The 57,271-nt window shown below is 67.8% G+C and carries 51 protein-coding genes and 2 tRNA genes (2 of these 53 running past the window's edge); 25 read left to right on the top strand and 28 right to left on the bottom strand.

Annotated elements, in window-relative coordinates:
- Positions 1-132, top strand: partial view of an ROK family transcriptional regulator gene (locus tag EDD41_RS01575; RefSeq protein WP_123574736.1) — the 3' end only. It extends 906 nt beyond the left edge of the window; the window shows 132 of its 1,038 coding nt (coding positions 907-1,038); its start codon lies beyond the left edge, outside the window; it ends in the stop codon at positions 130-132.
- Here EDD41_RS01575 and EDD41_RS01580 read toward each other — a convergent pair.
- The 3 genes from EDD41_RS01580 to EDD41_RS01595 form a co-directional block, all read right to left on the bottom strand.
- Complete coding sequence (locus EDD41_RS01580) at positions 125-5,644, bottom strand: ATP-binding protein (RefSeq protein WP_123574737.1); 5,520 nt, start codon at positions 5,642-5,644, stop codon at positions 125-127. The genes EDD41_RS01575 and EDD41_RS01580 overlap by 8 nt on opposite strands.
- A 219-nt stretch (positions 5,645-5,863) precedes the next feature.
- Positions 5,864-6,478, bottom strand: coding sequence for a TetR/AcrR family transcriptional regulator (locus EDD41_RS01590; RefSeq protein ID WP_245995496.1), 615 nt, complete (start codon positions 6,476-6,478; stop codon positions 5,864-5,866).
- 34 nt (positions 6,479-6,512) lie between these two features.
- Positions 6,513-7,298, bottom strand: a complete 786-nt coding sequence (locus EDD41_RS01595) for an NADPH-dependent F420 reductase (RefSeq protein WP_123574739.1) — start codon at positions 7,296-7,298, stop codon at positions 6,513-6,515.
- 833 nt (positions 7,299-8,131) lie between these two features.
- Between EDD41_RS01595 and dusB the strand changes: the two genes are divergently transcribed.
- The 3 genes from dusB (at position 8,132) to EDD41_RS01610 (ending at position 11,042) form a co-directional block, all read left to right on the top strand.
- The gene (dusB, locus tag EDD41_RS01600) at positions 8,132-9,286 is read left to right on the top strand and encodes a tRNA dihydrouridine synthase DusB (RefSeq protein ID WP_123574740.1); all 1,155 of its coding nucleotides are present in this window, start codon (positions 8,132-8,134) and stop codon (positions 9,284-9,286) included.
- 103 nt (positions 9,287-9,389) lie between these two features.
- Complete coding sequence (locus tag EDD41_RS01605) at positions 9,390-10,457, top strand: HD domain-containing protein (protein WP_123576787.1); 1,068 nt, start codon at positions 9,390-9,392, stop codon at positions 10,455-10,457.
- A 102-nt stretch (positions 10,458-10,559) separates the two neighbouring features.
- Entirely contained in the window at positions 10,560-11,042 is a 483-nt protein-coding gene (locus EDD41_RS01610; protein ID WP_094765355.1) for a hypothetical protein, read from the top strand.
- Position 11,043: 1 nt separating this feature from the next.
- On the opposite strand, the gene EDD41_RS01615 is transcribed toward EDD41_RS01610, so the two are convergent.
- A complete protein-coding gene (locus EDD41_RS01615; RefSeq protein WP_123574741.1) occupies positions 11,044-11,802 on the bottom strand; it encodes an ABC transporter permease in 759 nt (252 codons plus the stop codon).
- A gap of 52 nt (positions 11,803-11,854) precedes the next feature.
- On the opposite strand from EDD41_RS01615, the gene dnaG reads away from it, so the two are divergent.
- Positions 11,855-13,729 carry a DNA primase gene (gene dnaG, locus EDD41_RS01620; RefSeq protein WP_123574742.1) on the top strand — a complete coding sequence of 625 codons (1,875 nt, stop codon included), beginning with the start codon at positions 11,855-11,857 and terminating at the stop codon, positions 13,727-13,729.
- Between the two features lie 133 nt (positions 13,730-13,862).
- On the top strand, positions 13,863-14,729 hold the full coding sequence (locus EDD41_RS01625) for a sigma-70 family RNA polymerase sigma factor (RefSeq protein WP_123574743.1): 867 nt from the start codon (positions 13,863-13,865) through the stop codon (positions 14,727-14,729).
- A 2-nt stretch (positions 14,730-14,731) separates the two neighbouring features.
- Here EDD41_RS01625 and EDD41_RS01630 read toward each other — a convergent pair whose 3' ends face one another.
- Positions 14,732-15,835, bottom strand: a complete 1,104-nt coding sequence (locus EDD41_RS01630) for a CapA family protein (RefSeq protein ID WP_094765351.1) — start codon at positions 15,833-15,835, stop codon at positions 14,732-14,734.
- A 146-nt stretch (positions 15,836-15,981) separates the two neighbouring features.
- Here EDD41_RS01630 and EDD41_RS01635 point away from each other — a divergent pair, with 146 nt between their 5' ends.
- Positions 15,982-17,373, top strand: coding sequence for an NAD-dependent succinate-semialdehyde dehydrogenase (locus EDD41_RS01635; RefSeq protein ID WP_123574744.1), 1,392 nt, complete (start codon positions 15,982-15,984; stop codon positions 17,371-17,373).
- Between the two features lie 140 nt (positions 17,374-17,513).
- Here EDD41_RS01635 and EDD41_RS01640 read toward each other — a convergent pair.
- The 10 genes from EDD41_RS01640 to EDD41_RS01685 form a co-directional block, all read right to left on the bottom strand.
- Positions 17,514-17,586: transfer RNA gene (locus EDD41_RS01640), tRNA-Asn, on the bottom strand.
- A 39-nt stretch (positions 17,587-17,625) separates the two neighbouring features.
- Positions 17,626-18,141, bottom strand: coding sequence for a hypothetical protein (locus tag EDD41_RS01645; protein ID WP_148060434.1), 516 nt, complete (start codon positions 18,139-18,141; stop codon positions 17,626-17,628).
- 37 nt (positions 18,142-18,178) lie between these two features.
- Complete coding sequence (locus EDD41_RS01650; RefSeq protein WP_170165193.1) at positions 18,179-18,580, bottom strand: PaaI family thioesterase; 402 nt, start codon at positions 18,578-18,580, stop codon at positions 18,179-18,181.
- A gap of 14 nt (positions 18,581-18,594) precedes the next feature.
- Positions 18,595-20,325, bottom strand: a complete 1,731-nt coding sequence (locus EDD41_RS01655; protein ID WP_211336551.1) for a SulP family inorganic anion transporter — start codon at positions 20,323-20,325, stop codon at positions 18,595-18,597.
- Positions 20,326-20,369: 44 nt separating this feature from the next.
- Positions 20,370-20,753: an RNA-binding S4 domain-containing protein gene (locus EDD41_RS01660; RefSeq protein WP_094765347.1), complete on the bottom strand. Its 384-nt coding sequence runs from the start codon at positions 20,751-20,753 to the stop codon at positions 20,370-20,372.
- 10 nt (positions 20,754-20,763) lie between these two features.
- Entirely contained in the window at positions 20,764-21,519 is a 756-nt protein-coding gene (locus tag EDD41_RS01665) for a fructosamine kinase family protein (RefSeq protein WP_094765346.1), read from the bottom strand.
- A 3-nt stretch (positions 21,520-21,522) separates the two neighbouring features.
- On the bottom strand, positions 21,523-22,734 hold the full coding sequence (locus EDD41_RS01670; protein ID WP_148060436.1) for a S1 family peptidase: 1,212 nt from the start codon (positions 22,732-22,734) through the stop codon (positions 21,523-21,525).
- Positions 22,735-22,827: 93 nt separating this feature from the next.
- Positions 22,828-23,493 (bottom strand): DUF3618 domain-containing protein, encoded by a 666-nt coding sequence (locus EDD41_RS01675; protein ID WP_094765344.1) that lies wholly within the window; start codon positions 23,491-23,493, stop codon positions 22,828-22,830.
- The gene (locus EDD41_RS01680; protein ID WP_123574748.1) at positions 23,490-23,933 is read right to left on the bottom strand and encodes a phage holin family protein; all 444 of its coding nucleotides are present in this window, start codon (positions 23,931-23,933) and stop codon (positions 23,490-23,492) included. The genes EDD41_RS01675 and EDD41_RS01680 overlap by 4 nt, the downstream gene beginning before the upstream one ends.
- Entirely contained in the window at positions 23,930-24,598 is a 669-nt protein-coding gene (locus tag EDD41_RS01685) for a hypothetical protein (RefSeq protein ID WP_148060437.1), read from the bottom strand. Before EDD41_RS01685 ends, EDD41_RS01680 begins: the two co-directional genes overlap by 4 nt.
- 106 nt (positions 24,599-24,704) lie before the next feature.
- On the opposite strand from EDD41_RS01685, the gene EDD41_RS16480 reads away from it, so the two are divergent.
- Complete coding sequence (locus tag EDD41_RS16480) at positions 24,705-24,914, top strand: hypothetical protein (protein ID WP_148060438.1); 210 nt, start codon at positions 24,705-24,707, stop codon at positions 24,912-24,914.
- Positions 24,915-24,996: 82 nt separating this feature from the next.
- Positions 24,997-25,902 (top strand): AEC family transporter, encoded by a 906-nt coding sequence (locus EDD41_RS01695; protein WP_170165194.1) that lies wholly within the window; start codon positions 24,997-24,999, stop codon positions 25,900-25,902.
- A 14-nt stretch (positions 25,903-25,916) separates the two neighbouring features.
- On the opposite strand, the gene EDD41_RS01700 is transcribed toward EDD41_RS01695, so the two are convergent.
- A complete protein-coding gene (locus EDD41_RS01700; RefSeq protein WP_123574752.1) occupies positions 25,917-27,323 on the bottom strand; it encodes an alpha,alpha-trehalose-phosphate synthase (UDP-forming) in 1,407 nt (468 codons plus the stop codon).
- A gap of 112 nt (positions 27,324-27,435) precedes the next feature.
- On the opposite strand from EDD41_RS01700, the gene otsB reads away from it, so the two are divergent.
- Both otsB and EDD41_RS01710 read left to right on the top strand, forming a co-directional pair.
- Positions 27,436-28,329, top strand: a complete 894-nt coding sequence (gene otsB, locus EDD41_RS01705; protein WP_094765338.1) for a trehalose-phosphatase — start codon at positions 27,436-27,438, stop codon at positions 28,327-28,329.
- Between the two features lie 24 nt (positions 28,330-28,353).
- Positions 28,354-28,427, top strand: a tRNA-Ile gene (locus EDD41_RS01710).
- On the opposite strand, the gene EDD41_RS18045 is transcribed toward EDD41_RS01710, so the two are convergent.
- Positions 28,387-30,060, bottom strand: a complete 1,674-nt coding sequence (locus tag EDD41_RS18045) for a recombinase family protein (protein WP_123576789.1) — start codon at positions 30,058-30,060, stop codon at positions 28,387-28,389. The genes EDD41_RS01710 and EDD41_RS18045 overlap by 41 nt on opposite strands.
- Positions 30,061-30,439: 379 nt before the next feature.
- On the opposite strand from EDD41_RS18045, the gene EDD41_RS01720 reads away from it, so the two are divergent.
- The 4 genes from EDD41_RS01720 to EDD41_RS01735 all read left to right on the top strand — a co-directional run bounded on the left by EDD41_RS01720 (position 30,440) and on the right by EDD41_RS01735 (position 34,619).
- A complete protein-coding gene (locus EDD41_RS01720) occupies positions 30,440-31,156 on the top strand; it encodes a hypothetical protein (protein WP_123574753.1) in 717 nt (238 codons plus the stop codon).
- A gap of 68 nt (positions 31,157-31,224) precedes the next feature.
- Positions 31,225-32,700, top strand: coding sequence for an Eco57I restriction-modification methylase domain-containing protein (locus tag EDD41_RS01725; protein WP_211336552.1), 1,476 nt, complete (start codon positions 31,225-31,227; stop codon positions 32,698-32,700).
- Positions 32,697-33,656: a BsuBI/PstI family type II restriction endonuclease gene (locus EDD41_RS01730; protein ID WP_123574755.1), complete on the top strand. Its 960-nt coding sequence runs from the start codon at positions 32,697-32,699 to the stop codon at positions 33,654-33,656. Before EDD41_RS01725 ends, EDD41_RS01730 begins: the two co-directional genes overlap by 4 nt.
- A gap of 54 nt (positions 33,657-33,710) precedes the next feature.
- Entirely contained in the window at positions 33,711-34,619 is a 909-nt protein-coding gene (locus tag EDD41_RS01735; RefSeq protein ID WP_148060439.1) for a hypothetical protein, read from the top strand.
- 167 nt (positions 34,620-34,786) lie between these two features.
- Here the strand turns inward: EDD41_RS01735 and EDD41_RS01740 are convergent, their stop codons facing one another.
- Together EDD41_RS01740 and EDD41_RS17710 are read right to left on the bottom strand one after the other, a co-directional pair.
- On the bottom strand, positions 34,787-36,769 hold the full coding sequence (locus EDD41_RS01740) for an ATP-dependent nuclease (RefSeq protein WP_170165195.1): 1,983 nt from the start codon (positions 36,767-36,769) through the stop codon (positions 34,787-34,789).
- A gap of 145 nt (positions 36,770-36,914) precedes the next feature.
- The gene (locus tag EDD41_RS17710) at positions 36,915-37,040 is read right to left on the bottom strand and encodes a hypothetical protein (RefSeq protein WP_281273074.1); all 126 of its coding nucleotides are present in this window, start codon (positions 37,038-37,040) and stop codon (positions 36,915-36,917) included.
- A 215-nt stretch (positions 37,041-37,255) separates the two neighbouring features.
- Here EDD41_RS17710 and EDD41_RS01745 point away from each other — a divergent pair, with 215 nt between their 5' ends.
- Positions 37,256-37,483: an amphi-Trp domain-containing protein gene (locus EDD41_RS01745; protein WP_094765337.1), complete on the top strand. Its 228-nt coding sequence runs from the start codon at positions 37,256-37,258 to the stop codon at positions 37,481-37,483.
- Here EDD41_RS01745 and EDD41_RS01750 read toward each other — a convergent pair.
- Both EDD41_RS01750 and EDD41_RS01755 read right to left on the bottom strand, forming a co-directional pair.
- Positions 37,473-38,273: an HAD family hydrolase gene (locus tag EDD41_RS01750; RefSeq protein WP_123574758.1), complete on the bottom strand. Its 801-nt coding sequence runs from the start codon at positions 38,271-38,273 to the stop codon at positions 37,473-37,475. The genes EDD41_RS01745 and EDD41_RS01750 overlap by 11 nt on opposite strands.
- Positions 38,273-39,244: a hypothetical protein gene (locus EDD41_RS01755; RefSeq protein WP_123574759.1), complete on the bottom strand. Its 972-nt coding sequence runs from the start codon at positions 39,242-39,244 to the stop codon at positions 38,273-38,275. The genes EDD41_RS01750 and EDD41_RS01755 overlap by 1 nt, the downstream gene beginning before the upstream one ends.
- Before the next feature lie 147 nt (positions 39,245-39,391).
- On the opposite strand from EDD41_RS01755, the gene EDD41_RS01760 reads away from it, so the two are divergent.
- The 5 genes from EDD41_RS01760 to EDD41_RS01780 are packed head-to-tail and all read left to right on the top strand — an operon-like array spanning position 39,392 to position 44,317.
- Positions 39,392-40,564, top strand: coding sequence for an AAA family ATPase (locus tag EDD41_RS01760; protein WP_245995708.1), 1,173 nt, complete (start codon positions 39,392-39,394; stop codon positions 40,562-40,564).
- A 3-nt stretch (positions 40,565-40,567) separates the two neighbouring features.
- On the top strand, positions 40,568-41,608 hold the full coding sequence (locus EDD41_RS01765) for a DUF58 domain-containing protein (protein ID WP_123574761.1): 1,041 nt from the start codon (positions 40,568-40,570) through the stop codon (positions 41,606-41,608).
- An 8-nt stretch (positions 41,609-41,616) separates the two neighbouring features.
- Positions 41,617-42,588, top strand: coding sequence for a VWA domain-containing protein (locus EDD41_RS01770; protein ID WP_094765398.1), 972 nt, complete (start codon positions 41,617-41,619; stop codon positions 42,586-42,588).
- Positions 42,588-43,556: a VWA domain-containing protein gene (locus EDD41_RS01775; RefSeq protein WP_094765397.1), complete on the top strand. Its 969-nt coding sequence runs from the start codon at positions 42,588-42,590 to the stop codon at positions 43,554-43,556. Before EDD41_RS01770 ends, EDD41_RS01775 begins: the two co-directional genes overlap by 1 nt.
- A 50-nt stretch (positions 43,557-43,606) precedes the next feature.
- Positions 43,607-44,317, top strand: a complete 711-nt coding sequence (locus tag EDD41_RS01780) for a YggS family pyridoxal phosphate-dependent enzyme (protein ID WP_094765332.1) — start codon at positions 43,607-43,609, stop codon at positions 44,315-44,317.
- Between the two features lie 7 nt (positions 44,318-44,324).
- On the opposite strand, the gene EDD41_RS01785 is transcribed toward EDD41_RS01780, so the two are convergent.
- Positions 44,325-46,253 carry a S9 family peptidase gene (locus EDD41_RS01785; RefSeq protein ID WP_148060440.1) on the bottom strand — a complete coding sequence of 643 codons (1,929 nt, stop codon included), beginning with the start codon at positions 46,251-46,253 and terminating at the stop codon, positions 44,325-44,327.
- A gap of 131 nt (positions 46,254-46,384) precedes the next feature.
- On the opposite strand from EDD41_RS01785, the gene EDD41_RS01790 reads away from it, so the two are divergent.
- Complete coding sequence (locus tag EDD41_RS01790; RefSeq protein ID WP_094765330.1) at positions 46,385-46,885, top strand: DUF3145 domain-containing protein; 501 nt, start codon at positions 46,385-46,387, stop codon at positions 46,883-46,885.
- A 61-nt stretch (positions 46,886-46,946) separates the two neighbouring features.
- Here the strand turns inward: EDD41_RS01790 and EDD41_RS01795 are convergent, their stop codons facing one another.
- The 5 genes from EDD41_RS01795 to EDD41_RS01815 all read right to left on the bottom strand — a co-directional run bounded on the left by EDD41_RS01795 (position 46,947) and on the right by EDD41_RS01815 (position 51,800).
- Positions 46,947-48,203, bottom strand: a complete 1,257-nt coding sequence (locus EDD41_RS01795; protein ID WP_123574763.1) for a beta-ketoacyl-[acyl-carrier-protein] synthase family protein — start codon at positions 48,201-48,203, stop codon at positions 46,947-46,949.
- Between the two features lie 88 nt (positions 48,204-48,291).
- A complete protein-coding gene (locus EDD41_RS01800; RefSeq protein WP_094765328.1) occupies positions 48,292-48,537 on the bottom strand; it encodes an acyl carrier protein in 246 nt (81 codons plus the stop codon).
- A gap of 68 nt (positions 48,538-48,605) precedes the next feature.
- Entirely contained in the window at positions 48,606-49,598 is a 993-nt protein-coding gene (locus EDD41_RS01805) for a beta-ketoacyl-ACP synthase III (protein WP_123574764.1), read from the bottom strand.
- A gap of 1 nt (position 49,599) precedes the next feature.
- A complete protein-coding gene (locus EDD41_RS01810) occupies positions 49,600-50,538 on the bottom strand; it encodes an ACP S-malonyltransferase (RefSeq protein WP_123576791.1) in 939 nt (312 codons plus the stop codon).
- A gap of 146 nt (positions 50,539-50,684) precedes the next feature.
- A complete protein-coding gene (locus EDD41_RS01815; RefSeq protein WP_425454344.1) occupies positions 50,685-51,800 on the bottom strand; it encodes a PucR family transcriptional regulator in 1,116 nt (371 codons plus the stop codon).
- A 184-nt stretch (positions 51,801-51,984) separates the two neighbouring features.
- Here EDD41_RS01815 and EDD41_RS01820 point away from each other — a divergent pair, with 184 nt between their 5' ends.
- On the top strand, positions 51,985-53,043 hold the full coding sequence (locus tag EDD41_RS01820; RefSeq protein WP_094765325.1) for a PHP domain-containing protein: 1,059 nt from the start codon (positions 51,985-51,987) through the stop codon (positions 53,041-53,043).
- Position 53,044: 1 nt separating this feature from the next.
- Here the strand turns inward: EDD41_RS01820 and sepH are convergent, their stop codons facing one another.
- Positions 53,045-54,460: a septation protein SepH gene (gene sepH / locus EDD41_RS17310; protein WP_342769255.1), complete on the bottom strand. Its 1,416-nt coding sequence runs from the start codon at positions 54,458-54,460 to the stop codon at positions 53,045-53,047.
- 140 nt (positions 54,461-54,600) lie between these two features.
- Here sepH and EDD41_RS01830 point away from each other — a divergent pair, with 140 nt between their 5' ends.
- Entirely contained in the window at positions 54,601-55,656 is a 1,056-nt protein-coding gene (locus EDD41_RS01830) for a ferrochelatase (protein ID WP_123574767.1), read from the top strand.
- Between the two features lie 11 nt (positions 55,657-55,667).
- Positions 55,668-57,271, top strand: the 5' portion of a protein-coding gene (locus EDD41_RS01835; protein WP_123574768.1) for a S9 family peptidase. Its footprint extends 442 nt past the window's final position; the window shows 1,604 of its 2,046 coding nt (coding positions 1-1,604); its start codon is at positions 55,668-55,670; the stop codon falls past the right edge of the window.

Raw genomic sequence — 57,271 nt, forward strand, 5'->3', positions numbered from 1 at the left:
GAGGAGGCGCTGCGCGACGGGCTGGCCCGCTATGCGGACCTGCCCGCCGACGCGCTGCGCATCGAGGCGCTGGGCTTCGACGAGTGGGCGCGCGGATCGGCCGCGATGGCGATCCGCGCCCACCTCACCTGAGCTTGCTGCGCAGGATCTCGATGATCCGGGGGCGAAGCGTCGACACGCTGACCACCTCGTCGATGGATCCCACCTCCACCGCGCGGTGCACATTGTGCACGGCGTCGAACTCCCCGGCGACGGTGGAGATCATCTCGGCGCGCACCTCTTCCCGCAGTTCCGCGAGCTCCGCCTGCAGCGGCACCTTGCCGGCCTCGTCGGCCTGCGCGATGCGCTGCTTGAGCTCCACCAGACGAGCATCCGCCTCGACGCGTCGGGACACGTCACGGGCGAAGACGACGGCGGCCGCGGGGGCCCCGCCGATCACCGAGGCGTAGGAGCCCTCCAGCGCCAGGACCGTCATGTCGTCGTTCAGCGCCTTGGAGAAGACCACGAAGGCGCCGCCGTGGTAACGGCTGATCACGATGAAGACGATCGGGCCTTCGAAGTTGACCATCGCCCGGCCGATCTCGGCGCCGTACTCCAACTGCAGGTTGCGCATGGACTCCGGGGAGCCGTCGAAGCCGGACAGGTTGGCCAGCACCACCACGGGGCGGTTGCCGGAGGCCGCATTGATGGCGCGGGCGGTCTTCTTGGAGGAGCGGGGGAACAGGGTGCCACCGGTGAAGGAGTCCGGGCCGTCGGCCGGGAGGTAGCCGGCCCGGGGCGTGGGCTTGGACTCGATGCCGATCAGGGTGCTCGGCAGGCCACCGATGGTGGTGTCGAAGACCACGGAGGTGTCTGCATTGGCCATCGTCGCCCACCGTTCCAGCGGCTCATGGTCGGCGTCCGCGACGGCCCGCATCACGGTGCGGATGTCGAAGGGCTTCTTGCGTTCCGGGTTCTTGTCCGTGCTGAAGATCTCCGCCACGGTGGCGAAGTCGCTTCCCTCACAGGAGTGCGGGGTGGTGCCGACGTCGCGGCCGTCCTCGTCCTGGGTGGGGATCTCCCGAGGGCGTGACTCGCCGGGCGCGACGTAGCTGTGCTCGTAGTGACGCATCAGGACCTGCTGGGCGCCGGCCAGGTCGCTGGCCCAGTACTGGGCCTGGCCATTGGGGCCCATGATCCGGTCGTAGCCGCCGATGCCGTGGTTGTCCTCGGCGGAGACACCACCGGAGAAGTCCAGCGACTGCTTGCCGGTGAGCACCATCGCGCTGTCCGGGGTCATCACCAGGATGCCCTTGGTGTGCATCAGCATGGTGGCCTCGGCATTCCAATAGGGCTGGGCACCGACATTGATGCCCGCGACGATCACATTGATCTCGCCGCCGTCCTGGGTGAAGTTCACGATCCGGCGCAGGGCGTGGGCCACGGCGTCCATGTTCTCCGTGCCGGACTCCATCGAGATCCGCGCCCCGGAGGACAGGGTGAACCAGTCGACGGGCAGCTGCTCGCGTTCGGCCAGGTCGATGGCGGCGACGATCCGGTCCGCCTCCGCGCCGCCGATGGAGCCCAGCGACTTCAGTGGGTCTCCGAAGAGCACGATCCGGCGCACGCCCTCGGGGTGGATGGGCGTGGGGGTGGAGACGTCGGCGACGATGATGCCGGCCGTGTTGAGGCCGTGCTCGCGATTGACCGGCACCAGGGCGCCGGACTCGTCGAGGTCCAGCTCGACGGCCGTGCCGCGTGAACTCGACACCAGGCCGAAGAGCTCGTAGGGATAGACCAGGCCGCGGCGACGGGCGCGCAGCACCTTCTCGTCGTAGGCGCTGACCGGGGCCAGCGGGTCGGTGGCCGGGTCCTGGATCTGGAAGCGGACGCCGAAACCCGGCTGCAGGCTGAAACGCACCACCGTCGGGACCGGCGGGGTTCCGGGAGTGCGGGTCACCGTGGCCTGGATCCTGACCTCGGTGATGCCGGCGTCGGCTGTGAGCGGTGCCAGGGTGCGCTCCAGCTGACGAAGGTTGCGCAGGTCGACGTCGTGCTCGCCCCAGATGTGGATCCAGACGTGGTTGTGGTCCAGCTCGCCCTTGCGGGCACCGGCGCGGGCGCGACGGATGGCGTCGGTGGCATTGATCAGGGCCCGCTCCAGGTGCGGCATGCCCGTGACCTTGCCGTCCTCGTCGCGCAGGATGGACAGGCGCCTGACCTGGGCGAGGGCGACCAGCCTCACGTCGTCGGCATTGGTGGTGGCTGTGGCCTTCAGCAGCACGGTGCTGCCCGGGGCCTCGAGGCGTTCCAGGTCGAAGTTCGCCAGTCGCCACAGGTTGAGCTGGCGGCCGACCATCGGGTGGTGACCGCGCTGGATGCGCTCCTCCGTGAGGCCCGCGGAGCCGGGGCGCAATGTCAGGTACTCGACGCTTCCCTCGTGCAGGGGCAGGACACTGACCACCAGGCGACGCAGGCCGGTGACGAAGGCCATCTGGTCGGCTCGTGCGATGAGTTCGGCGGCGAGTGCGTCACCCGTCGTGGCTTCCTCTGCCGTCAGGTACAGATCGAGAACGGCGTCCTGGCCGTCCGAGCGCTCCGTGACCAGCGACGCGATCACGGACTCCAGCGAGGACCCCGGACGGAATTCCTCCAGGGCAGCGATCACCGAGACCAGTCGCGTGGGCTGCTCGTCGATCACGTAGTCGGCGGTGACCACGCCGTGGCCCTCGACGGTGCTCTCGGTCAGGTTCGTGAGGTCGTGCCCGCGGTAGTGGCGCTGGGTGAGGATGCCGAGCAGTGGCTCCTCGGCCGTGGCGCGGCGGGTGGGGTCGACGCCCAGGAAGCCGACCAGGCGGTCCGGGGCGGAGACGAGTTCCTCCGCCACGGCCTGACGGGTCGGGCCTTCGGGCAGGGCGTGCAGGTGGCCGAGCAGCTCGGGCACCTGGGCCAGGGCTGTGGCCTGCTGCGCATCCAGGGCCGGCTTGTCGAACCAGGCGAAGCGGATGCTCCTGGCCAGGTCTCCGATCCGCGGGAAACGACGCTGGGTGGCAATGACCAGACGGTCCAGGATGGCGCGGGTCTCGGCTCCGGCCTCTCGGGGACGGTCCATGGCCGCCCACTGCTGGAGGATCCCGGTGACCACCTGGAGAGCCGGTGTCCAGCGCTGCTGGAGCAGGAAGAGCCGGAAGACAGCCTCCTCGAGGTCTTCCGTGTGGTCCAGGCCGGCGACGCCGTAGTGGGCCATCACGGCAGTGAGGCGGTCGGCGAACTCCTCGGGCAACTGCTCGCGTTCCACGTCGAGGCTGTGCAGGTAGCGCTGGAAGAACTCCCGGGTGGTGTGCACCCGGTCGGCGGTACGCCCCGGAGCGTCATCGGCGTGGGTGCGGTCCGGCTGGTTGCGGTGCAGCTCGACGACGTCGGCGAAGACAGCCAGTAGACGGGCCTCTGCGGCGACGGTCTGCTCGTCGGCGGTGCGCAGATCCAGGTATCGGGTCAGTGGCACTGCCGGGTCGTCCGGGTCGGTGTCGAAGCCGAGCACCACCTGACGCAGGGCGGTCCGGGCGGTGTCGGGGCAGTTGATCGCCGCGGCATCGGCGGGCAGGTCCAGTGCGACGCCCGTGTCCTGGGGCGTCTCGTCGCTGGGTTCGGCCAGCGGTTCCAGACGGGCCAGAGGAGCGCCGGTCTCCACCTGGGTGCCGGCGCGCACGGCGATCTCCTTGACGCGGGCCGCGAAGGGGGCGGTGATGATGGTCTCCATCTTCATGGACTCCAGCACCAGGACGCGGTCACCGGCGTTGACCACGGCGCCCTCCTGGACGGGGGTGGCGACGACCAGGGCGGGGGCCTGACTGCGCAGCACGCCGCCCTCGTCGCGGCTGACGCGATGGGTCTGGCCATCGACCTCGAGGGTCTGCACCGGGCCGGGGGCGCCGAGCAGGACCCGGTGGACCCGCTCGCCGATCACGAGGCGGGCCGTGAACTCGTCCTGCCGGGTGAACTCGGCCACGACTGTGGGGGCATCACCGCTGCTGCCCAGCCGGACCTCGAACTCGTGCGGGCCCATCCGCAAGACCTGCACGTGATGGGTGGTGCCGCGCAGCTTCAGTTCCGCCGGGCGCCCGAGCTCGTGGTTGGCCAGCGGGCGGCCGCGGCGCGCGGTGTCGAGGAATCGGGCACGCTCGACGTTCTCGGCGGCGAGGTAGGCCTCGATGCCGGCAACCACCAGGGCGGCGCCCGAGTGGGTGCTGCGCTGCAGGCCACCGGCTGCACGGGTGCGGTCGATCCAGCCGGTGTCGGCCCAACCGTCGGGGCCCGTGCCGTCGACCACGGCGGGCTGGTCGAGCAGTTCCAGGATGAAGGACTTGTTCGTCGTGCCGCCGTCGATGACCACCTGGGTGTCGGCCATGGCGCGGCGCAGGCGGCCGAGGGCTTCGGTGCGGGTTGAGCCGTAGGCGATGATCTTGGCGATCATGGAGTCGAAGTCGGCGGGGATGGTGTCTCCGGCCTCGACTCCGGTGTCGACGCGGATGCCCGGCCCCTGGGGCAGGACCAGGTGCTGGATCAGGCCCGGTGCTGGGGCGAAGTCACGGTCGGGGTCCTCGGCATTGAGCCTGGCCTCGATGGCATGGCCGATCTCGGCGGGCTTGTCACCGGTGAGGGTGCCGCCGATGGCCACGCGCAGCTGCAGCTTGACCAGGTCGGTACGGGTGGTCACCTCGGTGATCGGGTGCTCCACCTGCAGCCGGGTGTTCACCTCGAGGAAGGCGAACAACTCGTCGGTGGGTTGGTAGAGGAATTCGACGGTGCAGGCGCCCCGGTAGCCGACGCGGACCGCGAGTCGTTCGGCGCTGGCCTTGACCTCGGCGGCCTTCTCCGGGCTGAGCAGGGGAGACGCGGACTCCTCGATGACCTTCTGGTTGCGGCGCTGCACGGTGCAGTCACGCACACCAAGGGCCCAGGCGTTCTGGCCGTCGCTGATCACCTGCACCTCGATGTGCCGGGCGCCGGTGACCAGGCTCTCCAGGAAGACGGTGCCGGAACCGAAGGCGCGTTCGGCCTCGCCGCGGGTGCGGTCGAAGACATCGGTGAGGTCTGCGTCGCAGGTCACCTTCTGGATGCCACGGCCGCCACCGCCGGCGGTGGCCTTCAGCATCAGGGGGTAGCCGATCCGGTTGGCCACCGAGAGCGCATCATCGAGGGTGTCGACGGCGCCCTGGCTCCACGGCGCGACGGGGACTCCTACCTCCTCGGCGATCAGCTTCGAGCCAATCTTGTCGCCCAGCTGGCGCATGGCCTCGGCGCTCGGCCCGACGAAGGTGATGCCGAGCTTGGTGCAAAGGTCCGCGAAGGCGGGATCCTCGGCGACGAAGCCCCAGCCGACCCATGCGGCGTCGGCGCGGGTCTGGACCAGGGCCTGCTCAAGCCTGGCCATGTCGATGTAGGGGCGGGTGCCAGCCGGTCCGAGGTCGTGGGCGATGTCCGCCTCCCGGACGAACATGGCATGGGCCTCGCCGGTGGTGTGCAGGGCAATGACCTCGATGGCCGGCCGCTCGGGGTGCTCCGCGTTGAGCTCCCGCACCGCGTGGATCAGGCGCATCGCGGCCTCGCCGCGGTTGATGATGGCGAGGCGGTGGATGCTGGTGGCCTGGGTCGGGATGCTCATGCGCGCAGTCGTCCTTTGTCGTGGGATTGCCGTTCATGGCGACGCTAGTCCTGTGGGCCACCACAATGCGGCAACGATTTGCGCAGAGTCCCGAGGGTCTCCTTGGTGGGATTCCTACAAATGGGATTCCTGCAGATGGGATTCCTACAGATGGGATTCCTGCAGATGGGATTCCTGCAGATGGGATTCCTGCAGATGGGATTCCTGCAGATGGGATTCCTACAGATGGGGCTCGGTGGTCAGCCATCCATGACGCAGCATGCGGCCGAGTCGGGGTTCGGGATTCGAGGGCTGTGCCGCAGTGGCCCAGGTGGTTGCCAGGACGGACAGGAAGAGGTCACGGCCCGTGATCTCGCTCCGTGCCTGTCCGGCCTCCTGGACGGGCGCCAGGAAGCTCGACGTCGTCTCGATCACCCGTTCGCAGGTGGTTCCGAGCGGGGTGCCGGTGGCGTCGAGTGCCGCGCGCAGTGGAGCTGGGAGCCCTTCATAGGCACGCATCCATCCGGCGATGGCATCCAACCATTCGTCCAGGGCGCGCTGCGGATCATGGTCCTGGTGGGTGATTCGTTGGGCCTCGCGGGCCAGGTCGGGGCGGTGTTCCTCGAGGACGGCGGCGACGAGGTCCTCGCGGGTGGGGAAGTGGCGGTACAAGGTTCCAGCGCCGACGCCGGCGGCCTTGGCGATGGCGTCGAGCGGGGCCTCGAGTCCATTCTGGGCGAAGGCGGCACGGGCGGCATCGATGATCTTTGCTCGGTTGCGTTGCACATCGCGTCGTGGGGCGCGCGTGGTGGCGTCGGCGTTCAAGAGGCCCTCCCGGTTGAAATATGGAGACACTCTCCGTATCGTTGATGCGGAGAAGGTCTCCACATCATAGCCGGAAGGTCACCATGCACTCCGATCCCACCCCACAGCTCCTGCGGAAGGCCTTTCGGAGCGTGCCCACCGGCGTCGTGCTGGTCGCGGCCGAACGCGCGGACCAACCGGTGGGGAAGACCTGGACCACGAGATCGCGTCGGATGGGGGCGTTCTCACGGTCGGCGCGCTCCAGGGCTGCCGGGAGGGCGCCGATGGACAAGTCCGTGCCGTAGCAAGGGGTGCCGGGCTGCTGACGCCACGACTCGGCCAGGGTGCCGGCGTCATGCGCCGTGAAGCCGGTGGCCTCCACGAGCTCCATCGCGACCTTCTTGTCCTCTTCGCGGTCTGCGGCCACGGGAAGTGCGAGGCGTTCGGGGTCGCCACTGGGGCGTCCGTTGCTGGCCAAGGAGGCGGAGCCGATGCAGTTCCACGCCTTGACCACGGGGCGTCCCAGCTGTTCGCCCACCCACACGCTCTCGACGGTGTCGGCTGGCACAAAGCCCTCACCATCGCGTTGCGGGTAGAAGTTGGAGGTGTCGACGACGGTCGTTCGCTCCGGCAAGGAGGCAACCAGCGGCGCCAGCTTCGGGATGGCGCTCAGCGGCACCGAGAGCACGAGCACGTCCACATCCTTCGCTGCCTCCTCTGCCGTGCCGGCAACTGCCCCGCTGGTGAGCAGCTCCGCCTCGATGGTCTCAGGACCGCGCGAGTTGGCGACTGTGACGCGGTGACCCGCGGCGCTGAGCTTGCGCACGAGGCTGGCGCCGATGTTTCCGGTTCCGATGATGCCGATCTTCATGCGAAGTCATTCCTAGGGGGTGGGCGATGGGGAAGCCGTGAAGAGTTCCCACATCGAGACTATCCACTTCGAGCCTGCCACGTCCGGCAAGGCATCGGCAGATTCCGCCTCAGGCGGTCATGCGGTGGCGTCGGCGCTCACCCGTTCCAGCCACTTCGACCCCCGAGCTGTCCCTTCGACCCCCGTGCACGGGGGTCAGAGCAGCATGGAGGGGGTCGGAGCAGTAGTGCGGGCAATCCCAGCAGGCACAGCCCGCTGGCGGCGTAGAGGGGCAGACCCCAAGGGGAGTGGGCTGCACCGGTGGTCAGGTAGGTGTCGGCGAGCGCCATTCCCGGGCCGACCGAGGCGAGCCAGTGGGCGGGCGCGGCCAGGACGCCCAGCAGCAGGAAGGAGATTGCATCGGCTCAAGGGTCTCGACGGTGCCGTCGCCAACACGCCCTCAGGGCGGCCCTCGCGAGTGCGATTCCCTGCCCGGAGATGCCCAAGACCACCGCGACCTCCAATGATTCGCCCGCGGCGGCCACCTCTTGATGGATCTGCGCAAGGGAACGTCCCGGAACCGTGGCCAGCGGGTTGGGCACAAGGTTATGCACGACGGACCACAAGGCCAGCAGTACGATCCCAGTGCATCCGACCATGGGGGTCTTGCAAGCTCTCATGATTCGACGCTGGGCGAGGGCCGGCCGTGCTGGATCAGCCTGTGGACCCTGAGCCATCCGTCTGCTGTCCAGCTGAGGCCGCGCGTAGCGTGATGCGGTTATGTCAGGGCTCGCAACTACAGTTGGTCCGGCCATCACCCTGGTGGACACAGCCCATTTCTTGAAAGCGAGCCCGTGAGCGTCTATCCGCCCCTTCGCCTGTCGGCACCCAGCAGGACCGATGCCGTCGTCGTCGACACGCCCGTGGTCCTGGCTCCGATGGCCGGCATCACCAACCGCGCCTTCCGGCAGTTGTGCGCCGAACAGGGCGCAGGTCTGTACGTGTGCGAGATGCTCACCAGCCGCGGCATCGTCATCCAGGACCGCAAGACCCAGAAGATGCTCGGCTTTGCGCCCAATGAGGTGGTGCGCAGCGTCCAGACCTATGGTGTTGATCCGGAGATGGTGGCCCGCGCCACCCACGTCCTGTGTGACCAGTACGGCGTGAACCACGTGGACCTGAACTTCGGCTGCCCGGTGCCGAAGGTGACCCGTAAGGGTGGCGGCGGAGCACTTCCGTGGAAGCAGGACCGCTTCCGCGCCATCCTGCGGGCCGTGGTCAAGGCGGCCGACAGCTACGGCGTCCCGGTGACGATGAAGACCCGCAAGGGCATCGACGACGACCACCTGTACTACCTCGACGCGGGACGCATCGCCCAGCAGGAGGGCGTCGCCGCCATCTGCCTGCATGCCCGCACCGTGGGTGGGGCCTACTCCGGACAGGCCGACTGGGACGCGATCGCCCGCCTGGTGGAGCACGTCGACATCCCGGTACTGGGCAATGGCGACATCTGGGAGGCCAGTGACGCGATGCGGATGATGGCCCAGACCGGTGCCGCCGGCGTCGAGGTGGGCCGCGGCTGCCTGGGCCGGCCGTGGCTCTTCCGCGACCTTGCCGACGCCTTCGCGGGCCGCGAGACCCAGCACAAGCCGACGCTGGGTGAGGTGGCGGCCATGGTGCGCCGCCACGGTGAACTCCTGGCTGAGATCATGGGCGAGAAGTACGGCCTGACCGATCTGCGCAAGCACATGGCCTGGTACTTCAAGGGCTTCCCGGTGGGTGGTGACCTGCGGCACCAGCTGGCGATGATCAGTGACTTCGAGACCTTCGATGCCCTGCTCGCCCAGCTGGACCACGAGGCGCCCTTCCCGGAGATGGAGCTGGGCAAGCCCCGTGGCCGGCAGGGGACCCCGCGGGCCAAGGTGATCCTGCCCTACGGCTGGTACGACGACACGAACGGCCTGGACCTCGAACTCGACGAGGACGACGCCGCAGGTTCGGGAGGCTGACAGACGCATGTGCACCGACGATCCCACCAGGGCCGCTGAGCAGGCCTCCACGGTCACCGAGCCTGTCGAGGTGATGCCCCGGGCCAAGGCCTGGGCCACCACCATGCACGGGCACGAGGGCGATGACTTCATCCAGGCCCATACGGACTCCCATGCCCGGATGGGGACTGGTCCCGTGCTGGGCCGGGAGTCCCGGGAGGAACGTGAGGCCATGCTGCTGCGGCCGGGCGCGACCCTCGCCAGGGGGGCGGGGGACCGAGTCATCACCGAGGAACCAGACTCGGAACGCACCTGCTTCGAGCGCGACCGCGACCGGATCGTCCACTCCCCGGCCTTCCGACGGCTGGCCGGCAAGACCCAAGTGGTCGTCTACCCGACCGACCACCAGCGCACTCGTCTCACCCACGCCATCGAGGTGGCCCAGGTGGCCACCTCCATCGCTCGCGGCTTGGGGGCCAATGTGTCATTGGCCGACGCGATCGCACTGGGACACGACTGCGGCCACGGGCCGGGCGGACATGCCTCCGAGGATGCCTTCGACGCCTTCATCCCCGAGGGCTATGACCATGGCCCGTGGGGAGCCGACGTCGTCCTGACCGGCCTGAACCTCTGCTCCCAGACCCTCGACGGGATCCGCAATCACTCGTGGAGCCGCCCCGCACCGGCAACCATCGAGGGGGAGATCGTCAGCTGGAGCGACCGAATCGCCTACTGCGCGCACGACCTGGAGGACGCGATCCACGCCGGCATCGTCGCGCTGGAGGACTTGCCGAAGGACGTCGCCGCCATCGCGGGAATCGGCCGTCGGGCGCAGTTGGGTACCTTCATCCGGGCTGTGGTTCGCACCACGAATGCCACGGGAAGCGTCGGGATGGACCCGGAGACCGCCCGCGCCCTGGCCAGTCTGCGGCGCTTCAACTACGAGCGGATCTACACCCGACCGGACTCGGTGGCCCAGTCGCACGCCGTCGTCGAGGTGCTGCACGGTTTGGTCGAAGCCTATGTGAAGCGTCCGGAGCTGATGCCTCAGGACTATCGCTGGGACGACGTCATCCGTGGAGCCGTCACCTATGTGGGTGGCATGACGGACCGTTTCGCGTTCGACCAGGCCGAGCACCTGCTGGGGTGGAGCAAGGACCGCCTGCCCCGCGGCATCGGCCGGGGCATCTGAGGCTCGACCACCACTTGACCCGCCGCGTGTTGCACCGGTGTGGTTCGCACTAGCGTGGAGCCTGCACGGGAGGCCCGTGCAGGCTGCGCACGGGGGGTGAGGATGGCCGAAGCCAAGAAGAAGCCGGTGGATCCGACGCTGGTCATCGTGCTGCTCGTCTGTGTCATCGTCGGCATGGTCCAGGGCGCGCGCGGCGTGGTCCGAGGGGCCTCCGCCGGATGGTACCGGGCCAGCGCCGTGGCCGTCGAGAATGTCGAGACCTTCACCGGGAGCCTGCGGGTCAGCACGTCGGCCTGCAAGGACACCGCCGGGCTGGACCAGGTGCGCTACCAGGTGGAGGACCGTACGGGCCGCGAGGTGTCCCGCCAGGAGGACGCGTTCGTGGCAGGGCGAGCCCGTCAGGAGGCCAGTGTCGGCAAGAACCTTCCGGCTGGCAGGTACACGGTGACGGTCAGCTGCCTCAGCGACGGCAAGCCCACCGGACAGGCCGAGAGCACGAACGTCACGGTCGGCAAGAACTCCAAGAACTCCAAGGCCTCCACAGAGGGCCGACGCCCCAGCGGTCTGCCCCACACCGGAAACTGACTCACACGTGAAGGCGCTCCCGCAGGTCTGCGGGCAGCAGGAGGCCCCGCTGCATCAGCTCATTGGCCATCACGACGGTGACGCTCTGACCGGCCATGATCCCCACCAGCACGAGTACCTGCGCGGCCCCGGCCTGGAGGGCGGAGCCACCGCCGAGCAGCACGCCGACGAAGGCGCCGGGCAGGGTCACCAGTCCCACGGTGCGCGTCGTGTCGAGGTTGGGCACCAGAGCCTCGCGGGCGGTGCTCTCGGTGACCAGTTTGATGGCCTCGGGCCGCTGCAGGCCGATGGACAGTGCCGCCTCATAGCCGGGGAAGTTCTCCCGCAGACAGGCGAACTGGCGCCGGCCGAAGAGCGTGTGGGCGGTCATCATGTTCCCAATCACGATGCCCGCGATCGGCACCAGCGCCGCACCACTGAAGGGCGAGGTACCGGTGCCGAAGATGATTGCCAGTACCGGCACGACGCCGCAGAGCATCGCCAGTGCCGTCCACGGCCAGGCATTGCCGGCGGCGGTCCGCTTGACGGTGGTGCGCACGGCGACGGCGAACATCAGCAGGCAGAAGAGGCTCGCAGCCCACAGGTGTTGGAGGCAGAAGACGATCACGACCGAGACGGCCGCCAGTTGCAGTGCGGCACGGGAGGCCGCCACCACCACATCGCCTTCCTGCTTGTAGCCGCCGCGAAGTGAGCTGAGCACGGCCACTGTCACCAGCAGCACCAGGGCGAGGCCCAGCTGCCAGTCAAGGTTCACGATCACCGGACCATTCTAGGGGTCGGGGCCCTCGTCTGGCCGGGATAGGATGCCTGCCATGGCTGGGAGGATCAACGACGAGGACATTGCGCTGGTCCGGGAACGCGCCCGCATCGACGACGTCGTGAGTTCCCATGTCACCCTCAAACCGGCCGGTGGCGGCTCCCTGAAGGGCCTGTGCCCCTTCCACGACGAGAAGACCCCCAGCTTCCAGGTCACTCCCGCCCGCGGCTTCTACTACTGCTTCGGATGCGGTGAGGGTGGCGATTCCATCACCTTCCTGCAGAAGGTCAGCAACCTGTCCTTCACCGAGTCCGTCCAGCAACTGGCGGACCGCACGGGCGTCCAGTTGCGCATCAGCGATGACGGGGGTCCGCGTCATGAGCCGGGTCTGCGGGTTCGGATCATGGAGGCCAACAGTGCCGCTTCCGAGTTCTACTCGCGCCAGCTGCTGGCGCCGGGAGCACTGGCCGCGCGGCAGATGCTGGACGGACGCGGTTTCGACCGTGCGGCAGCGGAGCACTTCGGCGTCGGGTATGCCCCGCGTGGTGGTCGCGACCTGAAGAACCACCTGAACCGGCTGGGATTCAAGGATGCCGAGCTGGTCAAGGCCGGACTCATCCGGGAACACGGCCACGACTTCTTCCAGGGGCGCGTGCTGTGGCCCATCCGTGACTCCGGGTCCGCGGTGCTCGGCTTCGGGGCTCGCAAGCTCTTCGACGATGACCGGATGCCCGCCAAGTACCTGAACACCCCGGAGACCCCGGTCTACAAGAAGTCCCACGTCCTCTACGGGCTGGACCTTGCCAGGCGCCAGATCGGCAAGAAGTCCCAGGCCGTCGTCGTCGAGGGTTACACCGACGTGATGGCGGCGCACCTGTCGGGGGTGGACACCGCGGTCGCCTCCTGCGGTACGGCCTTCGGTGACGACCACGCGCGGATGCTGCAGCGGCTGATGGGCAACCAGGGCGCCTTCTCCGGCGAGGTCATTTTCACCTTCGACGGTGACCAGGCCGGGCAGAATGCCGCGCTCAAGGTCTTCAGCGGCGACCAGAACTTCATCGCCCAGACCTATGTCGCCATCGAACCCTCCGGGCTGGACCCGTGTGACCTGCGCCTGCAGCAGGGCGAGGCCGCGGTGCGGGAACTCGTCGGACGACGGGTCCCGCTGTACCGCTTCGTGATGGAGAACACCCTCAAGGGCTATGACCTGGACCGGGTGGACGGCCGGCTGCAGGCCTTGCGTGCTGCGGCACCCCTGGTCAGCTCCATTCGTGACACCTCCCTCGTCAACGGCTACCTGCGCGAGCTCGCCTCGATGCTGGGTATGGACGTGGACGAGGTGCGCTCCGAGGTCACCAGGGCGGCGCGTCGCAAGGCCAATGAGAAGAGCGAGCCCCGGCATCGCACACCCGTGGTGGACGAGCCCGTGGAGCCGCAGTCACAGCCGGCCCAGGGCCTGCCCTGGCCGGACCCAGCCGACCGGGCACTGGGAGTGGAGCGCGGCACGTTGAAGTTGATGCTGCAGCACCCGACCTTGTTCGACACCGCCTGGGACGGGGTGCAGCCTGACGACTTCACCCACCCCGCCTACCGAGCCGTCTTCGAGTCGATCCTGCGGGTGCCGTGGCAGCCCGACCGCTGGGCGGACAAGGTGCAGGAGGCCACCACCGACGAGGTGGCGCGGCAACTGGAGATCGCCCTGCTCGTCGAACCCGTGCTGAGGACGCCGGACGAGGCCTACGCCACCTCCTATGCGGCACGTGTCCAGCTGCTGCGCATCGACCGCGACATCAAGGACCTGAAGTCCCGGCTGCAGCGCACCAATCCGGTGGACCAGGCCAGCGAGCACAAGCAGATGTTCTCCGCCCTCCTGGAGCTGGAGGTGCGCCGCAAGCAGCTGCAGCTCGTCTCCCTCGGCGCCCCCGACTGAACCCGGGAATCTCCACGCTCACACGGATGCCCGATTCGGACAGTGTGTGCACAAGTAGGTGTTGTCCGAATGCGGACTCCACATTGGCCAGCTGCCTGGCTCGGCGACGCACCGAGCGCGCAAGGCTCGGGCCATGGGATTCAATGTGATGAGCGATCGTGACCTGCCCGACGTCCTCAACGCCGAGCAGGAGGTGGAGTTGTGCCACGCAATCGAGGCGGGGGTCGTTGCTGGGGCGGCACTGGCCGGAATGATGCCGTGGCCACGGCACGCGACGCGCGCCGAGCTGGTGGTCCTCGTGCAGCAGGGCCGCACGGCATGGGAGGAGTTCATCCTGGCCAACCTCAAGATGGTGGCGATGCTTGCCGGGGGAGCGGCCCGCCGCAGTCAGGTCAACCACGAGGAACTCTTCCAGGAAGGCTGTCTGGGCCTCGCCCAGGCCCTGATGCGCTTCGACGCCTCGCAGGGAGTGCGCTTCTCCACCTACGGCCTGCCCTGGGTCCGCAACAGTGTGCTCACCCACCTGGCGCGTCGCGGCGGCCAGTCCGATTCGCCGGTCTGGCGAGCGCGGCAGGCCAGGGCCCTCAGGAGACGTCAGACGGAACTGGAATCTGGTGCCGGTCATCCGGTCAGCCTTGCGGAGGCGGCGGCCAGCATGGGCCGGGATGCCGCCTGGGCCCGGCTGATGACCTCAGACGGCCAACGGCTGCCGCTGGAGGATGCGCACCTGCTGCGGGAAGCAATCGTGCCGTCGGCCAGTGAATGCCTGGAGGCAACATTGTTCGAAAGGCCCGCGTGGCTGGCCGATCTGGGAAGCCAGGAAGCCACGGTGATCGCCCTGCGCTACGGGCTGGACGACGGGATCGAACGCGAGTACCCGCAGGTTGCCCGACGGATGGGCTGCTCCGTGAGCACCGTGCGTCGCCTGGAGCGACGGGCCCTGCAGCGGGCGAGGACACTGGTGAGCGTCACGGGGGAGGCGCTGCCTGTGGCCGCGTGAGGTCAGCTGCAGCCCTGCCCGAGGCCCTTCCACCGTGCCATGGCCTCATCCTTTGCGGCACCGTCCAGCAGTTCGGGCAGGCCCTTGGTGATCCGGGCGGGGGCGAAGTCCGTCGTGGGAGCTCCTTGTCCGCCCGGGACCGTGACCGTGAGGACGCCGGTGGCGCGGGTCTGCTCGGCACCGCTGCCGAAGACGAAGTTGCCCATGCCATACGCAATGGCCGTGTTGCCCCGTGTGCCGGTGGTCTGCAGGATGTGCGCGTGACTGCCGATCACCACGTCGGCCCCGGCCTCGGCGAGCCGTCTGGACGTCTCCTGCTGGCGTTCGGTGGGGCACTGGACCAGCTCGCTGCCCGAGTGCAGGTAGACGACGATCGCATCGTCGGAGCTGGCGGCTCGCGCCTGTCGGACTGCGTCGAGCAGCTTGGTGAAGCCCTCTTCGTCCTTGACCTTCGCCAGGCCCCGCTTGCCCGGCGCGGCCTTCCAGTCCAGATGGGCGTCGAGCACGTCCGTGGCGCCGAAGACCACCACCTTGCGGCCCTTGACCTCGGTGGTCCAGGGTGCCCAGGCCTCGGCGTCGTCCTTGCCCAGTCCCACCATCGGCACGGGGGAGTCCTGCTTGACCTCGAGCATCCGCCGCATGCCTTCGTCACCGAAGTCCATGGTGTGGTTGTTGGCGGCGGTGACGACGTCGACGCCCTCATTCTTGAGGCTGTCCAGGATCTTCGGGGTGGTGGCGAAGGTGAAGGGCTTGGGCTGCGGGCTGAGGCCGGCAAGGTCGTCGGCGACGACGGTCTCCAGGTTGATCATCGCCAGGTCTGCGGCGGCCAGCACCTTGCCGGTCTCGCCGAGGCCTTCCTCATTGATCCGGCCGGCACTCTTGTGGGCCTGCACGTCGCCCGCGAAGGCGAGGGTGATCTGTGGGGCCTTGCCACTGCGCACCCAGGGTGCGGGCACACCGGCGGCGATCTCGGGGGAGGAGTCATCTGGGGTGAGGGCCTTGACCAACGAGGAGAGTGCCCAGACCAGCAGGACCAACAGTGCCAGTACCAGCGCCAGTGCCGCCCGGCGTCGTCGGCGGTAGACGGGGCTGTTGTCCCACTGCATCGTTGCTCTCCTGGGGTCAATCCTGTGCTGAGCACACGCTATTGCGTGCACACACTCCGGCGGGGGTGACTCGCCAGAAGTGGTGTGGCGGTTTTGGTTGAACCGTCTACCGTGGTGCGCACCAAGTTCCACAACGAGGAGGACCCATGGGATACGCGACAACCAATCCGTTCACCGGAGACGTGGAGAAGACCTTCGAGACGGCCACCACGGAACAGATCGAGGCGGCCATCACACTGGCGGACCAGGCCTTCCAGACCTGGCGCGACAAGCCCGTTGCGGAGCGCGTGCAGGTGCTCCAGAAGGCCGCCGACCTGCTGCGTGCGGACGTGCGTGGCTTCGCCAGCATCCTGACCAAAGAGATGGGCAAGCTGATCGGCGAGGCCGAGGCCGAGGTCAACCTGTGCATCGGCATGCTGGAGTACTACGTCGCCAATGCCGAGGAGCAGCTGGCGCCTCGAACCCTGCCGGCCAAGGGCTTCGACCAGGGCGACGTGGTGATCCACCACGAGCCGCTGGGCGTGCTCTATGCCGTGGAGCCGTGGAACTTCCCCTTCTACCAGGTGATCCGCATCGGTGCGCCGCAGTTCAGTGCCGGCAACTCCATCGTGCTCAAGCATGCGTCCAATGTGCCGCAGTCGGCCTTGGCGATGGAGAAGCTCTTCCGCGACGCCGGAGCCCCCGAAGGATTGCTGGTCAACGTTTTCGCCTCGCATGAGGCCGCCGAGCAGATGCTGTCGGATCCTCGGGTGCGCGGGGTCGCCCTGACCGGTTCCGAGGGTGCCGGCGCCTCGGTGGCCGCCACGGCCGCCAAGCACCTCACGAAGTCCACCTTGGAGCTGGGCGGTGCCGACGCCTTCATCGTCCTCGACGACGCCGAGGTGGACAAGGCCGTGAAGTGGGCCGTCTTCGGCAGACACTGGAATGCCGGACAGGTCTGCTGCTCGTCCAAGCGCGTGATCGTCGTGGACGGCGTCTACGACGACTTCCTGGCCAAGTACCGGCAGGGGGTGGCCGAGCTGGTTGCCGGCGACCCGATGGCCGAGGAGACCACGCTTGCCCCACTGTCCTCCCAGGCTGCCGCCGATGACCTGGCGAAGCTGGTGGAGCAGGCTCGCGGGGAGGGCTGCACGGTGGAGGAGGTGGGCGATCCGGTACCCGAGCAGGGAGCCTTCTTCCAGCCCACGATCATCACCGACATCCCGGAGGGCTCCAAGACCTCCCAGCAGGAGTTCTTCGGTCCTGTCTCGCAGATCTACCGGGCCAAGGATGCCGACGACGCGGTGCGGATCGCCAATGCCTCGCCCTTCGGCCTGGGCGGTTCGGTCTTCACCACCGACGAGGAGGAGGGCAGGGCGCTGGCCCGTCGCCTGGACACCGGCATGGTCTACATCAACCAGCCGACCGGGGTGAAGGCAGACATTCCCTTCGGCGGGACCAAGCGCTCCGGATATGGCCGGGAGCTGGTGGACCTGGGCCTGCTGGAGTTCGTCAATGACAAGGTTGTTGTGGTCAGCGACATCGACGGCAGCTTCTGATCGCAGCCGGCAGGTGACTGCGTGGGGGAGCCCGGATCACGGCGATTCGGGCTCCCCTTCGCCATGGCAGGGCCCTCGGCCTGGGTCACGAATAAGCCCGCCTCCCCAGTGTTTGCACTGGTGAGGCGGGCTTTCGTTTGCTCCCCGGACTGGACTCGAACCAGTAACCCTCTGATTAACAGTCAGATGCTCTGCCAATTGAGCTACCAGGGATCAGCGCCGTGCGCGAGATGAAACATTACACAACTTTGCTCAGAAGTCATAATCGGCGCGGAGACGGGCCAAGGCCTCGTCGGCAAGGGCCTTCGTCGTCGGATCCGTGAGCTTTGCTCCCCGCACGGCATTCACCTGCCAGTACAGACGCGGCTGCTCCTCGCCGAGGTCCCGGCGGGCCGTGATGGAGATGCTGCCGCCTCCCGGCACGTCGAACTGGTCCTCGACGGCGATGGAGGCCTGCACTCGCTCCCGGAAGACCTGTGGGAAGGCTCCGGGCTCGGTGAGCTGCACGGCGTCACGCGAACCATCGTTGAGACGCCAGTGGATCTCCTCGCGCTCGGACTTCCAGCCGCCGCTGCGCACCTGGTGCCAGCCGACGCTGCGCCACTGCCCGTCGGCGAGCCGATAGACGAAGCGGTGCGCAAAGGCCAGCAACTCTGCCCGGGGCCCCGTGGCATGGGCCAGCAGCTTGCCCGGCAGGCCCGTCGCCTCCTTGAGCTCGGTCAGCAGGGTGGCATCGGGACGGTTGTCGCGGCGACGAAGGAAGGCCATGACGCCCATTGTGCCCGGTCCCGAAAGTCCTGCGGTCTCAGAAGCGGACCAGCGGGTCAGGTGTGGGGCGACGGATGATGGCGAAGACACCGGTTGCCGTGGCCACCGGATCGTCAGAGCCTTCGACCGTGACGGTGCCGTCGGCATAGGCCAGGCTTCGGCCCAGCTTGCGCACAACCGCCGAGGCCACCAGCGTGTCGCCGATCCGTCCGGCGCGAAGGTAGTTCACGGTCATCGACGAGGTCACGGCCATCTTGTCCGCAGGCAGGCCAAGGATCACATTGCCGCCCATCACGGCGTCCAGCATTGCGGCCAGCACACCGCCATGGATGCCGCCGCCCAGATTGGCGTGGTGGGCCATGGTGGCGCAGCGCACCACCTCACCGTCCCAGACCATGTCGTTGTGCGTGCGGAAAGGAGCCACCATGCGTTCAGTCACAGGGGGATTGTCCCTCATCGGGAAGCCCGGCACGTAGCCACGGCCCGGGCCAGGGCCTCGGAGAGCAGCCGGGTCTGGTGGTCCTGGTCCAAGGCGCCGGTGACGGTCGCCGTACGCACCTGGGCCTGCGTCATGCCCTGTACCACCACCGGAATCTCCCGCCGCTTCAAGGTACGGATGGCCGTCTTCAAGGCCTGGGCACCCGACGCGTCCAGCACATTGGTGCGGTGGAAACGGATGATCACCACGTCGACATCCTCCACCGCTGTCACCTCGTCGACGAAGCGCGCGGCATTTCCGTAGAACAGGGCTCCGTCGACGCGGTAGATGGCAATCCGGTCACGCAGGTCCTCGTCCTGGGCAGAGAGGTCCACCAGGCCCTCCCTGGTACTGGCCGGCAGCTGCTGTCGTCGCACCACCGTGTAGGCGGCCATGTGGCGCAGGCTCATCACCGCAGCCATTCCGACACCGGCCAGCACCGCCGAGACCAGGTCCAGCGCGACGGTGGCGCCGAAGGTGATCAGGAAGGTGTTGCGGTCTGCGTGGGTTGCCTTCGCGATGCGTCGATAGGCCTTCCAACTGACCATTCGGGAGGCCACCATCACCAACACCCCACCCAGTGCGGCCATCGGGATGCGGGCCACCAGGGGCCCCAGCCCCACCATGATCAGCAGCAGTACCAGGGCGTGCGCCACCGACGCCAGCCGGGTGCGCCCACCGGTGCGGACATTCACCGCGGTGCGGGCGATGGCCCCGGTGGCCGGGAGCCCACCGAAGAGTCCGACGGCCATGTTCGCCAGGCCTTGGCCCATCAGTTCCCGGTCCGGATTGGTCCGGGTCAGCTGGGGAGCCATCCCGTCCGCCACGCGGGCACTGAGCAGGGATTCCAGCGCCGCCAGCGCGGCCACGGCCATCGCCGGCGTGACCAGCGCGGACACCACCTGGGGGCTGAGGGTCGGCAGGCTGGGCATGGGCAGGCTGTGGGGGAGGTTCCCGATCCGGGCCACGTCGAGTCCGAGCAGTTCGACGCCCACCGTGGCCAGCACGATGGAGATCAGCGCGATGGGGAGCTTCGGTGCCAGTCTCTGGCCCAGCACGTGCACCAACATCACGAAGGCGGCCACGGCCAGGGCTCGCCAGGCCACGGTCCAGTCCGCATGCACGGCGGTCAACCAGGCAGACACCAGGGTGGACTCGGCGGTAGCCTTGTCGGCGTCCAGCAGCAGGGGCACCTGCTGCAGCGCGATGATGACGCCGATGCCCATGGTGAAGCCCTCGATGACGGGGAAGGGCAACAGGTCCACGGTGCGCCCCAGGCCCGTGACGGCCAGCACCACCAGGATGATGCCCGCCAGGAGTGCGAGGGTGGGCACGGCACCCAGTCCGTAGGTGTGGATCACGGGGAGCAGGACCACGGTCATCGCCCCGGTGGGCCCGGAGACCTGGAGATGGCTACCGCCGAAGACCGCCGCCACCAGGCCGGCGATGATGGCCGTGGCCAGGCCCGCGGCCGCCCCGGCCCCCGAGGCCACGCCGAAGCCCAGCGCCAGGGGGAGTGCCACCACGCCGACGGTCAGGCCGGCCAGCAGGTCTCGTCGCCAGCTCCCACGCAGTCCCGCATAGTCGGAGGGGCGGGGCCAGAGGTCCTTGGCCTCGGCCACGCGGGTGCCGGCACTGCGCAGCCCGGAATGGAGCGCCTCCCGCGGACTCTTGTGGTGGGGTTGGATCCGATGGTCCTGCGGCACGCCTGCATCTCCTCTTTTTCGACTCCCCAGTGTAGACGTCGGGGTCAGCGGGCGCGTCGGGAGGTAGCCGGATCCGCTCCGATCAGCCGCTCGATCTCCCGCCGGTCCTTCTTCGTGGGACGCCCCGCTCCCCGGTCGCGTCGCGCCACCGGCCCGGCCAGGAGGTACTCGGGCTTCGCCGGGGTCCTGTCGATGTAGCAGGTGCGGGCCACCGGTGCCCCGACGCGCTTCTGGATGGTCTGCGTCACCTCGTAGCGGCGCTCCCAGCCCGGTTCGCGCACTGTGACGACGTCACCGGGGACCACTGAATGGGCGGGCTTCACCGGGGCATCGTTCAGGCGCACGTGACCACCGTCCACTGCCTTGTTGGCGGCCGACCTGGTCTTGTACAGGCGTACCGACCACAGCCACACGTCGAGTCTGGTCATGGGCCAGAGCCTAGGCGAAGTGCTGCGCGACGCGCTGCGCCCGAGCCCCGTAGGAGCCGCCGAACAGGACGGCGTGCACCAGCAGCGGGTGCAACTGGTGCAAGGCAGTGCGCTCACGCCACCCGTCGGCGGGGGAGCAGGCCTCCTGCCAGGCAGCCTGGATCCGCTCGAGGTGGGGTGCTCCGAAGAGGTCCAGCATCGCCAGGTCCGTCTCCGCGTGGCCACCGTGTGCGGCCGCATCCACCAGCACCGCCCCTTGCCTGGTGAACACCACATTGCCGGCCCACAGGTCCCCGTGGATCCGGCTGGGCGGCTGTTGGTCGTCGAAGTCCCCGGACATGAGGCGTTCGCAGACCCGCTCGACGGCTCGCATCCCCTCATCCGACAGCGAGCCGGCCCGGTGGGCCGTGCGCGCGAAGGGCAGGACCCGCGCGCTCGCGTAGAAGGTCCCGAACTGTTCCAGCCGGGGCATCGGCAGGTGCAAGCCCGCAAGGTAACCGTCGCCTTCCCAGCCGGGTGGCGGTGCACCGAAGGCCTCGGCACTGGCCAGGTGTGTCCTGGCCAGTGCAGCTCCGAAGGCCTCGGCCATGGCAGCGGTGGGGGTCACTGGGACCAGGCGGCGCTCGACCAGTTCCTCGTCGCGGACCTCCAGCACCTCCACCACCCGGGCGCCACCCGCCTCGGCCAGCCAGCGCAGACCGCAGGCCTCCCAGCGGAGCTCACCGGCAGGCCCGGCGCCCCGGTGCTTGGTGAAGTTCTCACCCATGGCTCAGCAGGAGCGCGGCGCTTCGGTGTCGGTGACGTCCTTGACCACCCAACGGCCCGGGGCAGAACTGAGCGTCACCCGCTGGTGGTGCACCCGGCAGGCCTTGCCCGGCCCCTCCATCTGGACGGTCCACAGCAGCGTGTCGGTGAACTGGTCCGCAATCTCCAGGTTGTCCACATTGGCGGCTCCGGCCTTCGCTCCCTTGAAGGAGGCGATGAACTTGTCCGCCGTCCCGTGCTTCTTCTGCAGCGACGGATCCAGCCCCTGCCAGGCCACCTGCTTGCCGGTGAAGCCCGTCTCGTCGGTCTCCGTGGGGTAGGACAGTCCCCACAGGTACCGGGTCAGGGCCGTCTTGATGGACGGGGCGTCCGGATGGATGGAGGTCATCGACGGCGGCCCGGACTCCACGCACTTGGCGAGCTTCTGGGGCTTGGCGGAGCCGGCCTGCTTGATCACCGTGCTGATCGCCTGCGCGGGAACAGCGTGCTGCTCACCGGCTCCGTCGTCGGTGGTGGACAGCTCCATGGCAACCACCTTGCCCGCGGCATCCAGCAGGGGAGCGCCGGAGACCCCGGGCTGGGCATTGGCGTCATGGCTGACCAGCCCGGACAGGGAGTTCTCTGCGACGGTGGCCTGCTGGTCGAGGGCCTTCACGGTGCCCTTGGCCTGATGGGCGTCGCGTCCGGTCGGCAGGCCGAGCATCCGGACCGGCGACGAGGGCTGGGGGTCCTTGGCGGAGACCGGGAGGGGAGCGCCGGTGAGCTTTCCGCCGTCGCCGGTGGGAAGGACCTTCACCACGGCGACACCGGTGGCGGCATCGCGTTCCAGCAGTGCGCCGCGCACCACGCCGGAGGCGCTGTGCACGCTGATGGAGGAGGCCTTGTCGAACAGGTGTCCGGAGGTCACCACCGTGTCCGGCCCCACGAAGAAGCCCGTGCCCTGGGTCATGGCCGTGCAGTTGTTGACCTGGATCCTGACCAGGGCTGACGCGTCCTTGCCGGCCAATGGCGTGGCCGAGGCCGGCGGAGCGACGGGTGTGGGCGGCGGCGTCGGTGTCGGGCTGGTTGAGGCCGTGGAGGACCCCTGCGCGGATGGGCTGGCGCTGGCCTGCGCCGAGCCTTCGGTGGTGGCCTGTTCCGTCTCCCCGCCGCCACTGCACCCTGCGACGGCCAGTGCGCATGCGAGCGTGATGATTCCTGTTCCCCGAGAAGTCATGCCCTCACCCTGCCATGCGTCGACGATGAATTTCCATGCACGCGACGGCGCCCGCCCCCCCAGGGGAGCGGGCGCCGCACCGGACGCATCAGGTCAGCCCTGCTTGACCTGCTTGGCCGAGTCCTTGGCCTCCTCGGCAACCTGCTGCGAGGCGTTCTTGGCCTGGGAAGCCACGTCGTCCCTCGCGGACGAGGCCTCCTCCTTCACGTTGGAAGCGGCCTGGCCGGCGGTCTGCTTGACGGACTCGACGGCCTCCTGTGCCGGCTGCTGGAGCGCCCCAGCGGCATCCTTGGCGAAGTCCTTGGCCTGTTCCACATAGGGCTGGGCCTGGTCCTTGGCCTGCTCGACGTAGCGCTTCTCGGCGCGGGTGGCCGGCATCATCCCACCCACCAGGGCCCCGAGGCCGAAGGCGACCAGTCCGGCCGCCAGCGGGTTGCCCCGGGTGTTGCGCTTGACGGCGTTGGGGGCGTCCTGCACGTTCTGGCGAACCCCGGAAGCGGCCTCCTGCGCGCGGCCACGCACGTCATCCACCTTGTCGCCGGCCTGGCCGGCGATGCCCTGGTCCAGGTAGTCGTCCTCGGAGCCGAAGACCTTCTCCTTGACCTGGCCCACCTTGTCCTGAACCGACTCCTTGGCCTTGTCCACCTGGTTCTGGGCGATGTTCTTCGGGCTGGCATTGTCTGCCAGGGCGTTCACGTCGTCGCTCAGGTTGGCGCGGGTGCGTTCGATGTCCTGGCGGATCTCGTCGGGATTGCTCATCGGTTCTTCTCCTCATTGCCCTTGAGGGCATCCGGAATCTGCTTGGCTGTCTGGGTGGTCTGCGGGATGCCGTCGACATCCTTGAGGGACTTCTTGCCTGCGCTGGCCAGCACGGCCGCGACGATGGCCCACAACACGGCCAGGATCAGGCCGGACCAGCCGAGCGCCGGGTGGTCGTGGTTGCCGATCCAGATCGCCAGGGTCCACCAGGCGGCGAGGCTCAGGAAGGTCAGCGCCAGGTGCGCCGTGATACCGGCGCCACCGAGCATGCCCGCACCCTTGCCGGCCTTGCCGGCATCCTGCTTGAGCTCGGCCTTGGCCAGCTCGAGCTCCTGGCGCACCAAGGTGCTGAAGTTGCGGCTCAGGTCGCCGACGATGTCGCCGATCGAGCGGCCGTCGTCGTGGCTGGTCGGTTCCTGCGGGACGTGCGCGCCCGTCATCGCAGACCACCATCGAGGTCATGGCCCGGGAGGGGACGCTCGTAGGTCTCCACGCGCTCGTAGGTCTCCACACGGGGACGCTCGTAGGTCTCGACGCGCGGACGGCCTGCCAGCTGCTGCACCTGCTCCTGGTCCTGCGCGAGGTCGCGCTGACCGCGGGCCAGGCGCCCCACCAGGAGACCGGCGCCGGCAGCGACGGCAAGGAAGGTGGTGGGCTTGCGGGCGGCGAAGCGGCGCACCTCCAGGAGGACGTCGTCCGGCTCCTTGTCGCCGAGCCAGCTCGCGAGCTTGTCGCCGCGGCCCGCCAGGTCGCCGGCGAGCTGCGCCACCGGGCCGTTGGCGGAGGACTCGCCGGTCATCTGCTGGAGCTCATGGCTGAGGTTGCGCACCGTGCTGGCCAGGGCGCTCTGCCCCTCGGATGCGTGGCCGCGGACCTCGCCCAAGGTGGTGTCGATGAGGCCGCGGACCTGGTCGCGGGCCTCGGTGACCACCTGCTCGGCCTCGGCACGAGCCTGGCCGGCCACCTGCTGGGTGGCCTGGGCGGCCTGGTCCTTGACCTCGGAGGCCTGCGCCGTGGCGTCCTGGCCCACCTTGCGGGCCTCTTCGCGGGCCTGGTCTGAGGTCTTCTGCTGGTTCACGTGACTCTTGTTCTTGGACTGGGTCACGCTTCTTGTCTACGGTCTGGACGGGCCGAGCCGCCACAGTTTCGGCCAGATCACCTCCTTGGGGGTGGGCGCTTTTCGCCGTCAGCAGAGGGTTAGGGTGGGCCCCATGGCAGACAACGTCCACTTCAAGTTCGAGAGTGTTGCAAGAGCGCGGGAAGCGATGGTCGCGGCCATGGAGCGGGATCTGTCCGCTGTGGTGGAGGAGAGCGATGGGACGGCCCTCGTCCGTGTTCCCCGTGCCCAGCTTCTGGAGGCGGAGGTGCTGCTGATGCGCCATGGCGGCCATCGGGTCCAGGACGACGAGGCGCAGGGCTGACCCTCCGGGGCAATCCGCGCCAACCCCTGTGTCACGGGACTCTCACTGCGGTAGTCCAGTGGTCCATCGGAGGAGGTTGGACGTGGACATCGCCGTCAAGGCCCTGTCGCTGGTGGCGGTCATCGTCATCGGCAACCTGATCAAGAGGCTCGGATGGGTCAGCACCCAGGACTTCGGGGCCTTCGCCAAGATCGTGCTGCGGATCACCCTGCCGTGTGCGCTGATCACCTCCTTCAACGACTACGACATGCCCGTCTCCCTACTGGGCCTGGCCCTGGCCGGCATCCTGGTCAACCTCGTGCTGCAGGTGGCGGGCTTCCTGCTGGAGGCGCGGCATGGGCGTCGCAGCCAGGCCTTCGCAGTGCTCAACCTGCCCAGTTTCAACATGGGCGCCTTCGCCACGCCCTACCTCGCCGGCTTCATGGGGCCGGCCACAGTGGTCCACGCAAGCCTGTTCGACGCCGGCAACGCGATCGCCGCGGCGGGCTACGGCTATGCCTGGGGCACGGGGCGGGCCGACGAGTCCCGCCGCACCACCACCACCAGCTTCCTGCGGACCATATCCAGCTCGGTGATCTTCGACGTCTACCTGGTCCTGATCGGGATGCAGCTGATGGACCTGCGCTTCCCGGCTGCCGTGATCACCTTCACCTCCACCGTGGGAGCGGCCATCACCTTCCTGGCCATGCTGATGATCGGGATCGGGCTGGAGATCCGCCTGGAGCGCAGCCAGTACCGGCAGGCCGCGCGTTACCTGGCGGTGAGGTACCTGTTGTGTGCCGCGATGGCGACGGTGGTCTGGCAGCTGCCCATCCCGGACGAGCACCGCCTGTTGCTGGTCATCGTGCTGTTCGCACCCATTGCCGCGATGAGCCCCGGGTTCACCGCCGAGATCGGCTCGGACGTGCAGCTGAGCACGCTCATGACCAGCATCAGCATCCTGGTGGGCATCGTGGCGATGCCGTTGTTGGTGCTGCTGCTGGGCTGAGGCGGAAGAGCGGTTCAGGCTCCCAGATCGCGCAGGAAGTCGTTGGCCCAGTCGTCGATCTGGTGCGCGAAGACCTGATGGCGCAGGGCGCGCATCCGGCGTGAGCGCGCAGCCCGGGAGTCCGTCGTGGCGCGCAGGATGGTCTCCTTCATCCCGTTCAGGTCGTGCGGATTGCAGTGGTAGGCCTGCTTGAGCTCCTTGGCAGCGCCCGCGAACTCGCTCAGCACCAGGGCGGCATCATCGCTCTCGTGACACGCGACGTATTCCTTGGCCACCAGGTTCATCCCGTCACGCAGCGGGGTGACCACCATCACGTCGGCGATGGAGTACATCGCGGCCATGGAGGTGCGGGGGTATGACTCATGCCGGTAGACGATTGCGGGATTGCCGATCTCACCCACCTGGGAGTTGATCCTGCCCACCAACAGGTCAATGTCGTCGCGCAGCTTGCGGTATTCCTCGACGCGTTCCCGCGACGGGGTCGCGACCTGCAGGAAGACGGTCTCGTTCGGGTCCAGTTGGCCGTCACGGAAGAGCTCGCCGAAGGCACGGATCCGCTGTCGTAGTCCCTTGGTGTAGTCGAGCCGGTCGACGCCCAGGAATATGGTCTTCGGATTTCCAAGGTCCTCGCGCAGCTTGGCCGCCTCGGCCTTGACCTCGGGGTCATCGGCCAGCGCCTTGAAGCCGTCGGCGTCGATGGAGATGGGGTATGCCCTGGCCAGGACCGTGCGGCCGTCCGGGGCGATGATGGTGTCCCGGCTCGCCTTGACCCCGGACAGGCGCTTGGCGAGCCGGATGAAGTTGGCCGCTCCACCGGGCAGCTGGAAGCCGATCAGGTCGGCGCCCAGGAGCCCCTCGATGAGCTGGCGACGCCAGGGGAGCTGCTGGAAGAGCTCCTGCGGCGGGAAGGGGATGTGCAGGAAGAAGCCGATCCGCAGGTCTGGCCGCAGTTCGCGTAGCATCGCGGGCGCCAGGTGCAGCTGGTAGTCCTGCACCCACACCGTCGCACCATCCGCAGCCACCTCGGCAGCGGCCTGGGCGAAGCGACGGTTGACGTCGCGGTAGGTGTCCCACCACTCGCGGTGGAACTTCGGGGGAGCCACCACGTCGTGGTAGAGGGGCCACAGGGTGGCATTGCTGAAGCCCTCGTAGAACTCCTCCACGTCCTGGGTGGACAGTGGCACGGGGACGATCCGGTATCCCTCGTGCTCGAAGCCATCGATGGTCTCGTCCGGGGCGCCATGCCACCCGATCCAGGCGCCGCCCTTGCGCTTCATGACCGGTTCCAGGGCCGTCACCAGACCTCCGGGGGAGGTGCGCCAGACCGGTTCCCCGTCAGGCCCGGTCTTGCGGTCCACGGGGAGGCGGTTGGCCACCACCAGGAAGTCGGCTCGGATGGGGGTGCTGGACTGCTCTGGCATGTGTCTCTTCCTTCTACGACGAAGTTCGATACCCCGAGACTATCGAAACCGAGTTCGTACACCCTCACCGTGCGGGGTGGGACGTGCCGTCCGGACATGGCAGGGTTGGGGCATGAGCCATCACGAAACGCTCGAGATCCCAGCCCAGGGCACCTGGCGGGCCATCACACCAGCCGGGGCGCAGGCACTGGGGACCGTGGCAGCCGATCCCGACGGGACGCTGCTGGTCAGCGACTTCGACGGCACGCTGGCACCCATCGTCCCCAACCCCGAGGACTCACGGCTGGACCCGCGCTCCGGCGAGGCCTTCGCGGGGCTGGCCCGTCGCGTGGGGAAGGTGGCCGTGGTCACCGGGCGCGAGGCCGAGGTGGCGCGTCGCCTGGGAGGCTTCGAACAGCTCGAGGGCTTCGAGTCGCTGGTCCTTCTCGGCCAGTACGGGCTGGAGGAGTGGGATGCCTCGACCGGTGAGGTCCGTGTGCCCGAAGCCCCGCAGTCCGTGCGGGAGGCGCTCGCCGAGCTGGCGGACCTCCTGGCCGACCCTAGACTTCCGGACTTCTGCGCGGGCGCCCATCTGGAGGACAAGGGCCGCGCCATCGGCGTCCACACCCGCCGGGCCGCCGACCCTGCAGCATGCCTGTCCTGGTTGCAGGCCCCTCTTGCCGAGGTGGCGAACAGGCATGGGCTGGTGCTGGAGCCGGGCCGCAATGTGGTGGAGCTGCGCAGTTCGTCGGTCAACAAGGGCGATGCCATCCGGACACTGGTGGAGCGCTTCAGGCCACGCGTCGTGGTGATGATGGGTGATGACCTGGGGGACCTGGCGGCCTTCGAGGCCGTCGAATCCCTGTCCGCGCAGGGAATTGTGGGAATCCGCGTGGTGGCCGGTTCGGCGGAGCAGCCTGTGGTCGCGCGCCAGGCAGACGTCTTGTGTGGCGGGCCGGAAGGAGTGGCCTCCTGGATGGAGGACCTGCTGGCCGCGCTGCCGTCAACAAGTGAGGATTCGCGCTAGTGTTCTGGGGTCAGTCGGCGGCAGGGGGCGTTAGCTCAGCCGGTTAGAGCAGGGGACTCATAATCCCTGGGTCGCGGGTTCGAGCCCCGCACGCCCCACCCAAAGTGCCTTACGGGAACACGCGACATCAGTAGATGTGGAGTGTTCCCGTTTGGCGTTCTTGCCTCCGGTGGGCCCGCGTATCTCGGTGATGATCGTCTTGAACGGTTCCGCGAGGCGTGGGCGTAGTTGCTCGTCCTCGGTGATCTCCAGTCGCGTGTAGAAGGCCTGGTTCGCGAGTCTTCGGTTCCCGTCGTCGGAGTGCGCGTAGGCGTGGTGGGCGTCGGTGAGGAGCCGTAGGGAGTCATGAAGGAACGCCCGTGCCCCGGAATGGTGCTCGTCGTGCTCGCTGAGGCGTTGCTCGATGTCGGCGAGGCCCGCGCGGAGGCGGTCTTGGTGCCGCTTCAGCGTGGGCAGGTCGATGGCGTCGGCGAAGTGCGCGGCCAGCAGCTTGTCGCTCTCTGCTTCGAGACGTGCCCGGTTGGTGGTGAGGTCGGCGAACTCCTGATCCCGGCCAGTGCTCTGCTCATCGAACGCGGCATCGACTTCGGCGGCGAGGTGTCGGTAGTCGTCCTCGCTGATCGTGATGTCCCTGTAGGAGTCTTCGACGAGCCGTTCGGCGACCTGGACGGGTACGGCTCGACGGGTGCAGGTGGTTCTCTTGGCGGCGCGGCCGGAGCAGATGAAGTAGGCGTAGGTGGTGCCGCGCGGGTTAGTGGCGAAGTCCAGCAGCATCCGCGACCCGCACGACCCGCAGTGCAGTAGACCTTTCAGGTGGTGTGCGTGCTGGACGTGCCGCGTCATCTTGGCGTTGCGCGCCTTGAGTAGCGATTGCACCTGGTCGAACAGCGCGGGCTCGATCAGCGGCTCGTGCGCGCCGGGATGCACGGCTCCTTTGTAGCGGATGACGCCTGCGTAGTACGGGTTGGTGAGCAGCTTGTAGAGCGTGTTCTTCCCCAACGGCTTCGACGGCCGCTTCGGCGACGGCACCGTCGTCAGACCGCGTGCAGTGAGGTCACCCAACAGGCCGGTGACCGAGGTCTCGCCCTTGGCGTAGGTCTCGAACGCCCACCGAACGAGTGGTGCTCGCTCGGGATCGACCTCGACCGTCCTGACTTCGCGGCCAGCCTCGTCGGTGCGGCGGACGTTGAGGTAGCCGACCGGTGCGCGCATGGGTGTGCCGCCCTGCGCGAGCTTCTGCGTGAGGCCCTTGGTGACTTCGGTGGCGAGGTTACGGCTGTAGAACTCCGCGATGGATGACATGATGCCGTGCACCAGCATCCCCGACGGGGTTTGGTCGATCGATTCGGTAGCCGACACGAGCGTCACCCCCGCAGAGAGAAGTGCTTGGTGGATCGCCACGTCGTCGGCGCGGTTGCGTGCGAGCCGGTCGAGCTTGTGCACGAGGCAGAACGTCACCCGGGTTGCGGTGATGAATGCGAGCATCTCCTTGAGCCCGTCACGATCCGCCGACCGCGCCGACTCTCCAGCGTCGATGAACTCGCGCACGACCCGTGCGCCCAGTTCAGCGGCCTTCCGCGCGTTGGCCTCGCGCTGCGCGGGGATCGAGAAGCCTTCGTCGGTGCCGCCGCGCTCGGCCTGCTCGCGGGTCGAGACACGCAGGTAGGACACCGCGAGCAATACCGGTGCCTTCGTCTCGATGCTGGCGGGATTGACGATCGCGGTGCTCATGGCGGGTCTCCTTGCGGGATTGGTGCTTGCTCTCGATTCTCTCGCGCACCCCTGACAAACCGAAGGGCTGGAGGTGACTCGGCGAGATCGTCGGGCAGCCGGAGCCCGTAGGGGTCGGGCTCGCCAGCGACCCACGCCCGGTGCCGCACCTCGGCGATCCCGAGTACCCACTGGATGAGCTTGCCCAGGTCAGGCTCATCCCGCCGCGTCACCCGCAGCCGCAGATTTCTCGTCTCGCCAGCCATGAAGGACAGGTGCACGCCTGTCCGCACGATGCACGAAATCGTGCTTCACGATCGTTCCTCACAGAGAGGACACGCCTCTTGCACATCGAGGATTTGCCACTTACGTCGGTGACGAAACCGACGTATCGTAGAACATGGCTCTCAAACGCTACGACTCCGACGAGGCGGAGTTCGATGCCCGCTACCAGCGATGGCTTGCCGCCCTCGAATCCGGCGACGAAGCCGAACTCCTCGAAGCCACGATCGCGATCCCCACACTGAACAGCCAGGTACTCGACCGGTTCTTCGCCGTCGAGAGCGACGAGCTCGAGAGGCCTGGGCAACGGGCGATGGAGCAGCGCCTGATCGTCCTCCTCAGCGAGCTTCGCCCACACGAAGCGGCACGCATCCGTGAACTACACAAGGCCAGGCAACGGCGTCTTGACCGCACGACCCGAGTCGGACGCATTGTGGAGCTGCCCACGAGGTGCGCGCGCTGCCGCAGCAAGCTCAGGGATGTGAAGCCGACGGGCAGGCCCCGGATCTACTGCTCGCCAGCCTGCCGCAAGGCCGCGTACGAAGACCGCCGCGCCCACCGCGACGGAGCAGTCAAGGTCCAGGTCGTGGAGCGCGTTGTCACCGAAGTCAGAGAGCGCCGTGTCGATGTGCCACACCCGCGAATCGACTGCATCAAGTCGGTACTGGCCGATGACGACGCGATGATTCGGGTGATCTGGACGCTCGCCGTCCTAGTGCAAGATCGCAGCCGCAAGGAGTACGACCCGGACCAACCGAGGTTCGAGCGGCTCCGCCAACACGCAAGGAGCCTGTACGAAGCCCTCGAAGACCGCATGGGCAGCGATCAGTCGTAGGACTGCTCGCCGGGCCTGCGTGTTCCCCGTGGCGTGTCGGTGGCCCCGGATACGATGGGAGAGTGTTGATGGCGGACCTGCTGAGTGTCGCCGAGAGCGAGCGTGTCGCCGCCCTCGGTGGGCTTGATTCGCGCACGCAGAGCGAGCTTGGGCAGTTCTTCACGCCCGCAGTCGCCGCGCAGTTGATCGCTTCAATTCCCCGCCTGCCCGAGAGCGGGACGTTGCGTGTGCTCGACCCTGGTGCAGGCTCAGGTGTGCTTGCCGCAGCGCTCGTCAGCCGCGCCCTCACAGAACAGGCAGAGCTGTCGATTGAGATCGTCGCGGTTGAGCGCGACCCTCTCGTCCTGCCAAGCCTCCGGGCAACGCTGACGGCATGTGAGCAAGCGGGTGGTGGCCGAGTCCACGCCAAGGCAGTCGAAGCGGACTTCATTCTCGACTCCGTCGGCCTGGATGCTTCACTCCACCTCGACGGCCAGTTCGATCTCGTGATCGAGAACCCTCCGTACGGGAAGTTGGCGGTGTCGAGCGCGCATCGGACTGCCATGCGTGCCGCCGGTGTCGATGCGCCGAACCTGTACGCCGCCTTCCTCTCCCTGTCCGTGGCGGCACTTCGGGAAGGTGGGCAGGTGGTGGCGATCACTCCCCGCTCGTTCTTCAACGGCCCGTACTTCGGCGCGTTTCGTGCCCACCTGCTTGACTCGATCGCTCTCGATCGAGTGCACGTTTTCGATTCCCGCTCCACGGTGTTCGCCGACACCGGCGTCCTTCAAGAGAACGTGATCTTCGCTGGAACGCGCGGCGCGACCCCGGGTGTTGTCGAGCTTTCCGTCAGCCGTGACCACACCGACGATGTCTCAACCCGTGCAGTCGCGTACGAGCAGGTGGTCTTCCCCAATGACCCCAACCGATTCATCCGCCTTGCGACCGACGCCGACGACACGGCTGTCGCCGAGGTTGTGCTTTCGCAGCCGTGTTCCCTGACCGATCTCGGTGTGCAGGTTTCCACGGGCCGCGTGGTGGATTTCCGTTCCCGTCACGCGCTGAGTTCCGTCGAGCAGCCGGACGCCGTACCGCTGGTCTATCCGGGCAATCTTCGATACGGCGGCGTGGTGTGGCCGAGAGAGATTCGCAAGCCGCAGTGGTTCCATCCGGCCGACGAGAAGGATCGTGGGATGCTCCTGCCGGAGGGCTGGTATGCGATCGTCAAGCGGTTCAGCGCGAAGGAAGAACGCCGACGAATCGTTGCTTCGGTCTGGTCGCCACTGGACAACCCCGGTGAGGTGGCGTTCGAGAACCACCTCAACGTCTTCCACATCGCCGGGCACGGCATAGACGAGGACCTTGCCAAAGGAATCGCCGTCTGGCTCAACTCGTCGGTCATCGACAAGTTCTTCCGCACCTTCTCCGGTCACACACAGGTCAATGCCACCGACCTTCGAACCCTCCGGTTCCCCACCGCCGACACACTGCGCGACCTGGGACGCAACTCCGTCGCGTCCCAGCTGGAGGTTGACTCCCTGGTCAAGGAGCTGATCGCCGCATGAACGAGCTGAACGACGCCGCGCATGAGCGCGCGGAGGATGCTCGGATCATTCTTGAAACGCTCGGCATGGATGCCGAGCGCAGCAACGAGCGATCAGCGCTCGTGCTGCTGGCGCTCCTGAAACTCACACCCTCCGAGTCCTGGACCGAAGCTGCCAACCCGATGCTTGGCACGCGCGCGATCATGGACTTCATCCGCGACGAGTACGGCAAGGACTACGCGCCGAACACCCGTGAGACGGTTCGGCGGTTCACGCTGCATCAGTTTGTGGAGGCACAGCTCGTGGTGCAGAACCCCGACCAGCCGCAACGCCCAGTCAACTCGCCAAAGTGGAACTACCAAGTCACAGCCGAAGCGCTGGACGTTCTGCGCACCTACGACACCGACGCGTGGCCGCCCGCTGTCGATCGGTACCTCGCTGAGCTACCGGGCCTCAAGGCCCGGTACGCGGCGGCGCGCGAGATGGATCGCATCCCGCTCACCCTCCCCGATGGATCGGTCTTCACCCTTACGCCGGGCGGCCAGAACGTCCTTCTCAAGGCGATGGTCGAGGACTTCTGCCCGCGCTTCACCCCCGGTGGACAGGTCCTCTACATCGGCGACGCAGGCGACAAGTGGGCGCTCTTCGAACGCGATACCCTCGCGTCGCTCAACGTAAAGGTCGACGAGCACGGCAAGATGCCCGACCTCGTCATCTACCTACTAGACCGCAACTGGCTCGTCCTCCTCGAAGCAGCCAGCTCTCACGGCCCAGTCGACTCCAAGAGACAAGCCGAACTTGCTGACCTCTTCGCAGACTCAACAGCAGGTCTCGTCTACGTCTCCTGTTTCCCCGACCGAGCCGAGTTCCGCAAGTACGTTGACAAGATCGCCTGGGAATCAGAAGTCTGGTGCGCCGACCATCCCACGCACATGATCCACTACAACGGTGAACGCTTCCTCGGGCCATACGAATGAGTAAGGTAGCCGTCAAACTGGGATGGAACCGGAGTAGTCATGGTTGATCGTAGGATGACCTTGCCTACGTCGGATGAAGTTGTGGCCGCCCTGCGCGACGCTGGGTGGCTCTTGGAGCAGGATACCGCTCGCGCTTTGGGCGCCGGTGGATTCCACGTGATGCAGGGCAAGGCGTTTCCTGATCCAGACGACGCGACTGTGTCACGCGAGATCGACGTTCATGGCTATCGACAGCTCTATCGCAACGATGAGTTGTCGTTCAGCGTCAGCCTTCGGGTACTCGCTGAGTGTAAGCAGAGTTCGATGCCTTACGTAGTGGTAGGCGGCCCAGCGAGCCCCTACGAGGTGGATCGGGATCGAAAGGAACAACACTTCCGGTTCCCGACCATCGAGACTGGGCGGACAGAACTTGGGGATGGTCGAGCACAGCTTCACAGCACGCGTGCTCGTGAGTATCTTGGGATCGACAAGTTGCCAGGAAATCCGTGGGAGGGCGGTTTCCTCGGGACTCAGCTAACCCGCCTCGACCGTAAGCAGACCTGGATAGCGGACAACCGGGGAATCTTCACGTCATTGGTCTATCCGCTGGCGAAGGCGTTGACGTACTTTCGTTCACAGGCGAACAGGACCTCCTACGTCATGCACCGGCCAGGTCAGGAATGGGCAAGCATCGACTTCTATTACCCCGTGGTCGTCACCTCTGCACCAGTGTTCGTGGTTGACGTCACGAGCGAGAATGTTGAAGCAGTGGAGGTCCCATGGGCGGCTGTGACCCGTGAGATCAAGTCGGCGAAGGTCGACGGACAGTTCAACATCGACGTCGTGTCCGCCGACTCACTCTCCACCTACTTGGCAGATCGTGTGAACAAGTTCGGCAACGCAGTTGGCGAGATCGCGAGCAATGATCCGCAGCGCTTTGTCAGCCACCAGGATCATGAGTACGCATCTCGCCTCAAGGGCTAACACGAGCCTTCGTCCAGGCGGTGCCACGGTGAACGCCGAACTGCTTCGTCAAAGTGGCGACGCTGATGCCACGCTTGCGGGCCGTTTCGTATGGCACCCACTTCTTTGTCAGATCGAGCTGAGCTAGTAGGCGTCTGATCTCATAGGTCGTTGCAGGAGTCACTCGCCTATGCGAGTGACTTGTTCGCAGCTGCGACGAGCGACGCCCAGGACTCCTGCTCATCGGCGGTCAATGCGTCAGCACCGTTGGTAGCGAGCCATCGGACGAAAGCGCGAGCAAGCTTCCACTTCGATACTTCGGTGTGTTCGTCGGCCAGAATCTCCATGATCGGCCGCTGCGAGTGTGCTGCGATCGTAGAGACGCTGTCCCATCCGCACTCGTCTCGCGCGACGAGGCCGAGGCTGACTCGAAGGAGGTCTTCAATCTCGGCACGCTGAACCCCGGTGACGTGATCGCCGGTTCGGAGGATGCGCTTGCTGGTAAGGAGTTGCCAGAGGGCTTCCTGGTCCGCGGCCTTGTCGCCGGCGGCGTCCGAGTCCAGCAACGCGGCAACTCTCAAGTCCTGGCTGGTAAGAATCGTGCTGTAGTAGACGACCTTGCTGGCGCTACCCGCCGGCACGAGCGCCATGCCGTCGTCCAGCGTAGCGCCGTCTTGCGCACCGAATGCCGCGTTCAAGGCTTCGATGTAGAGCAGGTCTGTCACGCCTTCGACCACCAGATTCTTCTGGTGTGTGAACATGCTCTGCGCGAGATCGTAGCCCAGTGCCGCCTGGAGGGGATAGATCGACTTCGGATCATCGACGGCGAGGCGAGTGTGGACTTTCGTTCCTGTCTTCCTGTCGGTCATTTCGACTATGCGAACTAGGTCAAGTTCGTCCGAGCCGACCATGAAGGGGGAGTGGGTTGTGTAGAGGATCTGGTTTCCCTCAGCGAGCCGCGACACGGTCTTGCGGAACTCCTGCTGCTTCAAGGCATGGAGACTCAGGCCGGGCTCATCGAGAAGGAGGATCGCGTCCTTCAGATCGTCCTTGGCCTGTGCATGGAAGACGACGAAGAATGAGACGAGCCAGCGGAAACCCTCGCTCCGCTGATCCAACTCGACGGGAATACCGAGTTCATCTTCGACCAAGGTCTGGAGGTACTGGCCGTCTACATCCAAACGAATGGTTAGTCTGTCGTCGTTCCAGACTCTCTGAATTTCCTCTGTGAGGCGCGCTCCCGCAGTCTGGAGTGCCCGCTTTCGCTCGGTGACGCGACGTTCGTGAGCGGCCAACTCTTTCTTATATTGATTCTGGACGTTGACATCGTTGTCGTAGTTGTGCCCCTTCTCGGGTGCTTCGGATGCCATGTCGGAGAGTTCCTTGGCGGTGAATCCGAGGAACTTGAGCAGTTGCAGGTTTCCGAAGTCGTAGTCCAAGTCGATCTCGCCAGACGCCTCACGTTCGGCCAGCCGATTGAGGTGGATGCGCGGGCGGACCGCGAAGTACGAGGAGTAGTAGACGAAAGGGGGCATGCGATCCGCTAGGTGCTTGCCGATCTTGTCGAGCGCAAGAGCACCCTTGAGCGTGGCGCTCAGCGCATCCCAGTGAGTTTCGGCAGCAGACCCCTCTGCGAATAAAGGCAAGGCGGCATCGAGATGCATCTTCAGTTCAGCGGCTACCTCACCACTGATCGCGGTATCTGAGGCTTGTGCGTCTTTCCAATCCGATATTGCCTTGGCGGCTTGCTTCGCCTCCTCGTCGGATTGCTTGTTCATCGCGCCTGTGAGGCGGAGGATCGACTTCTCGACGTCCCCTACGGTCGGCGCCGCGGGAAGCCCTGTCACCGAGTAGGTCCGCTTCTTGTTCATCCAGGCGGTCATGACGAGCCGGATCTCGTCGGAGCCTTCCGGCAGACTCAGGCCGGTTAGGTCCTTCGGCTCCGGTCGCATGACGACACGGGCTACGGCCTGCGTTCCCGGGTCAAGGTTCTTCCGACGGATGTCGTCAACCATGGACGCCGGCGCGTCGAAGAGCCAGTCGATGGCGGCGGTGTCGTCGGTGGGACTAGCGTGCTGTAGAGCCTTCAGCAGAGCGGTCTTCCCCGCCTCGTTGATGCCGACAAGGATTGTCTTTTCGGGCTCCACCTCAAACTGACCGCTGTCAATCACGCAACGAAAGTTGCTGATCTTGGCAGACTCAACACGCATCGTGACACCCCCCTCGTATGCGGGCTTGTACCGCCCTAGGAGTTTCAAGGATATCGGTCAGGAGCGACAGAGGCGGGGTGGCAGCGTGCGCGTCTGTGAGATGAGTTCACCGGTTGCCTCGATTGTCAGCCCCGCGGGTCTTTGTCCAGACGGTGGCACGATGCACGCCGAACTTCTTCGCCAGCGTGGTGACGCTGGCGCCGTTGGCGCGGGCTGTTCGCATAACGTTCACTTCCTCCTCAGTCAGCCGTGTTCGAGTGCGTCTCCTTGGCTCTGCGGCGGCCGCGATCAGCGGGTCATCAGGCTCGTTAGCAGGCTCCGCCACGTCGGCGGACCCTTGATTCCACGCGGAAACCAGCCGTTCGACCCGCTGTCGCCTGTTCCCGTAGTGCTCCATTGCGTCCACCAATGCTTGCCTTTGCCCCTGCCATGGCGTGAGGTGGTGTCATGGGAGATGAGCTGCACGAGCACGAGTCCGAGCAGACCATGACGCGCGAACAGGCGGCCGTGAAGTTGCGGCAACTGGCCGATGACCTCTCGCGGCACAACGAGGTCCGGGTCAACCACGGGGACCGTGAGCTGTCAGTGGCAGTGCCGGCCATGGTGGATCTCGAAATCGAGGTCGAGGTGGAGCCGGGCAAGAAGTCCGAGCTGGAGATCACCATCAGCTGGTGAGCAGTCGTTCCAGCACCTGGGCGACTCCGGATTCGTCGTGACTCCCGGCCCGGGGCAAACCGGCGTTGACCAGGAGTGGGTGGGCGTCGGCCATCGCGTAGCCGGACCCGACCTCACGGAGCATCTCGAGGTCATTGGGCATGTCCCCGAAGGCCACGGCCCGCGAGATGTCCACGCCGAGTTCGTCGCACAGCCGGGCCAAGGTGGAGGCCTTGGTCACGCCGGGTGCGGAGACCTCCAGCAGGCCAAGCGGACCACCCATGGACCAGGTGCAGGTGAGCAGGCCGTCGCACAGGTCCATCAGGCGCTCGGCCAGCCGATCACTGTCCATCTCTCGGGAGACCACCAGCAGTTTCACGAAGGGCCGCCCCTCGGTGATCTCGGCCAGGCGACCAATGTGGTCTGCCTCCACCATGTCCCCGCGCAGGGGAGACTCCGGCTCACGCCCCCACCCGATACCGTACTCGACGCCGAAACTCACGTCGGGACAGCGTTCCCGCATCCGGGCAGCAACATCGAGGCAGACCTCGCGTGGGACAGGAAAGGACTCGAGGATCCGGTGTTCGGCCAGGTCGAAGACCACGGCACCATTGCTGGCCAACACATAGGGGTGCGTGTCGCAGATCGGTTCAAGGCACTGCAGCCATCTGGCCGGCCGCCCGGTGGCGACGACGAAGGGAATGCCCAACTCCTTGAGCCGATGCACAGCCGCGGCATTGCGTTCGCTGACCCGCTTGCCGGTGTCCAGGAAGGTGCCGTCCAGGTCCGAGGCAACCAGCGAGGGCAACATCACAACCTCTTGTTCGGCGTCGGGCTGCCGGCATCCCCAGAGGCGCTGCCCGAGGGCATCGGGGACTCCATCGACGGGTTGCCGCTGGGGCTGGTCGGCTGACCGGAGCTGGGGCTGCCGCTCTGGGACGGGGAACCACTGCCCTGCGACGGGCTGGCCTTACTCGGCGACGAGGAACCCGAGCCGGACTGCGAGGGGGAACCACTGGGCGAGCCCGACTGCGGGGACTGCGATGGCGGCGGCGTCTGCGAGCTAGGCGGAGGCGTCGTCGGAATCGGTGGTGGTGGGGGAGCGGGCGGGGTGTTCTGGAAGAGGAGCACCGCGATGAGCAGAGCCAGCGCTGACAGCAGGATCATCAGCAGCCAACTGACCAGCATGGAGATCCAGCCGGCTCGGTCCGTGCGGCCCGGCCACGGCAGAGGCCATGCCCGCCACCCGGCCGGCGCCGAGTCATGGATCCAGTGCAGCTGGTAGTCGGGACCGCTGGGCGTGCCCAGCAGGCTGGTGGTTGACAGGTCGACGCTGCGCAGCAGGCGCTCCGCCTCCGCGACGGCCGCCTCGGAGCCGTCATAGGCCAGTGCCACCCACGGCGCGAGGGCTTGCTGCCCGGGCTCCACCGGGGCGTCGGCCTCCGGCAAGAAGCGGTGCGCCAGGCGTCCCTGGTCCTGACCCTGGCCACCACGGGCCACCACGGTGTCGATGTGCAGCTTGTTGACCTCACCGGCGAGGCGTTCACGACACGCCGCATCCTGGGCGGCACCGTGGGCCAGCATCACCAGCAGCACCTGTCGGTGGGCCCCCTGTCCGTCCACGCCGTGTGCCAGGTAGGCGACCCCGGGCGGTCCCGCAACCAGGCGGGCATCGAGCCAGAATCCCCCGATCCGGGGAGGGTCGGAAGGCAGCAGCGGCGCGGCGAGGGGAGCCGGCGCGCCAGGCACGGGCTGCTCAGGGTGAGGATTCTGCTCGGACATCGCTGTCCATCTCACCACATCGCGCCAAGCTGGGTCACGGCAATGCTTGAGGCCGCACGGTATCGTGACAAGCACGTGCCCAGACGAGCCCGCACAGCCAGGAGACATCACGTGAGCAGCACCCCCGATGAACGCCCCAGCGCGACGATGACCAATGAGGACGCAGCCCAGCTGCTCGGGGAGGCCATCGCCCAGGTACAGCGGGTGATCGTCGGTCAGGAACACATGGTCGAACAGCTGATGGTCGGCCTGCTGGCCAAGGGCCACATCCTGCTGGAGGGCGTGCCCGGCGTGGCCAAGACCCTCGCCGTGCGTTCCTTCGCCACCGTCGTCGGCGGTGACTTCGCGCGCGTGCAGTTCACCCCTGACCTGGTCCCCTCGGACATCGTCGGCACGCGCATCTACTCCGCGTCGAAGGAATCCTTCGACATCGAGCTGGGCCCGGTCTTCGTCAACTTCGTGCTGGCCGACGAGATCAACCGCGCGCCCGCCAAGGTGCAGTCCGCGATGCTCGAGCTGATGGCCGAGAAGCAGGTGTCCATCGCGGGGCACACCTACCCGGCGCCCAAGCCCTTCATCGTGATCGCCACCCAGAACCCGGTGGAGTCCGAGGGCGTCTACCCGCTGCCCGAGGCGCAGCGTGACCGCTTCCTGCTCAAGGTCGACGTGCCCTACCCGCGTGGGAATGAGGAGTTCGAGATCCTGCGCCGGATGTCGGTCACGCCGCCGGAGCCGACGAATGTGCTGGATCCGGAGAAGACCCGGCAGTTGCAGGACATGGCCAGCAATGTCTTCGTGCACAACCTGGTGGCCGAGTACATCGTGCGGCTCGTGCTGGCCACCCGCACGCCCGCCGACTTCGGCATGCCGGACCTGACCAATGTGATCCAGATCGGTTGCTCGCCGCGCGCGACATTGGGTCTGGTGGCCGCTGCACGAGCCCTGGCCCTGATCCACGGGCGGGACTACGTGCTGCCCACGGACGTGCAGGCAGTCGCATCCGACGTCATGTGCCACCGTCTGGTGCTCGGCTTCGATGCGGTGGCGGACAACATCTCTCCCGCCCAGGTCGTCGAGCGCATCCTGGCCATGGTCCCGCCGCCCACCCCGGTGTGGAATGACAAGACCAGGGCCGAGCAGCACGGGCAGCACTCCGTGCACCCGGAGGCCACCGTCCAGCTGCCCGCGCCAGAGGCCGCAAGCGACGCCCCGGCGGCAGGAAGCCCGGCCCCCTCGGCAGGGAACCTCGCCCCGTCGGCCGAGCCCGTCGAGGGCCCCAACTTCCCGCCCCCCGCCAACCCGTACAACCCGCAGAACTGATCCATGACCCAGAATCCCGCAGGACGGCCGGACATCGGAGCCGCCGGCAGTGTGCTGACGCCCCCGACGGGCGCCACGCTGCCGCTCAGCAGGCTGGCACCGGAGGCAGCACTGCGTCGGCTGGAGCTGACCGTGGTGCGACGTCTGGAGGGCTTCCTGCACGGCGATCACCTCGGCCTGCTCCCCGGGCCGGGCTCCGACGTCAACGACGCGCGCGTCTACCAGCCGGGTCAGGACGACGTGCGCAAGATGGACTGGGCCGTGACTGCTCGCACCACCGTGCCCCACGTCCGCGACACCATCGCCGACCGTGAACTGGAGGTCTGGTCGCTCCTGGACGTCACCCCGTCGATGAACTGGGGCACCGAGGGCGTCACCAAACGAGACCTTGGCATCGCCGCGATCGCCACCATCGGTTTCCTATCCCAGAGGATGGGGGACCGCTTCGGTGGCATGATCATGCGGCAGGACTCCATCAAGCGGCTGCCGCCCAGCAGCGGCCGCACCGCCCTGTACGGCCTGCTGCGCAAGATGCTCGACGAGCCGATCGTCCCGGACCACGCGCCCGGTTCGATGACCCTGGCCCACGGCATCGAGCAGATGGTGCGCACCCAGCGTCGGCGCGGCATGCGCGTGGTGGTCAGTGACTTCCTCACACCCGGGGATTCAGAGCTGGACCCCAACGTGGAACCCGAGTGGGAACGTGCCCTGCGCCGTCTGGCCGTGCGCAACCAGGTGCTGTGCATCGAGGTGGTGGACAGCCATGAGGTCAACTTCCCGGATGTCGGTGAGATGTTGATCAAGGATCCGGAAACGGACTTCGCCCGCTACGTGAACACCTCGGATCCCGCGGCCCGCACCCGGATGGATGCCGCCTCCGCGGCCCAGCGGGAACGGATCAGGATCGCCATGCGGCGCGCCGGCGTCGGGCACATCCAGCTCCGCACGGACCGCGACTGGGTGGAGGACATCGCCCGCTTCGTGCTGGCCTACCGCCGCACCGCCTCGATGCTGCACCAGCCGCCCCAGGGGGTGAGCAAGTGAGCCCCCAGCTGGTGACCCTTCTTCTCAGCTGGCCCGAGTTCAAGAACCCGGGCCGGCTGTGGACCCTCGCGCTCCTGCCGCTGCTGGTGATCGCCTACTTCCTGGCACTGCGGCTCAAGGGCCGCACCGGCATCCGCTACACCAACACGGCAGTCCTGGGCGCCATCCTGCCCAAGCAGTCCCAGTGGCGTAGGCATCTGGCCGTCGCGATGAGCCTGTGCTCGTTGGTCGCGCTCAGCATGGCCTGGGCCCGTCCGATGGGCCTCGAGCGCGTGCCGCGGGAGCGCGCCACCGTCGTCGTGGTGATCGACTCGTCGCAGTCCATGATGGCCACCGACGTGAAGCCCAACCGGCTGGATGCCGCCAAGACGGAGGCGAAGGACTTCATCAACACGCTGCCCGACGGCTTCAACGTGGCCGTCGTCTCCCTGAGCGGCAGCTCGTCGGTGCGGATGCCGCCCAGCATCGACCGTGCCGCCACGCTGCGCGCCATCGACGGCATCCAGCTGCAGGACGGTACGGCGATCGGCGATGCCATCGAGTCCAGCCTGTCGGCCATCAAGCAGGCCCCGCTCGGCAATGACAAGAAGCCCGCACCGGGACTCGTGGTGATGCTCTCCGACGGCACCAACACCACCGGCGCCGACGTGGCGGGAGCAGCGGCCAAGGCCAAGAGCCAGAAGGTGCCCGTCTACACGATCGCCTATGGCAAGCAGACCGGCTACGTGGACCTCGACGGCAAGCGGGAACGCGTGCCACCGGACCCCAAGCTGCTGCAGCAGGTCTCCCAGGCCACGGGTGGCAAGTCCTGGAGCGCGGACAGCGCCGGGGAACTCAAGGACGTCTACAAGGACGTCAAGAGCCAGGTCGGCTACGAGGAGGTGCGCAAGGAGCGCACCGCCCAGTACGCCCTCTACGCCCTGGCCTTCGCGACGGTGGCCGCGCTGGGCGCGGTCTCGATGGCAGCGAGGTGGCCGTGATGCACGATGTCCTGCTCCTGACGCAGTTCATGCGTCCCCACCGGCTCTGGCTCCTCATGCTGGTTCCGGCCATCGGCCTGCTGTACCTGCTGCTGAACGGACGTTTCCGTCCCCAGCCGGGGCGGCGCCGGACCCGTCTGGACCTGGTGATTCCCAAGGACGCGTCATGGAAGCGCCACGGGGCCGTGCTGCTGGCCCTCGCCTCCCTGACCTCCCTGGTGGTGGCCTGGGCCATGCCGAAGGCCTACACGAATGTGCCGCGGGACCGGGCCACCGTCGTGATCGCCATCGACGTGTCGCGGTCCATGGTGGCCAGCGACGTCCAGCCCAACCGGCTCGCCGCGGCCCAGACCGCGGCACAGGCCTTCACAAAGGAGCTCCCGGAACGCTTCAACGTGGCCCTGGTCACCTTTGCCGCGACCACCCAGATCGTGGTGCCACCCACGACGGACCGCGGTGCGGTGGACCGGGCGATCGAGAACCTGGAGGTGGCCCCGTCGACGGCCATCGGCGACGGCATCTACACCTCGCTCGATGCGCTGAAGCTGGTGCCACCGGACAAGGACCATCCCAAGGAGACCGCGCCCGCCGCCATCGTGCTGCTCTCCGACGGCGCCACCAACATCGGGCGTTCCTCACTGGCCGCGGCGGAGCAGTCGCGCGCGCAGAACGTGCCGGTCTACACGATCGCCTACGGCACCTCGACGGGCTATGTGATGGAGGGCGGCCAGCGCCAACCGGTGCCGGTGAACCATGCGGAACTGTCGGCCGTCGCCCGGGCTTCGGGGGGCAAGAAGTTCGCCGCCGCCAGCAAGGACGAACTGGAGGCCGTCTACAAGACGATCGCCCAGAGCGTCGGCTACGAGAAGGTCTACACCGAGGTCACCGACAAGTACGCGGGCCTTGCCCTGCTCTTCGCCGTCCTGGCCTCCTTGGGTGTGATCTCCTTGGGTGCCCGCTGGCCCTGAGCCTCGGTGCCGGCTGGCGTGCTGGCCCGGTCCAGTGATTGATTGGATCCATGCCCAGTGACATCGCCCAGAACCTTGCCTCCGTCGAGGCCCGCATCGCGGCCGCCTGCTCCGCGGCCGACCGTGACCCGTCAACGGTGAGCCTGCTCCCGGTCAGCAAGACCCACCCGATGGACGCACTGCGCGAGGTTGCCTCCCACGGCTACACGCTGTTCGGCGAGAACAAGGTGCAGGAACTGGTCGCCAAGTCTGCAGAACTGAGCGAGGACGATGGCTTCGGCTTCAGTGTCATCGGGCACCTGCAGACGAACAAGGCAAAGCAGGTGGCCGAGCTGGCCAGCGAGTTCCAGTGCCTTGACTCGGCCAAGATCGCCGTGGCCCTGGACAAGCGCCTCCAGCCGCTGGGCAAGCGGCTCCCGGTGCTGATCCAGGTCAATTCCTCGGGTGAGGAGCAGAAGTCCGGCATCGCTCCCGAGGAGGTTCCGGGCCTGGTGGACGAGCTGACGGCGTGCGACGCCCTGGACGTGCGCGGTCTGATGACCGTCGCCATCAAGGGCGACGAGCCCCAGGTGGCGGCCTGCTTCGAGCGGATGCTGGAGCTGCAGCGCAGGCTCCGCGACGCGCAGGCCCTCGGTTCGTCCTGGGACGAACTCAGCATGGGCATGTCGGGTGACCTGGAGCTGGCGATCGCCCACGGGTCCACGTGTGTACGCGTGGGCACCGCCATCTTCGGGGCCCGGGACTACGGTCCCCTGGCCTGAGCTCGCCTCACGCCAGGTTCTCGACCTCCAGGCGCGGGACCTCGTCAGCGGGTGTGAAACCGAAGAGTTGGCTGAAGAAGCTCAACTGCGCCTCCACCACCGCCCGCCGGGTGGACTGCTTGCGGAAGCCGTGGCCCTCACCCTCGAAGAGGATCAGTGCGACGGGCAGCTTCTTGGCCCGCACGGCCTGGGCCATCGACTCCGCCTGGTTCGGCGGCACCACCTTGTCGTCCAGGCCCTGCAGGATCAGCATCGGGCTTGAGAGCCGGTCGACGTGATGGATGGGGGAGCGGTCCAGGTAGACCTGTCGTCCCTCGGGGTAGGGCGCCACCAGCAGGAAGGGATAGCGGGACTCGAACTTGTGGGTGTCGGTCACCAGCGTCTCCAGGTCCCCGATTCCGTAGCGGCTGACGCCGGCGGCGAAGACATCGGAGACGACCAGGGCCTGCAGGGTGGTGTAGCCACCCGCGGAACCGCCCTGGATGACGATCCGCCGCGGGTCCGCCAGGCGGCGCTCCACGATGGCTTGGACGGCATCCACGCAGTCATCGACGTCGGCGATGCCCCAGGTGCCGTACAGGCGGTTGCGGTAGGCGCGGCCGAAGCCCGCCGAGCCGGAGTAGTTGACGTCCAGCACCGCGAAGCCACGTGAGGTCCAGAACTGGAAGTCCGTGCGGTAGATGCCCGGGGCCATGCCGGTCGGACCGCCGTGGGTGTTGACGATCATCGGGGCCAGCTCGCCCTCCGGGAGACAGGCCTGCGGATTGGCCGGCGGATAGTACCACGCCTGACTGCGGCTATGCCGCCCTTCGAACCAGACCGACTCCGGCCGCGAGACCCACTCCGGGGCGGGCTGGGAGGAAGCGGCCTCCTGAACCGCCGTCGTCTGCATCGTGGACGGATCCAGACGCAGGATCTGGGCATGCCGGTCAGCGTGGTCGACGTTGAGGAAGATCCCCGCGGGGCCGGCGGCGATGGAGTCCACGTCGGCAAAGGTGCCCTCCACCCAGCGAGGCTCCCCTCCGTCGAGGTCCAGCAAGCAGACGCGGGCGCGGGCGTCGTCGTAGCAGAAGGTCACCAGGGTGCGGCCGTGCGCGGCGTACAGGTCATTGGGCAGTACCCAGAGCGGACGGCAGAAGTCCTTGTCCGAGCTGAGCAGCTGCTGACGGGTGTCGTCGCCGCGCAGGATCCACGGATTCCAGAAGCCGGTCTCGTCACTCATGAAGACCAGGTCTTCACCTGCCCAGCGGGGATGAAGGACGCTGATCTCGTCGCCTCCGGCCACCTGCCTCAACTCACCCGTGCCGTCCTCGGCAAGGTCCAGGACCATGATGCGGCTGCCATCCCACGGCATGTTGGGGTGGCTCCACTCGACCCATGCGAGCCTGCCCCCGTCGGACAGCTCCGGGTGGGCGTAGAAGTCGGAGCCCTCGGCCAGCACCCGGCCACCGTCGCCATTGTCCCCGTCGAGGTCGAGCGCGACGACGGTGGTGACGGCCTCGTCCGCACCGCGGTGGTCCTCGCGGACGGCCAGGACCAAACGACGCGCCGCATCCACCCGCAGGCCTGCGAAACGCAGGTCGCGATTGGTGCCGGTGATCGCCCGGTCAGCGCCGTCCTCGATGACGTGCACCGCGCCGTCGCTGTCATTGCACCAGGCCACGATGCCGTCCCGGGCATGCCAGGTGCCACCGCCGTACTCCTGCACGCGGGAGCGGACGCTTGCATCCGTGGGGGTGGCATCCGTTGCCCGTCCGTCTCGCAGCCGCACCAGCACCGTGCGTCCGTCGAGCTCCGGGCGGGACTCCAGCCAGTAGACGTCGTCCCCGTCGACGCCGACGCTGGACAGGCCCGTGCCGGCCTTCAGGAGGGCGTCCACGTCGACGACGGAGGGCCAGCTGCCGCAGGGCAGAGGAGTGCACTCGGTGGTGGTCATGACCACGAGCCTATCCAGAGCGGTTGAACCGGCATGGGTGCGTGGGGCAGAATCGAACGGACGTCACATCCTCATGTCTGGTCGAAGTCTGCAGGGGAAGGCACGACTGGGGCCTTGGCAGGAGGATCGTGATGACCGGCATGACCCGTGGGCTCTTCTTCGTCCACTCGACGCCGTCGGCGCTGTGCCCGCACATCGAATGGGCCGTCGAGGGCGTCCTTGGCGTGCCCCCGCATTTCGACTGGTCGCCGCAGCCGGCCATGCCCGGCAGCGTGCGCTGCGAGGTCCCGTGGACGGGACCCGAGGGAACCGGTGCCCGGTTGGCCAGCGCCTTCCTGGCCTGGCAGCGGATCCGTTTCGAGGTGACCGAGGATTCCGGCCCGGCTGGTGAGGGCAACCGGTGGAGCTACACGCCGAACCTGGGCATCTTCCACGCTGCCACCACCATCAGCGGTGACATCACGGTTCCCGAGGAACGGATCAAGTTGGCCATCTCCCAGGACGCGACGGGAGCCAAGCCGCTGCGCGCCTCCCTGGACGAATTGCTCGGGACCCCCTGGGACGACGAGCTGGAGGTCTTCCGGCACGCCGGGGAGGATGCCCCGGTCCGCTGGATGCACCGCGCGGGCTGACCAATCAGAACAGGCCCGGCCACCGCAGTGGCCGAGCCTGTCGAGGCGTCTGAGCTAAAGGTCAGCGGCTCTGGTTCTGGTTGGTCGCCACGATGGCGACATTGTGGCCACCGAAGCCGAAGGAGTTGTTCAGCGCGGCGAGGTCGCCCTCGGGCAGCTCCCGCAGGGTGGTGGCAATCTCCACCGGCAGTCCCGGCTCCAGGTTCTCGATGTTGATCGTCGCCGGAATCTGACGCGTGTTCAGCGCCATCACCGTCGCGAAGGTCTCGATGGCACCGGCGCCGCCCAGCAGGTGACCGGTCATCGACTTGGTGGAGGTGACGATCACGTCGTCGGCGGCAGTGCCCAGGGCGGTGCGGATGCTGCCCGCTTCGGTCACGTCGCCTTTGGGGGTCGAGGTGCCGTGTGCATTGACGTGCCTGATGTCGGCGGGCAGCACGTCGGCCTCCTTCAGGGCCCGCACCATGGCGGAGGCCTGGCCGCGGCCGTCGGGATCGGGTTCGACGATGTCGTGGTTGTCGGCACTGATGCCGGCACCAGCGAGCGTGCCGTAGATCTTGGCGCCACGGGCCTGGGCGTGTTCCAGGCTCTCGAGCACCATGCAGACTGAACCTTCACCCATTACGAAACCATTGCGGTCGGTGTCCCACGGGCGCGATGCAGTCTCGGGGGAGTCGTTGCGGCGGGAGAGCGCCTGCATCTGGGCGAAGGCATTGATCGGCAGCGGGTGGATGACGGCCTCGGTGCCGCCGGCAAGCACGATGTCCGCGCGGCCCAGACGGATCATGTCGATGGCCAGGCTGATCGCCTCGTTCGAGGAGGCACAGGCGCTGACGGGGGTGTGGATGCCGGCGCGGGCGTTCACCTTGAGACCAAGGTTCGCGGCGGGGGCATTGCTGATCAGCATTGGGATGGTGAAGGGGCTGACGCGTCGCAGGCCCTTCTCCTTCTGGATGTCCCACTGGTCAAGCAGCGAGTTCAGGCCACCGATGCCCGACGCGACGCTGACGGCGATCCGGTCCTCGTCGAGGCTGTCGTTCTTCTCCCCGAAGACCAGGCCGGCATCCTCCCAGGCCTCCTTGCCGGAGATGAGGGCCATCTGGGTGGAGCGGTCCAGACGGCGGGCCTGGACGCGGTCAAGATGGCTGGCCGGATCGCCGGCCGCGGAGGCGGCGAAGGTCACGGGCAGCTCGGCAGCCCACGGCTGGGTGAGGGTGTGGGCTCCACTGACCCCGTCGAGCATCGCCTGCCATGTGGCGGGGGCGGTCTCGCCGAGCGGGGTGTAGGCGCCGAAACCGGTGATGACAACGGTGGTCATGGGTACTCCAAGGATTGTGTGTGGTGGGCGGTGGGTGCGGGGCGCGGGCCGGGCAGCGTCTGCCCGGCCCGCGGCGGCCACGTCAGGTTCAGGCCTGGGCGCGCTCGATGAAGGCCACGGCGTCGCCGACGGTCTTGAGGTTCTTGGCATCCTCGTCGGGGATCGAGACGCCGAACTTCTCCTCGCAGGCGTAGATGATCTCGACCATGCTCAGGGAGTCGACGTCGAGGTCCTCGGTGAAGGACTTGTCGAGCTGGACATCCTCGACGCCGACGCCGGCGACGTCGTTGACGATCTCGGCGAGGTCGGAACGGATCTCTTCGGTGCTGGCCATGATGGCCTCCTGTTTCTGTGTTGGTGTTGCGGTGCTGTACGGGGCCGCCGGATGGCGAACCCCGGGTTCTAGGGGAGGATGACGACCTGCCCGGCGTATGCGAGACCGCCGCCGAAGCCGATCATCAGTGCGGTCTGGCCGCTGCGAGCCTCGCCGGACTGCAGGACGGCGTCCAGCGCCAGCGGCACGGAGGCCGCCGACGAATTGCCCATCTGGGCAATGTCCCGGGCGACCACGATCTCGCCTGGCAGTTTCAGGTGGCGCAGCATCGAGTCGGTGATGCGGTTGTTCGCCTGGTGCGGGACGAAGACGTCAAGATCCTCCGGGGCCAGGCCGGCCGCCGCAAGGGTCTCGCGGGTCTTGTCCGCGATGAACGTGGTGGCCCAGCGAAAGACCTTGGTGCCGTCCATCCGGATGAAGGGGTGCTCCTGGTCGTCGCCCAGGGCGGACCATTCGTCGAGGGTCAGCACATCGTGCTGGGAGGGGTCCGAACCCCAGACGGTGGGGCCGATCTGCGGTGTCTCGGACGGCCCGATCACGACGGCCCCGGCGCCGTCGCCGAAGAGGAAGGCGGTGCCGCGGTCGGTCTTGTCCAGCAGCCGGCTCAGCACCTCGGCCCCGACGACCAGCACCTGGCGTGCTGCTCCGGTGCGCACCAGGGAGTCGGCAAGACCGACGCCGTAGCAGAAGCCGGCGCAGGCGGCGGTCAGGTCGAAGACCGCCGGGCCGGTGCAACCCAGGTCCGCGGCGACGCGGGCGGCCAACGAGGGCATGGCCTGGTCATTGCTGATGGTCGCCACGATGACGGCGTCGATCTCTGAGGCCTGCAGCCCGGCACGTTCGAGGGCCTGGGCACAGGCGGACACGGCGAGGCTGCGCGGAGTCTCCTCGTCGGTGGCCCAGTGTCGTGCCTCGATGCCGGTGCGCTGCCTGATCCACTCGTCGCTGGAGTCGATGAGGGTGCACATCTCCTCATTGCTGACGACATGCGAGCCGCGGCTGGCACCGGTCGACACGATGCGGGACCCGGCAACGCCCGCAACGGGGATGATGGCTGCCATCTCAGGCCTCGCCGTTCCCGGCGTGCTGCTCGACGAAGGCGCGCGCCTCGTCCAGCTGGTCGGGGGTGTTCAGGTTGAACAGTTCGACGCCCTTGAGGTTGCGCTTGGCGATGCCGGTCAGGGTGCCGGCGGGGGTGAGCTCCAGCATGCCGGTGATGCCCTGCTCGGCCAGCGTGGCCATGCACAGATCCCAGCGGACCGGATTGGCGACCTGGTTGATCAGGCGTTCCAAGTAGTCGGCGCCGGAGGTCACCACCTGGCCGTCGCGGTTGCTGAGCAGGGCGAGGCTGGCGTCCCGCGGTTCGACCGTCGCGGCGACCTCGCGCAGGTGCGCCACGGCCGGCTCCATGTGGACGGTGTGGAAGGCCCCGGCAACGCTCAGCGGGAACAGTCGGGTGCGCTTGGGAGCCTGCTCCGCGAAGGCCTCCAACTGCTCGACGGTGCCGGCGGCGACGATCTGCCCGGAGCCGTTGTTGTTGGCGGGGGTGAGGCCGGCTGCCTCGATGGCGGCCAGCACCTCGTCACGGTCGCCACCGATGACGGCGGTCATCGACGTGCGGCGCAGTGCAGAAGCCTCGGCCATCGCCCGGCCACGCTCACGGACCAGGGTGATGGCCTCGTCCTCGCCCAGCACCCCGGCGATCGCGGCGGCCGCCAGCTCACCGACGCTGTGCCCGGCGACGGCACCGACGCGCTGGTCGGCACCGGCCTCGCCCAGCAGTTCGGCCGCCGTGGCGATGGCGGAGGCGACGAGTAGGGGCTGGGCCACGGCGGTGTCACGGATGGTGTCCGCATCGGACGTGGTGCCATGGGCCGCCAGGTCCAGCTGGGCCACCTCACCCAGGGCCGTCAGGCGCTCAGCGAAGCTGGGCAGCTGGAGCCAGGGGGCGAGGAATCCGGGGGTCTGGGCGCCTTGTCCCGGCGCAACGATTGCAAGCACGTAGTCCACTCTGTCCCTTCCAGCGGCCCTGGACAGCGGATGACACGACGAAATCTACGGGTGCGCTGTTGTGGGATCCCCACAACAGGCATGGGATTCCCAGGCGGGGCGTCGGGTACCTCTTGTGGGGGATGATCAATCGCTGGTCAGCGTGCGATGGCCGCGAGACGTCCCAGGGTGATGGCCAGGCGCAGCACATAGGCGTCGCGGGCATCGGTGGGGGAGTAGCCCGTCACGTCCTGGATCCGCTTGATGCGGTAACGCACCGTGTTGGCGTGGACGAACAGCGCACGCGCCGTGGCTTCGACCGAACAACCGTGGTCCAGGAAGCTGACGCAGGTCTCGAGCAGGTCCCCACCGGCGGCACCCAGCGGTTCGAAGACGTCGCGGGCCAGGGCACGGCGGGCGTGGCCATCTCCGGCCAGGACGCGTTCGGGCAGGAGTTCGGTGGCCGGGAGGGCGCGGCCACCCTCGGGCCATGCGTCGGAGGCGCGCAGGCCACTGACCGCCGCGCGGGCCGAGCGGGGGGATTCCACCAGGTCCTCCACCAGCGGGCCGATCACCACGTGTCCGGGGCCGAAGTAGTCCGAGAGCTCCTCGACGGCGGCAATGGAGGCGGCCTCGTCGCTCACGTCCGGACCGCTGGCCACCAGCACCAGTCGATCCCCCTGGACGGCGATCAGGACCTCGAGGCGCATCTTGCTCGCGTGCCGGCGCAGGGCGCTGATGGCATCCTCACCGTGCTCGTGCACGTGCCCCACGGCGACGAAGACCTTGCTTCCAGACCGCCAACCCAGCGTCGAGGCCCGGGAGACCATCGACTCGTCGGCCTCGGCCCGCACGATGGAGTCCACCACCAGGGCCTCCATCCGGGCATCCCACGCGCCGCGCACCTCTGCGGCACGGGCATATACCTCGGCGGCGGCGAAGGCTACCTCTCGGGAGTAGTGGACGATGGCGGTCTGCAGGACGGGACGGTCCTCCTCCTCGGCCAGGAGCTGCACCTGTTCCTCCACGACGGCGATCGTGGTGCGCATCAGGTCGACCGTCTGGTGCAGGGTGATGTTGCGGGTGAGGGCCCGTGGGGCCGCGGCGAAGACATTGGCCGGGTCGAAGGCGACGGTGGGGTCGTCGGCCACCCACTGCACGAAGCCGTCGATGCCACCCTGGGCCACGACGGAGATCCAGGAGCGGTGCTCGGCGTCGAGCTCCCCGAACCAGGGATGCCGCTCGTCCATCGCTGCGAGCGTGGCGGTGGTCATCTGCCCGATGGTGGCCGTCAGCCGGCCCACGAGGGCCTTGCGGTCCGCGTCGGACGGCACCAGGGCCCTACCGCTTCCGGACGTGGGACCGTCGGGACGGCCGGGCTGCTTGCTGCTGCGCGATGCCATGGGGCCTCCTTCCTGTTCTGCCGAGCCTAGTGGGCCCTGCAGCTAATGTGGACGAGTGGCCAGTACGACGACGGACCCTGCACCGCAGAACGTACCCTCACCGGTGGATGCGCTGCGGGAGGTGGCCTTCTGGCTCGAACGTTCACGGGCGGACAGTCACCGCGTCAAGGCCTACCGGCGGGCCGCCGACGCACTGGTCGCGCTGGATCCGTCCGACTGGCTGGCCCTGGACGAAGCCGACGGTTGGGCGGCCATCCCCGGACTCGGCCGCAGCACCGTGGCCGTGATCACCGAGGCGCTGACGGGTCGTGTCCCGCAGCGCCTCGGGGAGCTGCGTGAGGCCGGGGCCCAACCACTGGCCGTCACGCACCTGCGCGGCCTGGTGCGGGGTGACCTGCACTGTCACACCACGTGGAGCGACGGCGGATCACCCGTGGGGGAGATGGCACGGACCGCCGTCGTCCTGGGACACGACTACCTCGCGATCACCGACCACTCTCCGCGGCTCACCGTCGCCCATGGCCTGGATGCCGACCGCCTGCGGGCGCAGTGGCGGGAGATCGACGAGGTCCAACGGACCCTGGACGAGCAAGGTGCCGCCGTGCGGATCCTGAAGGGAATCGAGGTGGACATCCTCGACGACGGCGCCCTGGACCAGACCGAGGAGATGCTCGCGGGGCTGGACGTGGTGGTGGCCTCGGTGCATTCCAGATTGCGTTCGGACCGCGATTCCATGACGCAGCGCATGGTTGGCGCCATCGCCAATCCGCACACCACCGTGCTCGGGCACTGCACCGGCCGTCTGGTGGAGGGGGCGCGGGGCACCAGGCCTGCCTCCGACTTCGATGCCGAGGTGGTCTTCGAGGCCTGCCGTCAGTTCGGTGTCGCCGTGGAGATCAATTCACGCCCGGAGCGCCAGGATCCGCCCGATGAACTGCTCGCGCTCGCCGAGCGGATGGGATGCCTGTTCAGCATCGACACCGACGCCCATGCACCCGGTCAGCTGGACTTCCAGACGCTCGGCTGTGCGCGTGCGGAGGCCGCAGGGATCCCCGCCCAGCGGATCATCAACTCCTGGCCGCTCGACGAACTGCTGGACTTCGCGAGCCGCTGAGTCAGTCCTTCTTGTGCGTCGGGCCGCCGAACATGATCTCGTCCCAGCTCGGCACCGAGGCACGCTTCTTGCGGGAACGCGGCTTGGGCTTCGGCTTGGGGGCCGGTTCGGGCGCGGGGCTCTCGACGAGCGGTGTCTGCTCCACCTCGACAGCGGCCTCCGCCACGTCGGCCGAGCCTGTCGAGAGCACCTCGAGATCGGGCTGTGGGACATCGGGCTGGGGGACATCGGGCTGGGGGACATCGGGCTGGGGGACATCGGGCTGGGGGACATCGGATTGGGGCAGCTCCACCTCCACCACGACACCCTGAGCCGGGCGCGCGACGGGCGATTCCTCGGGCAGGTCCACCACGGCCGCCAGGTGAGGCTTCCGCTCGCCCTTCGGCTCTGTCACGTCGTCCGGGTCCTCGAGAGGCTCGGGCTGCGGGGTGGACTCCGGCTGGGGCTCCTGCTCGTCAGTCTGCTCCGGCTGCGGCTCCGGGGTGGGCTCGGGCTGGGTCACCTTGGCCGTGCTTGTCGAGGCCTCCGGCTCCACCTCTGCCTCGTCGAGTACCGCATCGACCGGCTCGGGCACGTCCTGGGTGACCGGGTTGGTCAGTCCGGCATAGATGTTGACCGAGTCCTCGGCGAAGGAGCTGAGCATGTCGTACAAGACGTCCATGTCCGAGGTGTTCTTCGGGACGAAGTCGTAGACCCCGTCCACCTCCTCGAATTCGGCCGGGGCGTAGTCCTCCACCTCGGTGTCGTCGGCCTCCGGCTCTGCGGTTTCCTCGGGCTGGGCTGCCACTGCGGGTCCCACCGAGAGGGCCGCGGGCGCCTGCACCGGCGTGCTCCTGACCGGTTCGGAGGGGGAGGCGGGGGTCTCGACGATCGGGACGGAGCCCTGCACCGCGCGGATCAGGGCCAGTTCGTCGTTGAGGTCGATGGTGGGCTCCGCGTCGGGTGAGCTCACGGGCTGGGAGGCTGTGACCTCACCGATCAGCCACCGGGCCTCGTCATTGTTGGCGACGCTGAAGCGGGCGCGCTGGTCGAAGATGAAGCGCGCAACGCGCCGTTCACCGTCAACCTCAAAGCAGCCCTGCACGGTCCAGCGGCGGTCCTCATTGCGCCAGGCGTCCCAGTCCTCCTCGTCGATCACGACGCCGTGTGGTGCGAGCTTGTCGGTCACCACGGACCGCATCGAACGCACGGAACCGGTCTCGCCACGGCGACGCACCGGGCACTGCAGTGCGGTGCCCGCCACATGTTCGCGCTCCGCCAGGACGGGAGCCGCGAAGGGCTCCACCTTCTCCACCGGCACCCCGGCCACGTGCGCGACCTCCTCGAGCGATGCTCCCGACCGGATCCGGGTCTGGATGTCGCGGGGGCTGAGGGCGCTTGTCATGTCTTCTCCAGTACTGGCGAAACGGGTAGGCACGAGGAAATCACGGGCTGTGGCGTCAATTCTGCCGTGCCCAACCTACCGTGCCCTGCCACCCGTCGCGCCGCAAGCCATGGGTGTGGCGTGTGCGAAGGATCGTGCTTGGGTGCGACGCCGGGTTCTGCAAGGATCGGTTCATGACCAGCACGGATGCTCCCACCAACTCGCTCGCCCCCTATGACGCCATCCTGCTGGTGTCCTTCGGTGGGCCGGAGAAGCCGGACGAGGTGGTGGACTTCCTGGAGGTGGTCACCAGGGGTTCCGGGATCCCCCGTTCACGGCTTGCGACGGTCGGGGAGCACTACTTCCTCTTCGGGGGCCGCAGCCCCATCAATGACCAGAACAAGGCGCTGATGGCAGCGCTGGAGCACGAGCTGGCCGGCCGCGGCAACACCGTCCCCATCCACTGGGGCAACCGCAACTGGCACCCCTTCATCGACGAGGCGGTGCAGGGGCTCGCCGCGCAGGGTCATCGGCGCGTCCTGATGCTGACCACCAGCGCCTACCCCTCCTACTCCGGCTGCCGTTCCTATCGGGAGGCGATGGCCGAGTCCCTCGCGAAGCATGCCCCGGACCTGGTCGTGGACCGGATCGGCAACTACGCGCTGGAGGATGGTTTCCTCGACGCCAATGCGGCTGCACTGCGGCAGGCACTGGAGGAGCTTCCGGGTGCCCGCGTCGTCTTCGTGACCCACTCCATCCCGACGGACATGGCCGGGGCCTCGGGTGCCCCCGAGGCCCGGGGCGCCTATGTGACCTGGCACGAGGAGGTGGCCCGTCGAGTGCACGCCGCGCAGGGGCTCGCCGACGACTATGACCTCGTCTACTGCTCCCGCTCCGGCCGCCCGGACCAGCCGTGGCTGGAGCCCGACGTGAACGACCACCTCGCCGCGCTGAAGGAGCGGGGCGTGGACCGCGTGGTCCTGGCACCCATCGGCTTCATCTCGGACCACATGGAGGTCATCTACGACCTGGACACCCAGGCCCGCCAGACCTGCCAGGAGCTGGGCATCACGATGGCGCGCGCCGCGACCGCAGGCGTCGCCGAGACATTCGTCGCCATGCTCGCCGACCGTCTGGTGGAGCGGGCCGCGCAGGCACGTGAGGGCGGCACCCTGCCCTGCGCCAAGGGATGCGGCGGCACGGGGTGTTGCCCGAACCCGCGCGATCCCCGGACACCGGCGATCGGCTGAGGAGGATCACCATGGAGCAGACCACATCGAGCCCAGCCCTCGGCCCGGCCTGGGAGGACCTGCGCAGCTACATGGCACAGCCCCGGCTCGTGAGCCTGGACATCGCCCCCGACGGACAGTGGCTGGCCGTCGGGGTCCAGACGCCCAACGAGAAGTCGACCGACTACCGGACCAATCTGTGGCGTGTACCGACCACCGGCGAGGGCCCCTCCCGCCAGCTGACTCGTGGCGTGGAGGGCGACGCACTGGCAGCGATGCTGCGCGACGGCTCTCTGCTGTTCACCTCCGGCCGCCAGGCGCCGTCATCAGACGGTGGAAGTGATCACGACAAGGCCCTGTGGTGCCTGCCCGCCGGAGGTGGCGAGGCGCACGTCGTGGCACAGCGCCCAGGCGGTTGGCAGAGTGTGCTGTCCGCGCGCGAGGCAGACCGGCTCGTGTGCGGCGTCGGCATCGCGACGGGACTCGACGGTCTGGAGGAGGACGACACGCTGCACCGACGCCGTGCCGAGGCCAAGGTGTCCGCGATCCTGCACGAGGGCGCCGGTGTGCGGCACTGGGACCATGACCTGGCGCGCCAGACCACTCGCTTCGTGACCCTCGGCGTGGACCTGGACCGGGACGATCCGGTGGATTCCACCAGCCTGCGGCTGGCCAGCCCGGAACTGGGCGTCGGCCTCTCAGCCTCCGCCACCCTGTCCTCCCACGGCGACTTCCTGATCACCAGCCATGACGAGCCCCAGGCCGGCGCCGGACGGAGCTCGCACCTGGTGCGCCTCGGCCTGGACGACGGCAGCGTCGAGAGGATCGCCAACGACGACTCCTCGGAGCTGGAGGACCCGGTGCTCAGCCGCGACGACCGCCTGGTGGCCTGCACGCGCTATGAGCGGGGCACCCCGGAGAGCGCCCCGCGGTTGTACCTCCACCTGGTGGACCTCGAATCGGGCCGGGGCCGTGACCTTGCCTCGGACTGGGACCGGTGGGCCACCCCGGCCGCCTTCAGCCCCGACGGGCAGATCCTCTACGTCACGGCCGATGAGGACGGCGAGTGCCCGGTCTTCGCCGTCGACATCGCCACCGGGAGCGTGCGCCGCCTGACCCAGCACGGCGCACACAGCCAGGTCTGCCTGGCACCGGAGGGCGGGGCGCTGTACGCCCTGCGCTCCGCCTGGGACGAGCCGGGTTCGGTGGTGCGGATCGACCCCGCGACGGCCACCAGCAGCGTGGTCTACGCGCCCGTCACCGGCGCGGACCTTCCGGGCCGCCTGGAGCGCCTCGAGGCGCGGGCCGAGGACGGAACGCGCATCCCCGGTTGGCTCGTGCTCCCGGACGGCTGTGATGCGCGGCACCCGGCACCCCTGGTCCTGTGGGCCCATGGCGGTCCGCTCAATTCGTGGAATGCCTGGAGCTGGCGCTGGTGTCCGTGGCTGCTCGTGAGCCAGGGCTACGCGGTTCTGCTCCCGGACCCGGCTCTCAGCACTGGCTACGGCCGTGGCTTCATCCAGCGGGGCTGGGGACGCTGGGGCTGCGAGCCGTACCAGGACCTGATGGCGGTCACCGATGCCGTGGTGGCACGTGAGGACGTCGATGCCGAACGTACCGCGATGATGGGCGGTTC

The organism is Luteococcus japonicus (genome assembly GCF_003752415.1).
In the GTDB taxonomy this organism is placed as follows: domain Bacteria; phylum Actinomycetota; class Actinomycetes; order Propionibacteriales; family Propionibacteriaceae; genus Luteococcus; species Luteococcus japonicus.

Excerpts from the sequence above, each read along its gene's own strand:
- EDD41_RS01580 (WP_123574737.1), bottom strand. The coding sequence starts at position 5,644 with ATGAGCATCCCGACCCAGGCCACCAGCATCCACCGCCTCGCCATCATC.
- EDD41_RS01595 (WP_123574739.1), bottom strand. The coding sequence starts at position 7,298 with ATGAAGATCGGCATCATCGGAACCGGAAACATCGGCGCCAGCCTCGTG.
- EDD41_RS01605 (WP_123576787.1), top strand. The coding sequence starts at position 9,390 with ATGCACGGGCACGAGGGCGATGACTTCATCCAGGCCCATACGGACTCC.
- EDD41_RS01610 (WP_094765355.1), top strand. The coding sequence starts at position 10,560 with ATGGCCGAAGCCAAGAAGAAGCCGGTGGATCCGACGCTGGTCATCGTG.
- dnaG (WP_123574742.1), top strand. The coding sequence starts at position 11,855 with ATGGCTGGGAGGATCAACGACGAGGACATTGCGCTGGTCCGGGAACGC.
- EDD41_RS01625 (WP_123574743.1), top strand. The coding sequence starts at position 13,863 with ATGGGATTCAATGTGATGAGCGATCGTGACCTGCCCGACGTCCTCAAC.
- EDD41_RS01630 (WP_094765351.1), bottom strand. The coding sequence starts at position 15,835 with ATGCAGTGGGACAACAGCCCCGTCTACCGCCGACGACGCCGGGCGGCA.
- EDD41_RS01635 (WP_123574744.1), top strand. The coding sequence starts at position 15,982 with ATGGGATACGCGACAACCAATCCGTTCACCGGAGACGTGGAGAAGACC.
- EDD41_RS01645 (WP_148060434.1), bottom strand. The coding sequence starts at position 18,141 with ATGGCCTTCCTTCGTCGCCGCGACAACCGTCCCGATGCCACCCTGCTG.
- EDD41_RS01660 (WP_094765347.1), bottom strand. The coding sequence starts at position 20,753 with ATGACCAGACTCGACGTGTGGCTGTGGTCGGTACGCCTGTACAAGACC.
- EDD41_RS01665 (WP_094765346.1), bottom strand. The coding sequence starts at position 21,519 with ATGGGTGAGAACTTCACCAAGCACCGGGGCGCCGGGCCTGCCGGTGAG.
- EDD41_RS01670 (WP_148060436.1), bottom strand. The coding sequence starts at position 22,734 with ATGACTTCTCGGGGAACAGGAATCATCACGCTCGCATGCGCACTGGCC.
- EDD41_RS01675 (WP_094765344.1), bottom strand. The coding sequence starts at position 23,493 with ATGAGCAATCCCGACGAGATCCGCCAGGACATCGAACGCACCCGCGCC.
- EDD41_RS01680 (WP_123574748.1), bottom strand. The coding sequence starts at position 23,933 with ATGACGGGCGCGCACGTCCCGCAGGAACCGACCAGCCACGACGACGGC.
- EDD41_RS16480 (WP_148060438.1), top strand. The coding sequence starts at position 24,705 with ATGGCAGACAACGTCCACTTCAAGTTCGAGAGTGTTGCAAGAGCGCGG.
- EDD41_RS01700 (WP_123574752.1), bottom strand. The coding sequence starts at position 27,323 with ATGCCAGAGCAGTCCAGCACCCCCATCCGAGCCGACTTCCTGGTGGTG.
- otsB (WP_094765338.1), top strand. The coding sequence starts at position 27,436 with ATGAGCCATCACGAAACGCTCGAGATCCCAGCCCAGGGCACCTGGCGG.
- EDD41_RS18045 (WP_123576789.1), bottom strand. The coding sequence starts at position 30,060 with ATGAGCACCGCGATCGTCAATCCCGCCAGCATCGAGACGAAGGCACCG.
- EDD41_RS01720 (WP_123574753.1), top strand. The coding sequence starts at position 30,440 with ATGGCTCTCAAACGCTACGACTCCGACGAGGCGGAGTTCGATGCCCGC.
- EDD41_RS01725 (WP_211336552.1), top strand. The coding sequence starts at position 31,225 with ATGGCGGACCTGCTGAGTGTCGCCGAGAGCGAGCGTGTCGCCGCCCTC.
- EDD41_RS01730 (WP_123574755.1), top strand. The coding sequence starts at position 32,697 with ATGAACGAGCTGAACGACGCCGCGCATGAGCGCGCGGAGGATGCTCGG.
- EDD41_RS01735 (WP_148060439.1), top strand. The coding sequence starts at position 33,711 with ATGACCTTGCCTACGTCGGATGAAGTTGTGGCCGCCCTGCGCGACGCT.
- EDD41_RS01745 (WP_094765337.1), top strand. The coding sequence starts at position 37,256 with ATGGGAGATGAGCTGCACGAGCACGAGTCCGAGCAGACCATGACGCGC.
- EDD41_RS01750 (WP_123574758.1), bottom strand. The coding sequence starts at position 38,273 with ATGTTGCCCTCGCTGGTTGCCTCGGACCTGGACGGCACCTTCCTGGAC.
- EDD41_RS01755 (WP_123574759.1), bottom strand. The coding sequence starts at position 39,244 with ATGTCCGAGCAGAATCCTCACCCTGAGCAGCCCGTGCCTGGCGCGCCG.
- EDD41_RS01760 (WP_245995708.1), top strand. The coding sequence starts at position 39,392 with ATGACCAATGAGGACGCAGCCCAGCTGCTCGGGGAGGCCATCGCCCAG.
- EDD41_RS01765 (WP_123574761.1), top strand. The coding sequence starts at position 40,568 with ATGACCCAGAATCCCGCAGGACGGCCGGACATCGGAGCCGCCGGCAGT.
- EDD41_RS01775 (WP_094765397.1), top strand. The coding sequence starts at position 42,588 with ATGCACGATGTCCTGCTCCTGACGCAGTTCATGCGTCCCCACCGGCTC.
- EDD41_RS01780 (WP_094765332.1), top strand. The coding sequence starts at position 43,607 with ATGCCCAGTGACATCGCCCAGAACCTTGCCTCCGTCGAGGCCCGCATC.
- EDD41_RS01785 (WP_148060440.1), bottom strand. The coding sequence starts at position 46,253 with ATGACCACCACCGAGTGCACTCCTCTGCCCTGCGGCAGCTGGCCCTCC.
- EDD41_RS01790 (WP_094765330.1), top strand. The coding sequence starts at position 46,385 with ATGACCGGCATGACCCGTGGGCTCTTCTTCGTCCACTCGACGCCGTCG.
- EDD41_RS01795 (WP_123574763.1), bottom strand. The coding sequence starts at position 48,203 with ATGACCACCGTTGTCATCACCGGTTTCGGCGCCTACACCCCGCTCGGC.
- EDD41_RS01800 (WP_094765328.1), bottom strand. The coding sequence starts at position 48,537 with ATGGCCAGCACCGAAGAGATCCGTTCCGACCTCGCCGAGATCGTCAAC.
- EDD41_RS01805 (WP_123574764.1), bottom strand. The coding sequence starts at position 49,598 with ATGGCAGCCATCATCCCCGTTGCGGGCGTTGCCGGGTCCCGCATCGTG.
- EDD41_RS01815 (WP_425454344.1), bottom strand. The coding sequence starts at position 51,800 with ATGACCACCGCCACGCTCGCAGCGATGGACGAGCGGCATCCCTGGTTC.
- EDD41_RS01830 (WP_123574767.1), top strand. The coding sequence starts at position 54,601 with ATGACCAGCACGGATGCTCCCACCAACTCGCTCGCCCCCTATGACGCC.